This window comes from Streptomyces sp. NPDC101110 (assembly GCF_044759525.1).
Lineage (GTDB): Bacteria > Actinomycetota > Actinomycetes > Streptomycetales > Streptomycetaceae > Streptomyces.
The window spans coordinates 224,388-280,247 of sequence record NZ_JBIVZM010000013.1; the positions used below are offsets into that span (position 1 = coordinate 224,388).

General features: G+C 72.4%; 54 protein-coding genes (2 of these 54 running past the window's edge). 17 read left to right on the forward strand and 37 right to left on the reverse strand.

What is annotated here, in order from left to right:
- From ACIQU3_RS28205 to ACIQU3_RS28240, 8 genes are all read right to left on the reverse strand, one after another.
- Positions 1-48 carry the beginning of a LuxR C-terminal-related transcriptional regulator gene (locus ACIQU3_RS28205; RefSeq protein ID WP_403732296.1) on the reverse strand. The gene continues 606 nt to the left of window position 1, outside the view, so only the first 48 of its 654 coding nucleotides appear in the window; the start codon lies at positions 46-48; its stop codon lies off the left edge, out of view.
- Positions 39-1,298 (reverse strand): sensor histidine kinase, encoded by a 1,260-nt coding sequence (locus ACIQU3_RS28210; RefSeq protein ID WP_403732298.1) that lies wholly within the window; start codon positions 1,296-1,298, stop codon positions 39-41. Before ACIQU3_RS28210 ends, ACIQU3_RS28205 begins: the two co-directional genes overlap by 10 nt.
- A 303-nt stretch (positions 1,299-1,601) precedes the next feature.
- Positions 1,602-2,612 (reverse strand): NAD-dependent epimerase/dehydratase family protein, encoded by a 1,011-nt coding sequence (locus ACIQU3_RS28215; protein WP_403732301.1) that lies wholly within the window; start codon positions 2,610-2,612, stop codon positions 1,602-1,604.
- A gap of 253 nt (positions 2,613-2,865) precedes the next feature.
- Positions 2,866-3,456: a winged helix-turn-helix domain-containing protein gene (locus ACIQU3_RS28220; RefSeq protein ID WP_403732304.1), complete on the reverse strand. Its 591-nt coding sequence runs from the start codon at positions 3,454-3,456 to the stop codon at positions 2,866-2,868.
- 118 nt (positions 3,457-3,574) lie between these two features.
- Positions 3,575-3,697, reverse strand: coding sequence for a hypothetical protein (locus tag ACIQU3_RS28225; protein ID WP_366713413.1), 123 nt, complete (start codon positions 3,695-3,697; stop codon positions 3,575-3,577).
- Between the two features lie 187 nt (positions 3,698-3,884).
- The gene (gene glnII, locus ACIQU3_RS28230; protein WP_366713415.1) at positions 3,885-4,916 is read right to left on the reverse strand and encodes a glutamine synthetase; all 1,032 of its coding nucleotides are present in this window, start codon (positions 4,914-4,916) and stop codon (positions 3,885-3,887) included.
- A 351-nt stretch (positions 4,917-5,267) separates the two neighbouring features.
- The gene (locus tag ACIQU3_RS28235; RefSeq protein WP_403732309.1) at positions 5,268-5,957 is read right to left on the reverse strand and encodes a hypothetical protein; all 690 of its coding nucleotides are present in this window, start codon (positions 5,955-5,957) and stop codon (positions 5,268-5,270) included.
- A 120-nt stretch (positions 5,958-6,077) separates the two neighbouring features.
- Positions 6,078-6,437 (reverse strand): arsenate reductase family protein, encoded by a 360-nt coding sequence (locus tag ACIQU3_RS28240; protein WP_403732315.1) that lies wholly within the window; start codon positions 6,435-6,437, stop codon positions 6,078-6,080.
- A 228-nt stretch (positions 6,438-6,665) separates the two neighbouring features.
- On the opposite strand from ACIQU3_RS28240, the gene ACIQU3_RS28245 reads away from it, so the two are divergent.
- A complete protein-coding gene (locus ACIQU3_RS28245) occupies positions 6,666-6,980 on the forward strand; it encodes a hypothetical protein (RefSeq protein WP_403732318.1) in 315 nt (104 codons plus the stop codon).
- 340 nt (positions 6,981-7,320) lie between these two features.
- On the opposite strand, the gene ACIQU3_RS28250 is transcribed toward ACIQU3_RS28245, so the two are convergent.
- The 7 genes from ACIQU3_RS28250 to glnA form a co-directional block, all read right to left on the reverse strand.
- Positions 7,321-8,508 (reverse strand): winged helix DNA-binding domain-containing protein, encoded by a 1,188-nt coding sequence (locus ACIQU3_RS28250; protein ID WP_403732321.1) that lies wholly within the window; start codon positions 8,506-8,508, stop codon positions 7,321-7,323.
- Between the two features lie 84 nt (positions 8,509-8,592).
- Positions 8,593-10,215 carry an alpha/beta fold hydrolase gene (locus ACIQU3_RS28255; protein WP_403732327.1) on the reverse strand — a complete coding sequence of 541 codons (1,623 nt, stop codon included), beginning with the start codon at positions 10,213-10,215 and terminating at the stop codon, positions 8,593-8,595.
- 40 nt (positions 10,216-10,255) lie between these two features.
- On the reverse strand, positions 10,256-10,840 hold the full coding sequence (locus tag ACIQU3_RS28260) for a hypothetical protein (protein WP_403732330.1): 585 nt from the start codon (positions 10,838-10,840) through the stop codon (positions 10,256-10,258).
- 7 nt (positions 10,841-10,847) lie between these two features.
- On the reverse strand, positions 10,848-11,765 hold the full coding sequence (gene htpX, locus ACIQU3_RS28265) for a zinc metalloprotease HtpX (RefSeq protein WP_403732333.1): 918 nt from the start codon (positions 11,763-11,765) through the stop codon (positions 10,848-10,850).
- 234 nt (positions 11,766-11,999) lie between these two features.
- Positions 12,000-12,371: a signal peptidase I gene (locus ACIQU3_RS28270; protein ID WP_403928290.1), complete on the reverse strand. Its 372-nt coding sequence runs from the start codon at positions 12,369-12,371 to the stop codon at positions 12,000-12,002.
- A 138-nt stretch (positions 12,372-12,509) separates the two neighbouring features.
- Positions 12,510-12,776 carry a hypothetical protein gene (locus tag ACIQU3_RS28275; RefSeq protein ID WP_403732339.1) on the reverse strand — a complete coding sequence of 89 codons (267 nt, stop codon included), beginning with the start codon at positions 12,774-12,776 and terminating at the stop codon, positions 12,510-12,512.
- 108 nt (positions 12,777-12,884) lie between these two features.
- Entirely contained in the window at positions 12,885-14,294 is a 1,410-nt protein-coding gene (glnA, locus tag ACIQU3_RS28280) for a type I glutamate--ammonia ligase (RefSeq protein ID WP_403732342.1), read from the reverse strand.
- Between the two features lie 210 nt (positions 14,295-14,504).
- Here glnA and ACIQU3_RS28285 point away from each other — a divergent pair, with 210 nt between their 5' ends.
- Complete coding sequence (locus ACIQU3_RS28285) at positions 14,505-14,972, forward strand: RDD family protein (protein WP_403732345.1); 468 nt, start codon at positions 14,505-14,507, stop codon at positions 14,970-14,972.
- Between the two features lie 150 nt (positions 14,973-15,122).
- Here ACIQU3_RS28285 and ACIQU3_RS28290 read toward each other — a convergent pair whose 3' ends face one another.
- The 4 genes from ACIQU3_RS28290 to lipB all read right to left on the reverse strand — a co-directional run bounded on the left by ACIQU3_RS28290 (position 15,123) and on the right by lipB (position 18,258).
- Complete coding sequence (locus ACIQU3_RS28290; protein ID WP_403928293.1) at positions 15,123-15,824, reverse strand: DUF4191 domain-containing protein; 702 nt, start codon at positions 15,822-15,824, stop codon at positions 15,123-15,125.
- A gap of 75 nt (positions 15,825-15,899) precedes the next feature.
- Positions 15,900-16,103 carry a hypothetical protein gene (locus ACIQU3_RS28295; protein ID WP_399771799.1) on the reverse strand — a complete coding sequence of 68 codons (204 nt, stop codon included), beginning with the start codon at positions 16,101-16,103 and terminating at the stop codon, positions 15,900-15,902.
- Between the two features lie 262 nt (positions 16,104-16,365).
- Positions 16,366-17,355, reverse strand: a complete 990-nt coding sequence (lipA, locus tag ACIQU3_RS28300) for a lipoyl synthase (RefSeq protein ID WP_403732355.1) — start codon at positions 17,353-17,355, stop codon at positions 16,366-16,368.
- A 102-nt stretch (positions 17,356-17,457) separates the two neighbouring features.
- Entirely contained in the window at positions 17,458-18,258 is an 801-nt protein-coding gene (lipB, locus tag ACIQU3_RS28305) for a lipoyl(octanoyl) transferase LipB (protein WP_403732359.1), read from the reverse strand.
- 238 nt (positions 18,259-18,496) lie between these two features.
- Here lipB and ACIQU3_RS28310 point away from each other — a divergent pair, with 238 nt between their 5' ends.
- Complete coding sequence (locus tag ACIQU3_RS28310) at positions 18,497-19,975, forward strand: regulator (protein WP_403732361.1); 1,479 nt, start codon at positions 18,497-18,499, stop codon at positions 19,973-19,975.
- 87 nt (positions 19,976-20,062) lie between these two features.
- Here the strand turns inward: ACIQU3_RS28310 and ACIQU3_RS28315 are convergent, their stop codons facing one another.
- On the reverse strand, positions 20,063-21,469 hold the full coding sequence (locus tag ACIQU3_RS28315; RefSeq protein WP_403732364.1) for an NAD(P)/FAD-dependent oxidoreductase: 1,407 nt from the start codon (positions 21,467-21,469) through the stop codon (positions 20,063-20,065).
- Between the two features lie 370 nt (positions 21,470-21,839).
- Complete coding sequence (locus ACIQU3_RS28320; RefSeq protein WP_403928296.1) at positions 21,840-22,742, reverse strand: TIGR01777 family oxidoreductase; 903 nt, start codon at positions 22,740-22,742, stop codon at positions 21,840-21,842.
- Positions 22,743-22,813: 71 nt separating this feature from the next.
- Here ACIQU3_RS28320 and ACIQU3_RS28325 point away from each other — a divergent pair, with 71 nt between their 5' ends.
- Positions 22,814-23,311 (forward strand): GNAT family N-acetyltransferase, encoded by a 498-nt coding sequence (locus tag ACIQU3_RS28325; RefSeq protein WP_403732370.1) that lies wholly within the window; start codon positions 22,814-22,816, stop codon positions 23,309-23,311.
- A 37-nt stretch (positions 23,312-23,348) separates the two neighbouring features.
- On the opposite strand, the gene ACIQU3_RS28330 is transcribed toward ACIQU3_RS28325, so the two are convergent.
- Positions 23,349-24,533, reverse strand: a complete 1,185-nt coding sequence (locus tag ACIQU3_RS28330) for a MarP family serine protease (RefSeq protein ID WP_403732373.1) — start codon at positions 24,531-24,533, stop codon at positions 23,349-23,351.
- A gap of 186 nt (positions 24,534-24,719) precedes the next feature.
- Between ACIQU3_RS28330 and ACIQU3_RS28335 the strand changes: the two genes are divergently transcribed.
- Both ACIQU3_RS28335 and ACIQU3_RS28340 read left to right on the forward strand, forming a co-directional pair.
- A complete protein-coding gene (locus ACIQU3_RS28335) occupies positions 24,720-25,583 on the forward strand; it encodes a peptidoglycan recognition protein (RefSeq protein ID WP_403732376.1) in 864 nt (287 codons plus the stop codon).
- Between the two features lie 56 nt (positions 25,584-25,639).
- Positions 25,640-25,948 (forward strand): hypothetical protein, encoded by a 309-nt coding sequence (locus ACIQU3_RS28340; protein ID WP_403732379.1) that lies wholly within the window; start codon positions 25,640-25,642, stop codon positions 25,946-25,948.
- 60 nt (positions 25,949-26,008) lie between these two features.
- Here ACIQU3_RS28340 and ACIQU3_RS28345 read toward each other — a convergent pair whose 3' ends face one another.
- From ACIQU3_RS28345 to ACIQU3_RS28375, 7 genes are all read right to left on the reverse strand, one after another.
- The gene (locus tag ACIQU3_RS28345; RefSeq protein ID WP_403732481.1) at positions 26,009-26,527 is read right to left on the reverse strand and encodes a DUF4240 domain-containing protein; all 519 of its coding nucleotides are present in this window, start codon (positions 26,525-26,527) and stop codon (positions 26,009-26,011) included.
- Positions 26,528-26,583: 56 nt separating this feature from the next.
- A complete protein-coding gene (locus tag ACIQU3_RS28350; RefSeq protein ID WP_403928298.1) occupies positions 26,584-27,570 on the reverse strand; it encodes a helix-turn-helix transcriptional regulator in 987 nt (328 codons plus the stop codon).
- Positions 27,571-27,629: 59 nt separating this feature from the next.
- A complete protein-coding gene (gene aceE, locus ACIQU3_RS28355) occupies positions 27,630-30,332 on the reverse strand; it encodes a pyruvate dehydrogenase (acetyl-transferring), homodimeric type (protein ID WP_403928301.1) in 2,703 nt (900 codons plus the stop codon).
- Positions 30,333-30,598: 266 nt separating this feature from the next.
- The gene (locus ACIQU3_RS28360; RefSeq protein WP_403732386.1) at positions 30,599-31,222 is read right to left on the reverse strand and encodes a GntR family transcriptional regulator; all 624 of its coding nucleotides are present in this window, start codon (positions 31,220-31,222) and stop codon (positions 30,599-30,601) included.
- A 236-nt stretch (positions 31,223-31,458) separates the two neighbouring features.
- On the reverse strand, positions 31,459-33,243 hold the full coding sequence (gene sucB / locus ACIQU3_RS28365) for a 2-oxoglutarate dehydrogenase, E2 component, dihydrolipoamide succinyltransferase (RefSeq protein WP_403732388.1): 1,785 nt from the start codon (positions 33,241-33,243) through the stop codon (positions 31,459-31,461).
- A gap of 63 nt (positions 33,244-33,306) precedes the next feature.
- Positions 33,307-34,695 (reverse strand): dihydrolipoyl dehydrogenase, encoded by a 1,389-nt coding sequence (lpdA, locus tag ACIQU3_RS28370; protein ID WP_403732391.1) that lies wholly within the window; start codon positions 34,693-34,695, stop codon positions 33,307-33,309.
- 402 nt (positions 34,696-35,097) lie between these two features.
- Positions 35,098-36,624 (reverse strand): leucyl aminopeptidase, encoded by a 1,527-nt coding sequence (locus ACIQU3_RS28375; protein WP_403928304.1) that lies wholly within the window; start codon positions 36,622-36,624, stop codon positions 35,098-35,100.
- Between the two features lie 254 nt (positions 36,625-36,878).
- Here ACIQU3_RS28375 and ACIQU3_RS28380 point away from each other — a divergent pair, with 254 nt between their 5' ends.
- Entirely contained in the window at positions 36,879-37,253 is a 375-nt protein-coding gene (locus ACIQU3_RS28380; RefSeq protein ID WP_403732396.1) for a hypothetical protein, read from the forward strand.
- Positions 37,250-38,029 (forward strand): endo alpha-1,4 polygalactosaminidase, encoded by a 780-nt coding sequence (locus ACIQU3_RS28385; protein WP_403732399.1) that lies wholly within the window; start codon positions 37,250-37,252, stop codon positions 38,027-38,029. The genes ACIQU3_RS28380 and ACIQU3_RS28385 overlap by 4 nt, the downstream gene beginning before the upstream one ends.
- Here the strand turns inward: ACIQU3_RS28385 and ACIQU3_RS28390 are convergent.
- Positions 37,989-38,600: an RDD family protein gene (locus ACIQU3_RS28390; RefSeq protein ID WP_403732402.1), complete on the reverse strand. Its 612-nt coding sequence runs from the start codon at positions 38,598-38,600 to the stop codon at positions 37,989-37,991. The genes ACIQU3_RS28385 and ACIQU3_RS28390 overlap by 41 nt on opposite strands.
- 82 nt (positions 38,601-38,682) lie before the next feature.
- Positions 38,683-39,465 (reverse strand): adenosylcobinamide-GDP ribazoletransferase, encoded by a 783-nt coding sequence (locus ACIQU3_RS28395; protein WP_403732405.1) that lies wholly within the window; start codon positions 39,463-39,465, stop codon positions 38,683-38,685.
- Positions 39,466-39,525: 60 nt separating this feature from the next.
- Here ACIQU3_RS28395 and ACIQU3_RS28400 point away from each other — a divergent pair, with 60 nt between their 5' ends.
- Positions 39,526-40,287 carry a hypothetical protein gene (locus ACIQU3_RS28400; protein ID WP_403732411.1) on the forward strand — a complete coding sequence of 254 codons (762 nt, stop codon included), beginning with the start codon at positions 39,526-39,528 and terminating at the stop codon, positions 40,285-40,287.
- Here the strand turns inward: ACIQU3_RS28400 and ACIQU3_RS28405 are convergent.
- Positions 40,227-40,925, reverse strand: coding sequence for a hypothetical protein (locus tag ACIQU3_RS28405; RefSeq protein WP_403732413.1), 699 nt, complete (start codon positions 40,923-40,925; stop codon positions 40,227-40,229). The two genes, ACIQU3_RS28400 and ACIQU3_RS28405, sit on opposite strands and share 61 nt — an antisense overlap.
- A gap of 133 nt (positions 40,926-41,058) precedes the next feature.
- Positions 41,059-42,249, reverse strand: a complete 1,191-nt coding sequence (gene cobT / locus ACIQU3_RS28410; protein ID WP_403732415.1) for a nicotinate-nucleotide--dimethylbenzimidazole phosphoribosyltransferase — start codon at positions 42,247-42,249, stop codon at positions 41,059-41,061.
- 182 nt (positions 42,250-42,431) lie between these two features.
- On the opposite strand from cobT, the gene ACIQU3_RS28415 reads away from it, so the two are divergent.
- The gene (locus tag ACIQU3_RS28415; protein WP_403732418.1) at positions 42,432-43,478 is read left to right on the forward strand and encodes a class I SAM-dependent methyltransferase; all 1,047 of its coding nucleotides are present in this window, start codon (positions 42,432-42,434) and stop codon (positions 43,476-43,478) included.
- A gap of 97 nt (positions 43,479-43,575) precedes the next feature.
- Here the strand turns inward: ACIQU3_RS28415 and ACIQU3_RS28420 are convergent, their stop codons facing one another.
- Positions 43,576-44,775, reverse strand: a complete 1,200-nt coding sequence (locus ACIQU3_RS28420) for a bifunctional adenosylcobinamide kinase/adenosylcobinamide-phosphate guanylyltransferase (protein WP_403928307.1) — start codon at positions 44,773-44,775, stop codon at positions 43,576-43,578.
- Between the two features lie 224 nt (positions 44,776-44,999).
- On the opposite strand from ACIQU3_RS28420, the gene ACIQU3_RS28425 reads away from it, so the two are divergent.
- Positions 45,000-45,212, forward strand: a complete 213-nt coding sequence (locus ACIQU3_RS28425; protein ID WP_403928310.1) for a hypothetical protein — start codon at positions 45,000-45,002, stop codon at positions 45,210-45,212.
- Positions 45,213-45,257: 45 nt separating this feature from the next.
- On the opposite strand, the gene ACIQU3_RS28430 is transcribed toward ACIQU3_RS28425, so the two are convergent.
- The gene (locus ACIQU3_RS28430) at positions 45,258-45,959 is read right to left on the reverse strand and encodes a class I SAM-dependent methyltransferase (protein WP_403732425.1); all 702 of its coding nucleotides are present in this window, start codon (positions 45,957-45,959) and stop codon (positions 45,258-45,260) included.
- An 83-nt stretch (positions 45,960-46,042) separates the two neighbouring features.
- Positions 46,043-46,642, reverse strand: a complete 600-nt coding sequence (locus ACIQU3_RS28435; RefSeq protein WP_366718324.1) for a DUF3043 domain-containing protein — start codon at positions 46,640-46,642, stop codon at positions 46,043-46,045.
- Between the two features lie 317 nt (positions 46,643-46,959).
- Here ACIQU3_RS28435 and ACIQU3_RS28440 point away from each other — a divergent pair, with 317 nt between their 5' ends.
- From ACIQU3_RS28440 to ACIQU3_RS28465, 6 genes are all read left to right on the forward strand, one after another.
- Positions 46,960-47,745, forward strand: coding sequence for a PspA/IM30 family protein (locus tag ACIQU3_RS28440; protein ID WP_366718322.1), 786 nt, complete (start codon positions 46,960-46,962; stop codon positions 47,743-47,745).
- Between the two features lie 23 nt (positions 47,746-47,768).
- Positions 47,769-48,047, forward strand: coding sequence for a hypothetical protein (locus ACIQU3_RS28445; RefSeq protein WP_403928313.1), 279 nt, complete (start codon positions 47,769-47,771; stop codon positions 48,045-48,047).
- A gap of 199 nt (positions 48,048-48,246) precedes the next feature.
- Complete coding sequence (locus ACIQU3_RS28450; RefSeq protein ID WP_403928315.1) at positions 48,247-49,476, forward strand: sensor histidine kinase; 1,230 nt, start codon at positions 48,247-48,249, stop codon at positions 49,474-49,476.
- On the forward strand, positions 49,473-50,156 hold the full coding sequence (locus ACIQU3_RS28455) for a response regulator (RefSeq protein ID WP_403732437.1): 684 nt from the start codon (positions 49,473-49,475) through the stop codon (positions 50,154-50,156). Before ACIQU3_RS28450 ends, ACIQU3_RS28455 begins: the two co-directional genes overlap by 4 nt.
- A gap of 160 nt (positions 50,157-50,316) precedes the next feature.
- Positions 50,317-53,436: an efflux RND transporter permease subunit gene (locus tag ACIQU3_RS28460; RefSeq protein ID WP_403732440.1), complete on the forward strand. Its 3,120-nt coding sequence runs from the start codon at positions 50,317-50,319 to the stop codon at positions 53,434-53,436.
- Between the two features lie 116 nt (positions 53,437-53,552).
- Positions 53,553-55,769, forward strand: coding sequence for a protein kinase (locus ACIQU3_RS28465; protein WP_403928318.1), 2,217 nt, complete (start codon positions 53,553-53,555; stop codon positions 55,767-55,769).
- A 15-nt stretch (positions 55,770-55,784) separates the two neighbouring features.
- Here the strand turns inward: ACIQU3_RS28465 and nadA are convergent, their stop codons facing one another.
- Positions 55,785-55,860, reverse strand: the 3' end of a protein-coding gene (nadA, locus tag ACIQU3_RS28470; RefSeq protein WP_403928321.1) for a quinolinate synthase NadA. Its footprint extends 1,109 nt past the window's final position; only the last 76 of its 1,185 coding nucleotides appear in the window; its start codon lies off the right edge, out of view; it ends in the stop codon at positions 55,785-55,787.

Genomic DNA, 55,860 nt, shown 5'->3' on the forward strand with positions numbered 1-55,860 from the left:
GAGTCCGTCGCGCAGCAGGAAGAGGTCTTCGGCCAGGACTACGCGCAAGGGATCTCCATGGTGACCATGGTGGGGCCGCCCGCGGGGCTGCTGACGGCCAGGACGCCGTCGAATGTACCCAGTCGCCGTTCGACCCCGGCCAGCCCCGACCCGGCCCCGATCACGGCGCCGCCCTTGCCGTTGTCCGTGACGGTCGCCCGCAGCATGCCGTCCGCCTGGTGCAGGTCGACCCAGACCCGGTCGGCGCCCGCGTGTTTCACGGCGTTGGTGAGCACCTCGCTCACGGCGAAGTACGCGGCCGACTCCACGGGCGCCTCGGCACGCCCGGACAGCTCCACGCTCACCTCGGTGGTCACCGGCAGCCGCAGCGCCAGCGCCCGCACCGCGTCGCCCAGGCCTCGCTCGGCGAGGACCGGCGGGTGGATGCCGCGTACCAGCTCGCGCAGCTCGGTCAGCGCCTCCACCGAGGACTTGCGGGTCTGCGCGATCAGCTCCTTCGCCCGGGCCGGGTCCTTGTCGAGGAGTGCCTCGATGGTGCCCAGGTCCATGCCGACGGCGACCAGCCGGGCCTGGGCCCCGTCGTGCAGGTCCCGCTCGATGCGCCGCAGTTCGGCGGCGGAGGCGTCGACGGCGTCGCGCCGGGTCTCGGTCAGGACCCGCACCCGCTCGGCCAGTTCCCCCTGGTTCGAGCCGAGCACGGCACGGGTGAGCCGGAAGTGGACGCCCAGCAGGCGCGGGGTCAGGAAGTGCGCGAGGAACAGCAGCACCAGCCCCAGAGCCCCCGCGCCCAGCGCGGACGCCTGCCCCGTCACCGGTACGAACCCGTACCAGTACCCGTCGGGGAAGACCCGCCACAGCCCGAGCGCGAGGGCGAAACCCTCCAGCGGGTAGAGCAGCAGCACGGCCGGCAGCAGCGCGGTGACGAACCCCGCGGTCATGTCGACCGGCAGCCACAGCAGGTCCCGCCAGGTCGCCGGGTCGCGCAGCATCCCGAAGGTGCGCGCCCAGGGGTTGGCGTCCTTCGGCAGCGGCCGGTACGCCGGGGGGATCCGTACCCCGCCCCACTCCGCCGCGAGCACCCGGCGGGCGTTCGCGAACGCCCGCACCCCCGTCAGCGCGTACGGCGTGGTGACGAGCCCGACCCCGATCGGGATCAGCGCGATCGAGACCAGGGACAGGCAGAAGCACAGCACCGCCCCCGGCAGGGAGACGAGGGCCAGCGTGAGCCCCCGCACCGCGGCGAGCCCAATGCCCCGTCCTGTCGTCCGACCGGTGCCGTTCTTCGTGTCCATGCTCATGGCGTCAGTCTCGCCGAGCGCGCCCGCCCGGTCACGGGGCCGGGCACCCGGCCCGGAGGTGGTGCTACCTACACCTCGGCCGGGCCGGGAGCGGAACGAGGGGTGGCCGGGAGGGGAACGAGGGGTGGCCGGGAGGGGGCCAGGAGGGATGCCCGACCGCTCCTACGCGTCTCCGAGCAGCGTGGCCACCTCGACCGACGCGATCGTGAGGCTCCTGGTGGAGGTCGCCCGGGGAGCCCTGGTCACCGGCCGCGGGTCGGGAGGGGGCGGGAGGGGGCCAGGAGGGGCCGGGGGAGGGGTGGTTCACGCATCGGTGCCGGACGCGAGGACCTTCGCCTCCATCTCCGGGTCGAGGCCCGACCGCGGCCGGTCCGTTCGCTGGGGCGCCACGCCCCCGGCGTCCTGGAGCCACCGCCACGTGTCCGCCACCGTCTCCTCGACCGGCCGGCACACCAGTCCGGCCCCGACCGCCCGGGAGACGTCAGCGCTGTGCAGGGCCTCGTACAGGTCGCTGTCCGGCGGCACCCACACCGGCAGCTCGGTCCACGGCTCGATGCCCGCCTCCAGGATCACCCCCGGCTCGGTCCAGCGGAGTTCGGCGGCGCCGCCGGTGACCCGCACGCAGGCGTCGAGCAACGCGCCCATGGTGGTGTGCCCCCGCGGACTGACCAGGTTGTACGGGCCGCTCAGCTCCCGCTCGGCCGCGCGCAGGGTCCACTCGGCCAGGTCACGGACGTCCACGTACTGCAGGGGCAGTTCACGCGGGCCCGGCGCCAGCACCGGACCGCCGCGCGCCGTGCGGCTCAGCCACCAGGGCAGCCGGCCGATGTTCTCGTACGGGCCGAGGATCAGCCCGGCCCGTACGAGCACCGACCGGTCCACGCCGAAGGCGTCCAGTACGGCCAGTTCACCGCCCCGCTTGTCCTGCGCGTAGGCGGTCTGCTCCGCGTCGGCCGACGCCCCGTCCACCAGGGGCGCGTCCTCGTCGAACCTGGCGGGCCGGGCCCACGCGTACACCGAGCGGCTCGACACGTACACGTACCGGCCGGCGCGGCCCCGCAGCAGCCGCGCCGTGTCCCGCACCGCGCGCGGCGCCGCCGACCAGGTGTCGACGACCACGTCCCACTCGCCCGGGTCGTCGGCGAGGGCGGCCAGGCCGCCGGGCGCGGTGCGGTCGCCCCGCAACGACCGCACGCCGGGCGGCGCGTCGTGCCGCCCGCGGTGGAAGACCGTCACCTCCCAGCCCCGCCCCGACGCCGCCTCCACGACGGCCCGCCCCACGAACTCCGTACCACCCAGCATCAGAAGCCTCATGCCGGTGACTCTGCCCGGTGGGACGAGAGGACGGAACGAAGATCTGCTCTCAGCAGACGGACCCGACGAGCCGGACGGGCTCGGACGGGCCCGACATGCTGGACGGGTCCGACGTGCTGGACAGGACGGCGGGTCCGGGCGGGGGCCGGCGGGTCGGCCGGGACAGACGCGTCCGGTCCGGACCGGCCCGGCGGCAGGACGGGGCAGGAGGTCCGGGCAAGACGCGGGGAGCGGTGGCGGGGCGGGGTGCGCCTCAGTCCGCCGTCGGCGGCACGTACTTGTAGCCCACGCGGCGCACCGTGCGGATCGCGTCGCGGTGCTCCACGCCCAGCTTGCGGCGCAGACGGGCGATGTGGACGTCGACCGTGCGGCCGTCGCCCACGTGCCCGTAGCCCCACACCGTGCCGACCAACTGGTCGCGGGTGTGGACCCGGCCCGGGTGCGCCACGAGGTGGGCCAGCAGCTCGAACTCCAGGTAGGTGAGGTCGAGCTGCCGCCCGGCCACCCGGGCGGTGCGCTGCACGGTGTCGACCCGGATCAGCGGCTCGCCGCCCGGCCCGGTACCGGGCCGCGGGTCCGCGTCCTGCGGCAGGTCGGGCACCGCCACCGGGAACGGCGGCTGCTGGTCGGCCGGGACGAGCACCAGGTAGCCGACCATCGGCGGCTGCCCCGGCAGCGTCGGCAGGGTGTGCTGTGGGGCCGGCAGCCAGGTGGCACCCGGCGGCAGCAGGTCCGCGACCGTCACCACTTCGTCCCGGTCGACGGCACGCAGCCGATGCCGGGGGCCGTGCGGCGCGGGGGCGTTGAGAGGTGCGGTGGTGGGCAGGGAACGAGTGGTCGCCATGAGAGGTCAGCTCTTTCGCGCGAGGAGTTCGTCGGGGAGGTCGACGGCCGCGATTCGTGGTCGGGCTCGCCGAGGGACGTACGCGGTTCGCGCTGGCCGAAGGCCGGGGTGTACGGCGTTAGAGGGCCGGCGCGTTCGTCGCGCGGCAACACACCCGGTCGAAGTCGTGGTCCTGGCGGGACGGCCAGAAGGGCTCGAGGTCATGGCGACCCGTCGCGGTGTACTTCTGGTGGCTGGCCATGACCCCATTGAAGCAGAGCCCATCCCGCACCGGGACCCTCCTCTCACTGCTTGGACGATTCACTGCTTGGACAAGAGCGCTCCGTCAGGGGCGCGGGGAACTGCGCGAACAACCACGACGGCGTGGCGGACGGAAGGGGGCGCCCACCGCGAACGGTGAGCGCCCCCTCAGGAACTCGCGGGGCGGATCAGACCTGGCCGGCCTTCTCCAGCGCCGAGCAGCAGGTGTCGACGAGCAGCCGCGTCACCACGTACGGGTCGACGTTGGCGTTCGGGCGGCGGTCCTCGATGTAGCCCTTGCCGTCCTTCTCGACCTGCCAGGGGATGCGGACCGAGGCGCCGCGGTCGGAGACGCCGTAGGAGTACTTGTCCCACGGGGCGGTCTCGTGCAGGCCGGTGAGGCGGTCGTCGATGCCGGCACCGTAGTTCTTGACGTGGTCGAGCGGCTTGGAGCCCTCACCGAGCGACTCGGCCGCGGTGATGATCGCGTCGTAGCTCTCGCGCATCGCCTTGGTGGAGAAGTTGGTGTGCGCGCCGGCGCCGTTCCAGTCGCCCTTGACCGGCTTGGGGTCGAGGGTCGCGGCGATGTCGAAGTCCTCGGCGGTGCGGTAGAGCAGCCAGCGGGCCACCCACAGGTGGTCGGAGACCTCCAGCGGGGAGACCGGTCCGACCTGGAACTCCCACTGTCCGGGCATGACTTCGGCGTTGATGCCGGAGATCGCCAGACCGGCCTTCAGGCAGTTGTCCAGGTGCGCCTCGACGACGTCACGGCCGAAGATCTCGTCCGCGCCGACGCCGCAGTAGTAGCCGCCCTGCGGGGCCGGGAAGCCGCCCTTGGGGAAGCCGAGCGGGTAACCGTCCTTGAAGAAGGTGTACTCCTGCTCGATGCCGAAGATCGGCTCCTGCGCCGCGAACTTCTCCGCGACCTCGGCCAGCGCCGCACGGGTGTTGCTGGCGTGCGGGGTGAGGTCGATGTTCAGCACCTCGCACAGCACGAGGATGTCGTCGCCGCCGCGAATGGGGTCCGGGCAGGTGAAGACCGGCTTGAGGACGCAGTCCGAGGAGTGGCCCTCGGCCTGGTTGGTGGAGGACCCGTCGAAGCCCCAGATCGGCAGCGCGTCGAGACCGGCGGGGGAACCCGTGATGATCTTGGTCTTGGAACGCAGTTTGGCCGTCGGCTCGGTGCCGTCGATCCAGATGTACTCAGCCTTGAAGGTCACGGGCCACATCCTCGGGTGTGTCTGGGCGCGTATCGCGGGTGCTTGCGGCGCAGCGGCACCGATGCGCCGCGTCTGCTGCCCGGCAGCCTGGCAACAGGCGATTTCCCGTCCATTGCTCGCATGTGAACCCCGTGTTACCTGGTCGTACTGTGCCGCACTTCACGCTGTGAGGGCGTTTCACGGGTGCGGCGCCGGTCACCGGCTCCCCTCCGTCAAGCCGGTGACCGGCGCCGCACGGCCCGGACGTGCCGGTCCTGCTGCCCCTGGCCGGGGGCGGCAGGACCGGTGACACGTACGAGGGGCGGCCGAGGGGGTGGCCGCCGCCTCATCGATTCACTCGGGCGTGAGACCTCACCCCACCTTCTCGATCAGGGCCCGGCGGATCAGGAACTTGCCGGGCTCACGGACCTGTTCGAAGGCCGCGTTGTTGAGCAGCGCACAGCTGCCGGAGACCGAAGTGACCTCCACCGTCGTGGACTTGTTGTTGTCCAGGTTGGTGACCTTCAGCTTCGTGCCGGCCGGGAACTGGTTGCTGGACGCGGCGGGCGCACCGCCCTCACCGGAGAGCGTGACCGTGGAGCCGTTGCACACCTGCTGGCCGGAGGCAGCGGCACCGCCGCCGGTGTTTCCCGCGGGGGCGGACTCGGCAGGCTGCGAGGGCTGGGCCGAAGCCGCGGGAGGCTGTGCCGCCTCGGCGCCCTGCGACGGCTGCGCGGTCTGGGAGTCCTGAGCCGACTCCCCGACGGTGCATCCCGACGCCTCCTGCTTCCGCTTGATCTCCGCGACGACAGCCTCGCGGTTGGCGATCCGCGCCTCGGACTGCGCGTCCGGGTTGGCCTTCTGGTCCGCGATGAACTTCTGGTTGTTGCCCAGGGCGGTGGCGAGGCCCAGGCAGACCGTCGATTCCGACGCCGACTTGGGGGCCGGCGGCGCGGCGTTCGACGTGCTCGCCATGACGAAGGCCCCGCCTCCCGCCACGGTCGCCGCGCTCACCAGCAGCGCGATCTTCTTCTTCGGGCCGAGAGTTCTCCTGCGCGACATGCGCGCCTCCTGAAAGAGGTAGGGGAGCGTACGCCGCTATGTACGAGATACCGAACGAGGTTACTCATCGGTTACAGGAGTCACTCAAGTGACCTGCGCCACACGGTGGGGCGTGGCAGGTCAGCGCGACAGGGCGTCCCGTACGGCCTCTTCGGAGCGGCCGACGACCGCCGTGCCGTCGTCCGCGGTGATGATCGGGCGCTGGATCAGCTTCGGGTGCTCGGCGAGCGCGGTGATCCAGCGGGCGCGCGAAGCTGCGTCGCGCGGCCACTCCTTGAGCCCGAGCTCCTTGGCCTCGGCCTCCTGGGTGCGGGTGATGTCCCAGGGTTCGAGACCGAGGCGCTCCAGCACGCCACGGATCTCGTCCTCACTCGGCACGTCCTCCAGGTAGCGGCGGACGGTGTAGTCGGCGCCCTCGGCGTCGAGCAGCGTCAGCGCGCTGCGGCACTTCGAACAGGCGGGGTTGATCCAGATCTCCATGCGCACACGGTACGCGCCGACCAGCTTGTTCGATTTCTTGGCGTCTCTCCGCCACCTCCCGGAACAGTCGTGACGTGACGCCAATTCCCATGCTCACCAGGGCGTTTGCCTAGCTCTGCGGACTCCCTGTTGTCAGTGCCGGACGGTAAACTGTAAGCAGTGTTCGAGGGTGGCGCCGGGGATGCCGACGTCTTCGGTGAGCCGCCCGACCGCGACAGGAGGATGCCTGTGCCCGCTGCCGCCCTGAAGTCGAAGCCGCTGCCCACCCAGTCCACCGCGAAGCGTCCCGTCCTGCTCGACCTGCCGTACGCGCCCGTGGCGAAGCGACCGCTGCCGCCGGGCCGGCCTCGCCAGTGGTACGTGACGCACAACCGCCGTCTCAAGGCGATGCGCCTCGCCATCGCCCTGCTCGACTCGGGCGTCTACATGCCGAACCAGGCCCACAACGACACGATCCGCGAGGCGGCGGAGCTGATCGGCGTCCACCCGCCGTCGGACACGACGTGCCACATGGTGCGGGCGTTCATGCGCTACGCACGCTGACCCGCCTCCGAGCGCCGGACGCCCCGAACAGCGGGGCGCCCGGCGCTCGTTCACGCGAAGCCGAAGCCGAAGCCGAAGCCGAAGCCGAAGCCGAAGCCGAAGCCGAAGCCGAAGCCGAAGCCGAAGCCGAAGCCGAAGCTGAAGCCTGAGCCTGAGCCTGGAGCTGGAGCTGGAGCTGGAGCTGGAGCTGGAGCTGGAGCTGGAGCTGGAGCTGGAGCTGGAGCTGGAGCTGGAGCCGGAGCTGGAGCTGTGCCGGTGCCGGTGCCGGTGCCGTTGCCGGTGCCGAAGGCTGTGGCTGCGGGCTCGTCGGGCGGGGGCCGCGAGGGCGGTCCCTCGGGGCTCAGCTTCCCGTCAGCTCCCTCTCCAGCGGCGTGCGGAAGCGGGGGGTGATTCTGGTCGTGCCCAGCCAGGCGGCCAGCCGCCGGGCCTCGGTGTCGATCGCCGCACGGGCGTCCCGTCCGACGCCCTCCTCGTCCAGGAGCCGCCAGACGATCTCCCCGTCCGGCCGCTGCGCCCAGCCGCCCACCACCCGTCCGTTCCACCACACCGTCGGTCCCACGTTGCCGCTGCGGTCGAACAACCGGGGCCGCAGCTGCGGCGCGAGATACCAGTCGCGCTGCTGCCACCCCATCGCCGTCGGGTCGAGGCCGGGCAGCAGCGCGGCCCAGGGCTCCCCGGGCGCGGCGACCGGGCCGGCGTCGCCCGCGGCCACGTACCCCGTGCCCTCGTCCAGTGACACCGCCTCCGCCCCGGCGGCCGCGAGGGCCCGGCGCACCTCCGTCACGCGCCACCCGGTCCACCACTTCAGATCGGCCTCGGTCGCCGGACCGCACGCCATGAGCCACCGCCCCAGCAGCCCGGCCTGCGCCTCGGCCGTGTCCAGCTCGGCATACTCCGGCGCGACGGCCCAGCGGAAGCGGCTCGACGTCCACGAACCGAGCGGCCGGTCGCGTACGACCTTCCCCTCCACGCCCAGCACCCTCAGCAGCCGGGTCGAAATCGTGTGCAGCCCCTCGTAGTTCTTCCCGGCCGCGTACACGAACTGCTCCCGCAGCCGCGGTTCGTCCCGGGCGAGTTCGTCGGCCGTCGCCTGTCCGCGCCGGGCGAGCGCCGCCAGCGTCGACTCCTCGACCTCTTTCAGCCAGGCCGCGTCCGGCGCACCGGCCGCCGTCATCTGCTTGAGCAGCGACGCCCTCTCCCGGGCGGCGACGGCCAGCCCCGTCGAGGCGTGCACGACGGCGGCCAGCGACGTGGGGAACACGAACACCGTGTGCCGCATGCCGTGCATCCGCACCAGCTGACGGTCCTCGTACAGGGCCCGCTCGGTCTCCCCGACGGTCCCGGCGGGGTCCGCGAGCCGTGCGCCCACGGCCAGGTACACCGTCGCCGGGTCCGTGCCGTGCAGCGCGACCAGCGCATCGGCGACCTCCTCGGGCGTCCCCGCCCTGGCCCGACCGGCCAGCCGGTGCCGCAGCGCGAGCCGGGCCCGCCGCTCCGCCACATCGATGTACCGCGCTCCGCCGTCCATGCCCGGCCTCCACTCGCCGTGTTCTGCGACCCTCCCGCATCATCGCTGACGCCACCGACAGTCACCCGTGACCGGCCGGCCGCCTCAGGCGTACCGCTCCAGCAGCCCGGTCACATACACCTCCAGCCGCCCAGCCAGCACCTCGGGCGTCAGATCGGTCCGGCCCAGCTCCCGCCACGGCCCCGCCAGCTTCTCCGCGTCGGGGACGTAGGCCAGCGCGTCGAGCAGCCGCCAGTAGAGATGGTCCGCGCCGTCGGCCAGGAGCCGCCCGCCCTGTGCCTCGTAGCGCTCCCGGAAACCGAGGCCGTACTCCGGGCCGTGCAGCAGCGCGAGGGCCGTCGAAGCATGCGCGACGTCCAGGTCGGCCGGTCCCCAGGAGGTTTCCACCCAGTCGACGACCCCGCTGATCCGCAGACCCGCCCCCGACCCGGTGAACAGGACGTTCCCCGGGTGGAAGTCCCGGTGCAGGAAACAGCCCTCGTACCGCGGGGGACCACGGCGGATGACGTCCACGGCCCGCTCCCACCCCGGCGGGACCGCACCCGGCGACGTCCACGCCTGGTACGTCCGCGGACGCTCCCGGGGTACGACCCGGTGGATCCGTGCCAGCTGGACCGCCAGCAGGTCCACCCGCGCGTCGAGTTCCTCCTCGTCGACCCGGACCCGCCCCGGCAGCACGGACATCAGCAGCGACGGGTGGTCGCAGTGCTCACCCGTGGCGTCCACGCCGATCAGCTCGGCGGCGGGCACGCCCTCCTGCTCCGCCAGCAGTGTGAGGATCTCCGCCTCGCGGGCGAGCAGCCCGGGCGCGTGCCGCCGGAAGAAGGGCTGCACGAACGTCCGCAGCGCCAGTGCGGTGCCGTCGTCGAGGGTGAGCCGTCGCATCTGGGCGCTCCAGCCCCCGGTCAGAAAGGCCCACTCCTCGACCGTACGGCCCTCCGGCAGCTGCTTGGCCACCCATGCGCGGGTCGCGGTCCAGCCCTGCTCATCGAGCCCTGCCAGGACGGCGGTCACGAACTCGCCCCGGTCCTCGGGACGGTCGCGGAACCACAGGCCCAGGCGGTGCTCCGCGTCGGGCAGTTCCCGGTGGGTGAACTGCGCGCGACGGGCCAGCGCCTGCGAGAGGGCCTCCGTGACGGCGGGCGGGATGACCTCGTCCATGCCGGGCACGACCAGCACGGCCCGCCCCTCGTAGGCCCGCAGCACGTCCAGGGCGGGGGACGCCCGCCAGCTCCCGGGGCGGCGGATGATCTCGCTGAACCGCCCGTCGCCCGCGCCGAACGGCACGTCCGACGCCTCGCCCGCGTACACGGCCGGAGCGCACAGCCCCAGGGCCGCCACCCTGGCCCCGTAGTGCCGCACCAGGTCCGCCACCGTCTGGCCGCTCATGCTGAACCCGACCAACACCAGCGGCCCGTCCGCCCGGGCCCGGGCGTCGATGACGGAGACGGCCTGCTCGAAGCGGCGGCGCAGGCTCGACTCCCGCAGCAGGCCCGTACTCTCCCCGTGCCCCGAGAAGTCGAAGGCGAGGGCGTGACAGCCGTGGGCGGCGAACTCGGCCAGCAGCGGCACCAGCCGCTCCTTGCTGCCGTTGCCCGCGCCGTGCAGCAGCACGACCGTCGCCCTGGCCGGTTCACCATCGCCGGTGGACAGCCCGCTGAGCCGTTCACCGCCGACGACGTGCGTGAAAGGGATGACCTCGCTCATACGGCCATTCACTCACGCGGGCCGCGTCCCCGAGGGGAGTTCACAGTCCCGGCGCTCCCCACACCGGGAACCATCGGCCGAGGTCCTGCTCGATGCGCAGATCGCCGGAGAGCGCGGCCCGCACCTGCAGTTCGAGCGCGTTGTCGCGCCGCTGCGTCCCGTCCGGGAGGGGCGCGAACGGATAGAAGGTGCCGCGCTTGTACAGGTAGACCAGCGCGAGCCGCCGGCCGGCTGCGTCCTCGAACCCGGCGAGGGAACAGAGCAGTTGGGGCCCGAACCCGTTGACCTCCATCTGGCTGTTCACGGCGTGCAGGTCGTTCACGAGGTCGGAGAGCCGGTCGGGGGGACGGTGCGAGACCAGCCAGGAGTAGCCGTAGTCGTCCTGCCGCAGCTCCACCGGCGGCCCGTCGCGGTCGGTGTCGGCGTCCAGCAGCGCCTGTACTTCCCGGTGGGACTGCTCGAAGGCCGCGCCCTCGACCGAGGCGAAGCACACCGCGCCCTGCCCCGTCGGTGTGAAGCCGGCCGCCGCCTCGAGGGTCACGGCCGCCGAGGGCAGCGCGAAGAGCCGGTCGAGATCCGCCACGACCGGTTTCGTCCGGCCGAGCAGGATGTCCAGCAGCCCCATGCGCCGATCATCCCCCTCCGGGTGCCGCCGCCTCGCCCAGCTCGGCGGAGATCCGGCCCAGCTGGTCGAGCCGCTGCTCCAGGCTCGGGTGGGTCGAGAAGAGCCGTGCGACAACGGGCTCGCGGCCCAGCGCCGGCGTGAAGTAGAAGGCGTTGAACGCCTGGGCCGTGCGCAGGTCCCTGGTCGGGATGCGGGCGATGTCGCCGGAGACCTTGGTGAGCGCGGAGGCCAGCGCCGAGGGCCGGCCGGTGAGCAGCGCCGCCGCCCGGTCCGCGGCCAGCTCCCGGTACCGGGACAGGGCCCGGATCAGCAGGAAGCTGATCGCGTACACGGCTGCGGCCACGCCCATCACCGCGGCGAAGACCGCCGCCGTGTTCTGGTCCCTCCGGCCACCGCCGAACAGCTGCGAGTAGAAGGCGAACCGCACGATCAGTCCGGCGATCACACCGAGGAACGAGGCGACCGTGATCACGGCGACGTCCTTGTGCGCCACGTGCGAGAGCTCGTGCGCGAGGACGCCCTCCAGCTCGGCCGGCTCCAGCCGCCGCAGCAGCCCGGTCGTCACGCACACCACCGCGTGATCGGGATTCCGCCCGGTGGCGAACGCGTTCGGCATGTCCATCTCGGACACGGCGACGACCGGCTTCGGCATGTCGGCGATGGCACAGAGCCGGTCCACCACGCCGTGCAGCTCGGGATACTCGTCCCGCTCCACGACCCGGCCGCGCATGGCGTACAGCGCGATGCGGTCCGAGAACCAGTACTGCGAGCCGAGCAGCGCCGCCGCGACCACCACGACGAGCACCCACGACTTCAGCAGCACGATCAACGCGGCGACGAACCCCACGTACAACAGTCCGAGCAGGAACAGCGTGATCCCCATCCGGGTGGTCAACCGCCGGTCGCTCCGGAAGCGGCTGTGCATCTGCCTCACCCCGCAGTCACGCACTCGTCCCACAGCCAGTGTGCACCGGCCCCACTCATGAGCGGGTCGCGCGCACCCCCAGAGCGGGCAAAGCCGTCGCGCTCACGCGCGGGAGGCGTGCATCCGGAGCGGGCAGGGCGTCGCGCTCATGCGCGGGACGCGTGCATCCGGGGCGTGCAAAGGTGTCCCGCTCTCGCGCAGGGCGCTTGCATCCGGAAGCTGCGGGCGAACGCGTCACCCGCCCGAGGCCACCGCGTAACCCGGGACGGACGGCCACCGCACGGTCAGCACCACCGACTCCTCCTCGGCGACCCACGAGTGATCGACGCCGCGCCCCCACACCACGTAGTCCCCCTGCCGCTCCAGCAGCACACCGCGCCCGGGCAGCTCCACCCGGAACCGCCCGCTGATCAGCACGAGCAGCGCGGTACGCGCCTCACCCCGGACCCACTCGGCCCGCTCCTCCCCCTTGGGATGGACACCCCACTTGATCTCCACGTCCTCACTGCGCCGCGGATCCCCGACATCCTTGAAGTGCCCGAGAATCCATCCGCGATCCAGCGCCGCGTCCTCGCCGGCATTCCCCACATACACACTGTCACTCACGCGGCGGGACGCTAGCAGCCGCCGGAGGCCAGGTCGTGTCCGCACAGTCCCGCCTGCCGCACAGTCCCGCCTGCCGCACAGTCCCGCCTGCCGCGCGGCCCGCCCTCCGGGCGGACGACGGAACCTCGCGGACACGACCTAGTACGGCGCCCTGAAGTTGATGTACCCCAGCAGTACGATCACCGCCGCCACGCAGCCCAGTACCACCGCGGTCGAGATCCACGAGGAGCGGCGGCGGGAGCCGACGTGCTCCGGGTCGGCGCGGAACGGCACCGGCCCGGGCGGGTTGTGCTTCCAGCGCGCGGCGAGCATCCGGGCCCGCGCCGAGGGCTCCTTGTGCTCGGCGCGGTCCGCCCATCCGAGGTCGAACTCCCGCTGCTGGTCGTCGTGTTCGTGCTCCGGCATTCCCATCCACCCCCGTGTGGTCCTGCCCCAAGAATAGAACAGACGACCGCGCCCCCGCCGTCGGAAGGACGGCGGGGGCGCGGTCGGCGTGCCTCGGTCAGGCGTCGATCACACGTCGAAGTAGAGCTCGAACTCGTGCGGGTGCGGACGCAGCTGCAGCGGGGCGATCTCGTTCGTGCGCTTGAAGTCGATCCACGTCTCGATCAGGTCCGGGGTGAACACGTCGCCCTGGAGCAGGAACTCGTGGTCGGCCTCCAGGCGGTCCAGGACCGCGCCGAGGGAGGTCGGGACCTGGGCGACGTTCGCGTGCTCCTCGGGAGCCAGCTCGTACAGGTCCTTGTCGATCGGCTCGGCCGGCTCGATCTTGTTCTTGATGCCGTCAAGGCCCGCGAGCAGCAGCGCCGAGAAGGCCAGGTACGGGTTGCCGGAGGCGTCCGGGGCGCGGAACTCGACGCGCTTGGCCTTCGGGTTCGAGCCCGTGATCGGGATACGCATGGCGGCGGAGCGGTTGCGCTGCGAGTACACCAGGTTGACCGGCGCCTCGAAGCCCGGCACCAGGCGGTGGTACGAGTTCACCGTCGGGTTGGTGAAGGCCAGCAGCGACGGGGCGTGCTTGAGGATGCCGCCGATGTAGTAGCGGGCGGTGTCCGACAGGCCCGCGTAACCGGCCTCGTCGTAGAACAGCGGCTGGCCGCCGGTCCACAGCGACTGGTGGACGTGCATGCCCGAGCCGTTGTCACCGAAGATCGGCTTCGGCATGAAGGTCGCGGTCTTGCCGTTCTGCCAGGCCACGTTCTTCACGATGTACTTGAAGAGCTGGAGGTCGTCGGCCGCGGCGAGCAGCGTGTTGAACTTGTAGTTGATCTCGGCCTGGCCGGCGGTGCCCACCTCGTGGTGCTGGCGCTCGACCTGCAGGCCGGCGCGGTCCAGCTCCAGGGAGATCTGGGCGCGCAGGTCGGCGAAGTGGTCGACCGGCGGGACCGGGAAGTAGCCGCCCTTGTAGCGGACCTTGTAACCACGGTTGTTCTCGAGGGCGCCGGTGTTCCAGGCGCCGGCCTCGGAGTCGATGTGGTAGAAGGACTCGTTCGCGCCGGTCGCGAAGCGGACGGAGTCGAAGACGTAGAACTCGGCCTCGGGACCGAAGTACGCCGTGTCGGCGATACCGGTCGACGCGAGGTAGGCCTCGGCCTTCTTCGCCACGTTGCGCGGGTCACGGGAGTACTGCTCACCCGTGATCGGGTCGTGGATGAAGAAGTTGATGTTGACCGTCTTGTCGCGGCGGAACGGGTCGACCCGGGCGGTCGAGAGGTCCGCGCGCAGGGCCATGTCGGACTCGTGGATGGCCTGGAAGCCGCGGATCGAGGAGCCGTCGAAGGCCAGCTCCTCGGCCGGGTCGAAGGCCGATGCAGGGATCGTGAAGTGCTGCATCACGCCCGGCAGGTCGCAGAAACGGACGTCGATGAACTTGACGTCCTCGTCCGCGATGAACTTCTTGGCCTCGTCGGCGTTCTGGAACATCCAGCTCCTCCTACTCCCGACCGTCCCGCCGGGGTGGTAGTTCGTTCGTGCGGCCAGTGCGGGTGGCACACGCTGACCTCGACCCTAGGGACGGGTGGTTTCTCGGGCGTGACTCGTTTGTTTCGCACAAGTTAACCGGCTCACCCTCCACCGTAGCCCGGACACACCCCGCCGTGCTCCGGTCATTCACGGGCGCAGTACCGTGGACGGGTGGACAACAGGCAAGCACTCGGATCGTGGCTTTCCGGGCCCCGCGCGGCCGCGGAAGAGGCCGGTGTCGACTTCGGATACCGGGGCGAGCAGCTCGGCCTGCCCGAGGAGGGACCCGGCTCGATCGCCCGCCCGGGCCGCCGGCTCGGGGCCCTCGCCGTCGACTGGGGCCTGTGTCTCCTGATCGCATACGGTCTCATCACCCAGAGCTACAACGAGGCGGCGCAGATCTGGGCGCCGCTCATCATGTTCGCGCTGATGGTCCTCACGGTCGGTACCGTCGGCTTCACCCCGGGCAAGCGCCTGTTCGGCCTGCGGGTGCTCGCCCTGGCCACCGGCCGGGTCAGCCCGTGGCGCGCCGCGCTGCGCACGGTCCTGCTCTTCCTCGCGATCCCCGCGCTGATCTGGGACCGCGACGGCCGCGGCCTGCACGACCGGCTGGCAGGCACGGTCGAGGTCCGCATCTGACGCCCAGCGGCACGACGTGACACGCATGACACGACATGAACACCGACACGGCGTGAAAGACATGAACACCGGCACGGTGTGACACACCCGACATGAATGAGGGGCGCCCGGAGTGATCCGGGCGCCCCTCATTCATGTCGGGTGCGGGTCTCAGCGGGCCTTCGGCCCGCCCTTCGGCAGGCGCATGCCCTTCGGCATCGGCCCCTTCGGCAGAGGCATGTTGCTCATCAGGTCGCCCAGGGCGCGCAGCCGGTCGTTGGTGGCCGTGACCTGCGGGCCGGTCAGCACCCGCGGGAGCTTCAGCATGGTCGTCCGCAGCTTCTTCAGCTCGACCTGCCCCTCGCCCGTGCCCACGACCAGGTCGTGCACCGGGACGTCGGCGACGATGCGGTTCATCTTCCGCTTCTCGGCGGCCAGCAGCGTCTTCACCCGGTTCGGGTTGCCCTCGGCGACCAGGACGATGCCGGCCTTGCCGACCGCGCGGTGCACCACGTCCTGGTTGCGGTTCATCGCCACCGCGGGCGCCGTCGTCCAGCCCCGGCCGATGTTGTCGAGCACCGCCGCGGCGGCGCCGGGCTGGCCCTCCATCTGTCCGAAAGCGGCCCGCTCGGCCCGGCGCCCGAACACGATCGCCGTCGCGAGGAAGGCGAGCAGGAGGCCCAGGATGCCGAGATAGATGGGGTGACCGATCAAGAAACCGATCGCGAGGAAGACACCGAAGGTGACGATTCCGACAGCCGCGAGTACAAGACCGATCTTCTTGTCGGCCCTGCGGGTCATCTTGTAGGTCAGGGCGATCTGCTTCAGTCGCCCGGCATTCGCAGCGTCCGCTGCAGGTTCCTTCCTCGCCATGCCACGAAGTCTACGTGGCCCCACAAGCGCCGACGACGGCAGTGTCCGCGGGCGCCCCCGGGGAAGGGCCGGGAGTCAGGGACGGACGGACAGGGACTGCTCGATGGCGCGCTGCGTCTCGACCCGGTCCTTGGCACGACGGCGGTCCTCCAGCACGGAGGTCCAGGCATTCCGGCGGGCGGTGCGCTGACCGCTGCTCATCAGCAGCGACTCGACGGCACGCAGGGCGGTCGTGAAGGACGGGATAGCGGTGGCGCGGACGGGCGGCGCGGCCTGCATGGGTGAGGTCCCCCCTCGGGTACGGGTGTACGTGCTGTGAGTTCAGCGTCACTGATTGGTGTTACCAGGGCGTGACCGGCCGGTCAAACACCCATGAAGCCCCGGTGGGGAGCGGTGGAACGCGGACGCGGTCCTGACATGTGCCCTCATCTGCGAGGACGGTCAGGACCGCGTCGAATCGGCCGCTACTGCCGAGTAGTCTCTTGTGCGTGACTTCACACGCTTGTCTCGCCCCTTGCCGGGCAGGGGTGGTGACGGCCCGTCAGACGGCCTGCGCCGCGACCGCTCCGTCCCCCTGCCGCGGAGCGGCCGAATCGCGCTGCTCCATGGCCATTCGGTAGAGCCGCCCGGCCCGGTAGGAGGAGCGCACCAGCGGTCCGGACATCACGCCGGAGAAGCCGATCTGCTCGGCCTCCTCCTGGAGCTCCACGAACTCGTGCGGCTTCACCCAGCGCTCCACCGGGTGGTGGCGCACGGAGGGCCGCAGGTACTGCGTGATGGTGACCAGCTCGCAGCCCGCCTCGTGCAGCTGCTTCAGCGCGTCACTGACCTCTTCGCGGGTCTCACCCATGCCGAGGATCAGGTTCGACTTGGTGACCAGGCCGTAGTCACGCGCCTCGGTGATCACCTTCAGGGAGCGCTCGTAGCGGAAGCCGGGGCGGATGCGCTTGAAGATCCGCGGGACCGTCTCGACGTTGTGCGCGAAGACCTCGGGCCGGGAGGAGAAGACCTCCTCCAGCTGCTCGGGGACCGCGTTGAAGTCGGGGGCCAGCAGCTCGACCTTGGTGTGGCCGCCCTCGCGCCCGGCGGTCTGCTGGTGGATCTGGCGAACCGTCTCCGCGTACAGCCAGGCGCCGCCGTCCTCCAGGTCGTCGCGGGCGACACCGGTGATCGTGGCGTAGTTCAGGTCCATCGTGACCACGGACTCGCCGACGCGGCGGGGCTCGTCGCGGTCGAGCGCCTCGGGCTTGCCGGTGTCGATCTGGCAGAAGTCGCAGCGCCGGGTGCACTGATCGCCGCCGATGAGGAACGTGGCCTCCCGGTCCTCCCAGCACTCGTAGATGTTGGGGCAGCCGGCTTCCTGGCAGACCGTGTGCAGGCCCTCGCTCTTCACGAGCTTCTGCATCGCGGTGTACTCGGGGCCCATTTTCGCCCGGGTCTTGATCCACTCGGGCTTGCGCTCGATGGGGGTCTGGCTGTTGCGGACCTCCAGGCGCAGCATCTTGCGTCCGTCGGGTGCGACTGCGGACACGACCGGCTCCCTAGCGATTGATTCTTCGGCGTCCTCAAGGGTACGCCCGTTGATTTGAAAGCCTGTGCGGGCTCTACCCCTCCAGCTCCCCCACGGCCCGATCTATGCCGCAGGCGCCTTCTCGATCTCCCGTGGCCTCGGCTCGGCGCTCTCCAGGACCTCTCGCAGATGGCGCTCCACGACCGGCAGGACCTCCTCGATCGTCACGTCCCGGCCGAGTTCGCCGGCCAGTGAGGCGACGCCCGCGTCGCGGATGCCGCACGGGATGATCCGGTCGAACCACTTGTTGTCGGGGTTCACGTTGAGCGCGAAGCCGTGCATGGTGACGCCCTTGGCCACGCGGATGCCGATCGCGGCGATCTTGCGGTCCTCCCGGCGCTGGCCCGCGTTGGACGGCGCGTACTCCGGACCGTTCATGCGCGGGTCGAACTCCTCGTCCTGGAGCCGGGGGTCGAAGTCCAGGGACAGACCGCCCAGGGCGGGCCGCTGCTCGACCGGGTCGCCCAGGATCCACACCCCGCTGCGGCCCTCGACCCGGGTGGTCTCCAGGCCGAACTCCGCGCACGCGCGGATCAGGGCCTCTTCCAGGCGGCGTACGTGCGCCACGACGTCCACCGGCCGCGGGAGCTTCTGGATCGGGTAGCCCACCAGCTGGCCGGGGCCGTGCCAGGTGATCTTGCCGCCGCGGTCCACGTCGATGACGGGCGTGCCGTCGAGGGGCCGCTCGTCGTCCGCCGTGCGCCGGCCGGCCGTGTAGACCGGGGGGTGCTCCAGGAGCAGCACGGTGTCGGGGATCTCGTCCGCGAAGCGCGCGGCGTGCACCCGGCGCTGCTCGTCCCACGCCTCCTGGTACTCGACGGCCTCGTCACCGAACCCCATGCGGACGAACCGCAACTCACTCACGGCAAGCGCCTCCCTCGGACGGGTGTATCAGACACGTAGCGCGCCCAAGCCACTGTAAGCCCGGCCCGGACGCGTCAGTCCCGAGACCAATCCTCACACGATCGGATGAATGTCCGGGAAAACGTGTGATGGGGTGTTTACTCTCCGCTACATTCGCGCCGTCCAGCAAGCCAAAAGGCCTGCTCACAGGCAATCCGGAACGTCACCGACACCGGAAGGCAGGAGACCGCACCGCACCATGACGGAACGACCCGCGCAGCGCACCCCCAACCGACAGCTCGCCGCGCTCATCGCAGAAGCGGGGTTCTCCAACGCGGGACTCGCCCGTCGCGTGGACCAGCTCGGTCTCGAACACGGGCTTGATCTGAGATACGACAAGACGTCCGTCACCCGCTGGCTGCGCGGCCAGCAGCCCCGGGGCACCACCCCGGCCCTGATCGCCGAGGTCTTCACCCGGCGCCTGGGCCGCCGTCTCACCGCCCAGGACCTCGGACTGGACGCCTGCGCCCCCGTCTACGCGGGGCTGGAGTTCGCCGGCACCCCCGAGGAGGCCGTCGACATCGTCAGCGGGCTGTGGCGCAAGGACTCCGGCAGCCACGCCGAGCTCCGCAAGATCGCCTTCACCCCGGCCGGGCTCGTCGTGCCCAGCCGCGACTGGCTGATCGGCCGGGCCGACGAGAAGGTCACCCGCGGTGAGCAGCACGCCACCCGCATCCCGGCGCAGGGCCGGCCCGCGCTCCGCCCCACGGCCCCGGCCGAGCAGGGCGCCCCGTCACCGTCCCGCCGGCGCCACCAGGCCGAACGGGGGCCCGGCCAGAAGGTCACCGCCGGCGACATCGCCGCCCTGCGTTCGGTCGCGGAGCTGTTCCGCACCCTCGACGACGCCTACGGCGGCGGCCACGCCCGCCAGGCCCTCGTGCGCTACCTGGAGCACGAGTGCGAGCCCATGCTGCGCGGCACCTACGGCGAGCAGACCGGCCGCCGCCTCTTCGCGGCCGCCGCCGACCTCACCCGGCTCGCGGGCTGGACCTCGTACGACATCGCCGCGCACGGACTGGCCCAGCGCTACTTCGTGCAGGCGCTGCGGCTCTCCCAGGCGGCCGGGGACCGGACCTACGGGGCCTACGTGCTGGTCACCATGAGCCGCCAGGCCGTCTACCTGGGGCACGGGCGGGAGGCAGTCCAGCTCGCCCGCGTGGCCCAGCAGGGCGTCGGCACCTCCGGGCCTCCTGTCGTGCAGGCCCTGCTGCACGCGTCCGAGGCACGCGGACACGGCGTGCTCGGCGAGGTCCGGGCCTGCACCGCGGCCCTGGTCCGGGCCGAACGCGCCCTGGACACGGCCCGGCCCGGCGATGACGTCCCGCACTGGGCGAGGTTCTTCGACGAGGCGCAGCTCGCCGACGAGTTCGGCCACTGCCACCGTGACCTGCAGCAGTTCCGCGCCGCGGCCCAGCACGCGGAGCGCTCGCTCCAGCTGCGCGCCCCCTCCTACGCCCGCAGTCGGCTCTTCTGCCGCGTGGTCCTCGCCACCGCCCGCCTGGGCCTCGGCGAACTCGACCAGGCCTGCCAGCTCGCCGCGGAGGCGGCGGGCCAGGCGGCCGAGATGCGCTCGGTACGGGCGGTGGAGTACGTCAGGGACTTCGAGCGCCGCCTGGAGCCGTACAAGGACGCGGTGCCGGTGCGTAGCTACCGCGACAAGGTGGCGGCTCTGGGGTGAGGGGCCTTCCGTCAGGGGCGCGGGGCTGCGCAGACGTGCGGCTCCGCCGCGTGGGCGCGACCGGCCTGCGGGCACCCACCGAACCGCCTACGCGGCCCGCGGCACGGTGGGCAGCGGATCGGCGACATGCATCGACCGCCCTGCCCCCAGGTCCGCCAGCATCGCCGCCGAAGCCCGGTGCCCGGAGTGCAAGGCCCCCTGGACCGTGCTGGTGTCCCGGTGATCCCCGCACACGTACAGCCCGGCGATCAACCGCACCGGCCGCCGCAGATCATGCGGCGGCCGCATCGCCGGCACCGCCTCCGCCGTCCGGTGCACGGCCAGCGTCTCCCACCGGGCCGTCGACACCCCGTACAACCGCGCCAGATGCATGCGCACCGCCGTGTCGACGTCCCCGGGGCACCGCCCCAGCACCGTCGACGACACCAGCGCCCGGCCCGCCGGCGCCCGGGCCGGGTCGACCTGGCTGACCACCGCGGTGTGCGAGACCGGCCCGCCGAGGTCCGCGTCGAGCAACAGTGACGCGCCCGTCCCCGGCGGCTCGTCGGTCGTGTGGTGCACCACCGTCACCGGGTGGAACTCCGGCACCCGCAGCCCGGGCAGCAGTTCGGCGGCGGCGCGTGCGCCCGTCGCCACCAGCACCGCACGGCACCGGATCTCACCGTGCTCCGCGGTGGTCACCGAGGTGGTCGACACGGAGGTGACGCGCACGCCGGTGTGCACCGTGCCCGGTGGCAAGGTGCGCGCCAGGAGCTCCGGCAGGGCCTCCGCGCCGCCCTCCGGCAGGCACAACCGGCCCCGTGCGAAGGCGCGCAGTGCGAGGTCCGCACACCGGCTGGACGTCGTCAGGTCCGGGTCGCACAGCAGGGCGGCGAGCAGGGGGCGCAGAAAGCCGTCGATCGTACGGGCGGGCAGACCACGCGCCGCCAGGGCCGCACCGGCGGGCAACTCCGGGCGGGCCAGCAGCCGTTCGGCCGGTGTGCCCGCCAGCCGGGTCAGGGCGGCGCCCAGCCTGGCCTGGTCGACGGCCGTGCCCAGCGGCGCGCCTGGCCGGCTCCGCGGGACGGAGACCTGCCGGCCCGGCACGGCCGCCGGCCTCCGTGACGACCTCGACGCGGACGGCGACCGGGGGGCGCTCGCCAGCGCGCGAACCGCGTGCAGTGCGCCCCTTGCGCCCCCCGCGCCCGGCTGGACGCCGGCGCGGTGGTGGCGCCCGTCGCCGTGCAACAGGACGCCGGGTGCGAAGGGGCGCAGCACCATGTCGTCGAGACCCGGTGTCAGTCGTAGTTCGGGATACGCCGTGGACAGCAACTGGCCGATCCTGTCGAGCCGGAAGCCGTCGACCTTCTCCGTGGCCATGCGGCCGCCGACCCCGTGGGCGGCCTCCAGGACCATGGTCGTCACTCCTGCGCTGGTCAACCGGTGCGCGGCCGAGAGTCCGGCGACCCCGGCCCCCACGACGACCACGTCCGCCTGGTACGCGGGCTCAAGCACGTGCCCCTCCTCGAGGTTGCGCGGGCGCTGGAGACGTCATGCCCTCAACAGGCCGCAGGGATACGCGAGTTCTGGTCGAGGGTAGGACCGTGATCGGTCAACGGGAGTCGCGCATCGGCAGGGCACGGTCGCACAGTGGTCGCATACGAACGCCTTGTGGGCATGAAGTGGTCGCAGGGGGCTGGTGTGCGCCTGGAGGAGCTGGCTCGGACCTGCCGGTCGGTCCTCGGCCGGGTGGCCGGTGCACGTCACCGCCGGGCTCCACCGGGCCCTGCCCGCCCCGGGCTTCGCCCTGTCCACCCGGGTTTCGCCCCGCCCACCCGGGTTTCGCCCTGACCCGGCCGACGTCGCCCGGCGCGACGGGAAGCCGTCACAGTGCCGCCCGGATCGCCCCCTCGATCTCCGGGAAGGCGAACCGGAATCCCGACTCCAGCAGACGCGCCGGCAGGATCCGGGCGCTGCCGAGGACGTCCCCGGCCATCTCGCCGAGCACGGTCCGCAGGACGGCCGCCGGCACCGGGAACAGGGTCGGGCGGTGCAGCACGCGCCCCATCGCCGCGGTGACCTCACGGTTCGTCACGGGGTTCGGGGCGGTGATGTTGAACGGCCCCGACAGGCCGTCGGTGTCGATGAGATGCCGGATGGCGGCGACCTCGTCGTGCAGCGCGACGAACGACCAGTACTGCCGCCCGTCGCCCATCCGCCCCCCGGCCCCCGCCTGGAACAGCGGGAACAGCCGCCCCCAGGCGCCGCCCTCGCGGGAGACGACCAGCCCGGTCCGGGTGAACACCGTGCGCACACCGGCCTCCTGGGCGGGTGCCGTGGCCCCCTCCCACTTCACACACAGCGAGGGCAGGAAGCCCTCGCCCGCGGGCGCGCTCTCGTCGACCGCGCGCTCCCCGGTCTCGCCGTAGTAGCCGATGGCGCTGCCGTTCACGAACACCCGCGGCCGCTCCTTCGCGTCCAGCGACGCGACCGCCTCGGCGAGGGCCGTCGTGCCCTTCACCCGGCTGTCGTGGATGCGCCGCTTGTAGGCCTCCGTCCAGCGCCGGTCGCCGACCCCGGCTCCGGCCAGGTTGACCACGGCGTCGCAGCCGGCGAGCCCGGCCGCGTCGACCCGGCCGCCCTCGGGGTCCCAGCGGATCTCCCCGGACGCGCGGGGCGTGCCGCGCACCAGGCGGCGCACCTCGTGTCCGTCCGTGGTCAGGGACCGCACCAGGGCGCTGCCGATGAGGCCGGACGCACCCGCGACCACGATTCTTGAATGTTCCATGAATCCATCCTGCCGGGTGGCTCCGTAAAACCGTTGCAAGGACTTGATCCGCTCGCCATAGGGTGACGCCCATGCCCGAGCTTCCCGCACCGCGCGTCCGCGCCGCCCGGCCCGAGGACGACGGCGCGCTGGCCCTGCTCGACCGGCTCACCTGGTCGTATCTGCACGCGGTGGTACCCGAGCCGCAGCCGCCGTACCCTCCGTTCTTCGACGAGCGGCACACCCCCGAGGACTGCCTGGTCGCCGAACTCGGCGACCGTCTCTCGGGCTTTCTTCGCCTCGGTTTCCCCACTCCGCTCGACTCGAACCGGCACGTCCGTCAGATCCAGGGCCTCGCCGTGGCCGAGGAGGCCCGCGGCCGGGGCGTGGGGCGGGCACTGGTGCGGGCCGCCGTGGAGGAGTCCCGTCGGCGCGGAGCCCGCCGCCTCACGCTGCGGGTCCTCGGGCACAACGCCCCGGCCCGGGCGCTCTACGCGGCCGAGGGATTCGTGGTCGAGGGGATCCTGCCCGGGGAGTTCCTGCTCGACGGGGCCTACGTCGACGACGTGTTCATGGGACGCACCCTGTGACGTGGGCTTCTGGCGAGGCGCGGAGCCCGCGCCGGGGTCACGACGCGGCCGGCTCGCCCGTGTCCACCGGGGCCGTCGCGCCCGCGGCGCTCCGCGCGTCGGAGGCCACCTCGTCCGCCGTCAGGACGTAGCCCGTCTCGGCGTCCGAGGTGGAGCGGGCGAAGACCACGCCGAACACCCGGCCGTCCGTGGTGAGCAGCGGTCCGCCCGAATTGCCCGGGCGGACCGTGGAACGGATCGAGTAGATCTCCCGGGTCGCGGTCCCGTCGTTGTAGATGTTCTGCCCCGTCGCCCGCACCCGGTTCGCGACCGTGGCCGCCTGGAGGTTCAGGTCGCCGTCCTCCGGATAGCCCGCGACGACCGCCGAGTCACCGCGCTCCGCGTCGTCGTCGAACCGCAGCACGGGCGCCCTGAGCCCCGGCACGTACAGCACGGCCACGTCCTTCTGCGGATCGAAGAGCACCACCCGCGCCTCGTACGTCCGCCCGACACCGCCGATCTGCACGGTCGGCTCGTCGATGCCCGCCACCACGTGGGCGTTGGTCATCACGTGCTCGCGCGCGTACACGAACCCGCTGCCCTCGCGTCCCTGGGTGCCCGCGACGCCCTCGACCTTCACCGTGCTGCGCTTGGCGGCGTCGGTCGCGGCGGCGGTGACACTGTCGCCCGTGGGCTTGGCGACCTCGGCCGTCGACTCGTTCTCGAAGGGGTTGAAGACCTGTGGGAAGCCCGCCTGCGTCAGCGCGGACGTGGCCCCCGAGAACCAGGCCGGGGTGGTGTCCGGCATCGTGCGCTGCACGGCGCCGAGCAGCCGGGAGTCCCGGATCGCCGAGGTGACCAGCGGTGACGAGGACACGCCCAGGACACTCGCCGCCACCCACGCCACGATCAGCACGGCCACCGCGTTGGCCACGGCCCCGCCGATCCCGTCCGCCACCCGCAGCGGCCCCCGGTCCAGCTCCCGCCGCAGCCGCAGCGCGAGGCGCCCCGCCAGCTCGTGCCCCACCACCGCCGGGAGCAGCACCGTGAACACCGCCGTCAGCGTCGCCCGCGTGGTGCCCGCCTCCACCAGGTCCATGACCCACGGCAGCACCCACACGCCGACGACCGCACCGCCCACGAAGCCCGCCAGCGACACACAGCCGGCCACCAGCCCGCGCCGGTACCCGGACGCCGCGTAGGCCAGGACGACCAGCAACAGCAGGATGTCGAGCAGGTCCACGCACGCCGCCTTTCTCTCGGAACCCCTTAATACGCGGGGGGAGGGCCCGGTGATCAGTCGCAGGCGCACGGATGATCGGAACCGGCCGCGCCCGCACCCGGAAAAACGTCGCGGACCGTGACGATGGTTCCACCGGGTGGCACATCACACATCGCGGACGGACCGCATCAGGCCGACAGTGGGACCATGCGTGTCTTGCGAAGACGGCGGGGCGCACGCGGACACCCCGCCGACCGGACACCCGGCATAGCCGGCCTGCCGCGCGCGGCCCGCGCGCTGCTCGGCTGCCTGCCGGGCGCCGCCGCCGTCCTGGCGCTGTTCCTGTGCGCCCACGGCGTCGAGAACGCCGCCGACACCGGCACCGCCGCCGCCCCGCCCCGCTCCCCGGCCACGCCCCACACCGCCCCGCGCCCGCCCATCGTGCCCCGAGCCCACTGGCTGGGCGACGCCGGCCGCGCGCAGCCCCGCCCGCGCTACGACGACCGGGTCACCGCTGTCTTCGTCCACCACACCGACTCGCCCAACGGCTACGACTGCGCCGACGCGCCCCGCATCATCCGGGACCTCTACACCGGCCAGACCGGCACCCGCGACTGGGACGACATCGGCTACAACTTCGTCGTCGACCGCTGCGGCACCATCTACGAGGGCCGGGCGGGGGGCGTGGAGCGCGCCGTCACCGGCGCCCACACGCAGGGCTTCAACCACCGCACCTCCGGCATCGCCGCCCTCGGCACCTTCACCGAGGGCATGCCCGTCCCCCGGCCCCTGGTCCGCGCCATCGCCGCACTGTCCGCCTGGAAGCTGGGCCTGTCCGGCACCGACCCGCGCTCGGACGTCCGGCTGGTCTCCAGCAACGGCCTGAGCCGCTACGCGGCCGGCACCAGCGCACGCCTGCCCGCCCTCGCCGGGCACAACGACGGCTACATGACCAGCTGCCCGGGCGCCGCCCTGCACGCCCGCCTGCCCGAGATCAGACAGCTCGCGGCCCGCCTCCAGGGCAGGCCGGACGATCCACGGCAGGGCCACAGCGAACGCGCAGCGTCCTGACATCCCGGCCTCCTACGGTCGTCGCCGACACAGGCAGCAGACCGGAGGTGGGGACCATGAACGACGGCCGTACGCAGACACCGAAGGACCAGGACGGGCGGAGGGGGAGCGCCCGCGGTCCCTGGGCGGTGCTGTGCGCGGCCGTGACCGTCGTCCTGGGCCCGGCCGCGGTCACCGCCTCCGCCCTCGACCAGGCCAACGCCGCGCCGCTGCACCACGCGGTGCGGACCGGCCAGACGCACCCGTACACCCGTCCGACACGAGCCGTCACCGTGCCGCCCGGACGCCCCGAAGCGCCGGCCACGCCTCCGAACGCCACCGAGGCCGGGCCCCTTGCACGCCCCGGCCTCGGCCGCAGCCTCTGAACGCCCCACCCGCCCGACCGATTCTGAAGCGTCGGCCACTCGAAGAGCGCGACAGCGGCCTCAGCCTCTGAAGCGTTGCCACAGCCGGGGGTAGCGCTCGGCGAGGAGCCCGTCGTTCTCCAGGTCGAGCGGCGTGCCCTCCGGCTCCGGGGGCGGCGGCGTGATCTCCAGATCGGGTGCGACCACACCGGTGAGCTGCTCGTAGGCCTCGTCCGCCGCGTAACCGAGCTCCTCGCCGTCCCCGTCGATCTCCTCGTCGAAGTCGCCCAGCAGGTCGGCGAGCGCGTCCGGGTCGTGCACGGCGCCTTCGAACACCTCCCTGCCCTGCCCGATCAGCCAGCACCGGAAGAAGTCGAACGCGTCGTCGCTCGCCCCGTCGAGCAGCACCCAGGCGGCGCCCCACAGGTCCCAGCGGTAGGCACGGTTGTAACGGGACTCGAAGTGACGGGCGAAATCCAGGACCGAGTCCGGGTCCAACTGGGCGAGCCGGTCCACGAGCAGGTCGGCCTGCTCCTCCGGGTCGCCTTCGGCGGCCTCCCGGGCGTCGTCCACCAGCTCCCAGAACTCCGTCTCGTCCATCACGGGTCAAGCATCGGCCCTGGGGCACAGGGGCGCACCCGGAGTGCGCGGGATCGTTATGCGCCGCTCCCGGGCCGGTAGAGCCGGGCCAGCCGCTCCGCGTCGGCGGCGAACCGCTCGCGCAGGCTCTCCGGCGCCAGCACCTCCACCTCCGGTCCCAGCGTCGCCAGCTGCGTGCGGGCGACCTCCTCGGACTCCACCGGAAGGGTCACCGTCACCCAGCCGCCCTCGTCCGGGGCGTGCGCGTCCGCCAAGGCCTCCCGGGCGGAGACCGAGTCGACGGCGTACGGCAGTGCGCGCACCCCGCCGGGGGACAGCCGCACCACGATCCGCGCCCGCAGGAGGGACCGCGCGAACTGCTCGGCCCGCTCCTCCCAGAACGCGGGCAGGTCGAACTCCGGCTCCCGCTCGAAGCGCTCCTCGCCCGGGTCCACCGCCGTGAACCGGTCGATCCGGTACACCCGGAAGGACCCGCTCCCCGTCACCCGCGCGCACAGGTACCAGACGCCCGCCTTCAGCACGAGACCGTACGGCTCCAGCTCCCGGACCACCTCGTCCTCCCCGCGCCGGTAGCGCGCGCTGATCCGCCGGTCGTCCCACACCGCGTCGGCGACGGCCGGCAGCAGCCCGGGCGTCTTCGGCTCCCGGAACCAGTTCGGCGCGTCCAGGTGGAACCGCTGGGCCGCCGACCTGGAGGCGTCCCGCAGGGACGGCAGCAGCGCCGCCGACACCTTCAGCCGGGCCGCAGAGGCGGCGTCCTCCAGGCCCATCTCGCGCAGCGCCCCCGGGACCCCGGACAGGAACAGCGCCTCGGCCTCCCCGCGGTGCAGCCCGGTCAGCCGCGTCCGGTACCCGCCGACCAGCCGGTACCCGCCGGCCCGGCCGCGGTCCGCGTACACCGGCACCCCCGCCTCCGACAGCGCCTGCGCGTCGCGCGTGACCGTCCGTTCCGACACCTCCAGCTCACGGGCGAGTTCGGCGGCCGTCATGGAGGGCCGGGACTGGAGCAGCAGCACCATCTTGATCAGCCGGGCAGCACGCATGGCCACATCATGCAGCAGGCCCCCGCCGGGGCGGGGGCCTGCCGATCACCGGTCCGTGCTCACAGACCGTACTGCTCGCGCGCTTCCTTCACGGACGCCGCCTTCACCTCGCCGCGCTTGGCGAGCTGGGCGAGGGCCGCGACGACGATCGACTCGGCGTCGACACCGAAGTGGCGGCGGGCCGCCTCACGGGTGTCCGAGAGGCCGAAGCCGTCGGCGCCCAGCGAGGACCAGTCCTGCTCGACCCACTGCGCGATCTGGTCCGGGACCTGGCGCATGTAGTCGGAGACCGCCAGCACCGGGCCCTCGGCGCCCTGGAGCGCCTGCCGCACGAACGGCACCCGCTCCTCGCCGCGCAGTAGCGCCTCGTCCGCCTCCAGCGCGTCCCGGCGCAGCTCGCTCCAGGACGTCGCCGACCACACGTCGGCCGCCACACCCCATTCCTCGGCGAGCAGCGCTTGCGCCTTGAGCGCCCAGTGGATCGCCGTACCGGAGCCGAGCAGCTGGATCCGCGGGGCGTTCGCCGGCACGGTCACGCCCGCCGACTCCGCCGTGTTGAAGCGGTACAGGCCCTTGACGATGCCTTCGTCGACGTCGTCCACGGACGGCTTCGCCGGCTGCGGCATCGGCTCGTTGTAGACGGTCAGGTAGTAGAAGACGTCCTGGTCCTCACCCGGGGCCGCCTCGCCGTACATCCGGCGCAGACCGTCCTTGACGATGGCGGCGACCTCGTAGGCGAACGCCGGGTCGTACGTCAGCGCCGCCGGGTTGGTCGCCGCGATGACGGGGGAGTGGCCGTCGGCGTGCTGCAGGCCCTCGCCCGTCAGCGTCGTACGGCCGGCCGTGGCGCCGACGAGGAAGCCGCGGCCGAGCTGGTCGCCGAGCTGCCACATCTGGTCGGCCGTGCGCTGCCAGCCGAACATCGAGTAGAAGATGTAGAACGGGATCATCGTCTCGCCGTGCGTCGCGTACGACGTCGACGCGGCGATGAAGTCGGCCATCGAACCGGCCTCGGTGATCCCCTCGTTGAGGATCTGGCCGTTCTGGGCCTCCTTGTAGTACATCAGCTGGTCGCGGTCGACCGGCTCGTACGTCTGGCCCTTCGGCGAGTAGATGCCGAGGGACGGGAAGAGCGACTCCATGCCGAAGGTGCGCGCCTCGTCCGGGACGATCGGCACCCAGCGCTTGCCCGTCTCCTTGTCGCGGACCAGGTCCTTGACGAGGCGGACGAACGCCATGGTGGTGGCCACGTTCTGCGAGCCGGAGCCCTTGTCGAAGGACGCGAACGCCTTCTCAGCGGGGGCGGGCAGCGGGGCGACCGGGTGCACGCGCCGGGCCGGGGCCGGACCGCCGAGGGCGGCACGCCGCTCCTGGAGGTAGCGGACCTCGGGGGAGTCGGCGCCCGGGTGGCCGTAGGGCACCACGCCGTCCACGAAGTCGCTGTCCTTGATCGGCAGCTCCAGCAGGTCGCGCATGTTCTTGAACTCGTCCACCGAGAGCTTCTTCATCTGGTGGTTGGCGTTCTTCGACGCGAAGCCCTCACCGAGGGTGTGGCCCTTGACCGTCTGGGCCAGGATCACGGTCGGTGCGCCCTTGTGCTCGACGGCCGCCTTGTACGCGGCGAACACCTTGCGCGCCTCGTGGCCACCGCGCGAGAGGTGGAAGCACTCGAGGATCTTGTCGTCGCTCAGCAGCTTCGCCATCTCCACGAGCGCCGGGTCGCGGCCGAAGAAGTCCTGGCGGATGTAGGCCGCGTCGCGGGTCTGGTACGTCTGGATCTGCGCGTCCGGTACCTGACGCAGACGGCGTACGAGCGCGCCCGTGGTGTCGAGCCGGAACAGCTCGTCCCAGGCCGTGCCCCACAGCGTCTTGATCACGTTCCAGCCGGCGCCGCGGAACTGGGCCTCCAGCTCCTGCACGATCTTGAAGTTGGCGCGGACCGGGCCGTCGAGGCGCTGCAGGTTGCAGTTGATGACGAAGGTGAGGTTGTCCAGCTCCTCACGGGCCGCCAGCGCGAGGGCCGCCGTCGACTCGGGCTCGTCCATCTCGCCGTCGCCGAGGAACGCCCACACGTGCGAGGCGGAGGTGTCCTTGATGCCGCGGTTGGCCAGGTAGCGGTTGAAGCGCGCCTGGTAGATCGCGGACAGCGGACCGAGGCCCATGGAGACCGTGGGGAACTCCCACAGCCAGGGCAGGCGGCGCGGGTGCGGGTAGGAGGGCAGGCCGTTGCCGCCCGACTCCCGGCGGAAGTTGTCGAGCTGCTCCTCGTTCAGCCGGCCGTCGAGAAATGCACGGGCGTAGATGCCGGGGGAGGCGTGGCCCTGGATGTAGAGCTGGTCGCCGGAGCCGTCGGCCTCCTTGCCCTTGAAGAAGTGGTTGAAGCCGGTCTCGTACAGCCAGGCGGCGGAGGCGAAGGTGGCGATGTGGCCGCCGACGCCGTACTTGCTGCCGCGGGTCACCATCGCGGCCGCGTTCCAGCGGTTCCACGCGGTGATCCGCTGTTCCATCGCCTCGTCACCGGGCACGGCCGGCTCGGCGGAGGTGGGGATGGAGTTGACGTAGTCGGTCTCGAGGAGCTTCGGCAGCGCGATGCCGGCGCCCTCGGCGCGCTCCAGCGTGCGGCGCATCAGATATGCGGCACGGTGCGGCCCGGCAGCCTTGGTGACCGCGTCCAGGGAGGCCTGCCATTCGGCGGTCTCCTCCGGGTCCCGGTCGGGGAGCTGGTCGAGCTCGCTCGGCTGGATGGCGTTGGGGTCGGTCATGTCGCCGCCTTCCTCAGTCGAAGGGGGTTCCCTCACATAAGGGGATCGGGGGTGCCCTTTGTCTTTGGCAGGACAGGGCTGAGGCTTCGGTGGAAGCCCGTCGGCGACTGTAACCCCCTGATCGATGATCGATCAAAGGGTTGAGGGGCAAAACCTCTTGATCACGAGAAAGTAGGCACGGGGTGCCTCCGACGGTGGCACGCGGTGACCGATTATCGAACGGTTTTCGCAGGTCGGGGGCGTTTGAGCGAGCGGGTGCTCGGGTGTCACGCCCGGGGGGCGCAGCCCAGCACGTGCGCCTTCACGAGTTCGGCGATCCGCGGGTCGCGGCGCTTGAACGCGGCGACGAGCTCCTCGTGCTCCTCCGCGTACGACTGCTGCCGGGTGCCCAGCCAGCGGATCGACAGGGCCGTGAACACCTCGATGCCGAGGCCTTCCCACGTGTGCAGCAGCACGGAGTTGCCCGCGGCGCGGACCAACTCGCGGTGGAAGGCGACGGTGTGGCGGACCTGCGCGGTGCCGTCGGAGACGCGGTCGGCCTCGTGCAGGGCGCTGACGTGGGGTTCCAGTGCCGAGCAGTCCTCTGCGAGGCCCGCTGCGGCCAGCTCCGCGGCGATGGCCTCCAGGCCGGCACGGACGGGGTAGCTCTCCTCCAGGTCGGCGGCGGTCAGGTTCCGCACGCGGACGCCCTTGTTGGGAGCGGACTCGATCAGGCGCAGGGACTCCAGCTCGCGCAGGGCCTCGCGGACCGGGGTCTGACTGACCTCCAGTTCCGTGGCGATCCGGCGCTCGACGATCCGCTCGCCCGGCTGCCAGCGTCCGCTGATGATCCCCTCCAGGATGTGCTCGCGGATCTGCTCGCGGAGCGAGTGGATGACGGGCGCGGTCATGAGGGCTCCTTACGCGGGATCGACGTTTAGACAATACGGCCGGTTCGCTCCGCGGGTGGGGCGGGTGAGGGCGCTTTGGTGCAGGTGAGACGAGACTTACACAAGGGGTGTGGGGCGGTCGTTCGGCTACCGCGCCGTCGTGGTTGGTCGCGCAGTTCCCCGCGCCCCTTGGGGACGACGGTGCCCCGCTCGGAAGATCCGAACGGGGCACCGTACAGCCGTACCGGCGATGGAGGTCAGAGGCCGAGCTCGACCTCGAACTCGCCCGCCTCCAGGATGGCCTTGACCGCCGTCAGGTAGCGGGCGGCGTCGGCGCCGTCCACCAGGCGGTGGTCGTAGGACAGGGTCAGGTACGTCATGTCGCGGACGCCGATGACCGTGCCCTCCTCCGTCTCGATGACGGCGGGACGCTTGACCGTCGCGCCGATGCCGAGGATGGCGACCTGGCCCGGCGGCACGATGATCGTGTCGAAGAGCGCGCCGCGCGACCCGGTGTTGGAGATGGTGAAGGTCGCGCCGGACAGCTCGTCCGGGGTGATCTTGTTGGCGCGGACCTTGCCCGCCAGGTCGGCCGTGGCCTTGGCGATACCGGCGAGGTTGAGGTCACCGGCGTTCTTGATGACCGGGGTCATCAGGCCCTTCTCGGAGTCCACCGCGATACCGATGTTCTCGGTGTCGAAGTAGGTGATGGTCCCCTCGGCCTCGTTGATCTTGGCGTTGATCGGCGCGTGCGCCTTCAGCGCCTGGGCCGCGGCCTTGACGAAGAACGGCATCGGAGAGAGCTTGACGCCCTCACGCGCCGCGAACGCGTCCTTGGCGCGGGCGCGCAGCTTCATCAGACGGGTGACGTCGACCTCGACGACCGAGGACAGCTGGGCCTGCTCGTGCAGGGCCTTGACCATGTTGTCGCCGATGACCTTGCGGATCCGCGGCATCTTCACCGTCTGGCCGCGCAGCGGGGAGGCCTCCAGCACCGGGGCCTTCTTCGCGGCCGCCGGGGCGGCAGCGGCGGGGGCCGGGGTGGCGGCGGCGCTCTTCGCGGCCTCGGCGGCGGCGACGACGTCCTGCTTGCGGATACGGCCGCCGACGCCGGTGCCCTTGACGGTGGCCAGGTCGACGCCCTGCTCGGCGGCGAGCTTGCGCACCAGCGGGGTGACGTAGGCGCCGTCGTCGGCCGGCTTGGCGGCGGCCGGAGCGGCCGGGGCCTGGGCCGGAGCCGGGGCGGGCGCGGGAGCGGCCGGGGCCGGCTCGGGAGCCGGGGTGACCTGCTGCTGCGGGGCCGGGGCCGACGGGGCCTGCGGGGCCGGGGCGGGCTGCGCCGGTGCCGGAGCCGGGGTGGGCTCGGGCTGGGCCGGGGCGGCCGGGGCCTCCTGCGCCGGGGCGGCGGCCGGAGCCGCACCCGCCTCGCCGATGACGGCGAGCTTGGCGCCGACCTCGGCCGTCTCGTCCTCGCCGACCACGATCTCCAGCAGCGTGCCCGAGGTGGGCGCCGGGATCTCGGTGTCGACCTTGTCGGTGGAGACCTCGAGCAGCGGCTCGTCGGCCTCGACGGTGTCACCGACCGACTTCAGCCAGCGGGTGACGGTGCCCTCGGTGACGGACTCGCCGAGCGCGGGCAGGACCACGTCCGTGCCCTCGGCGGAACCGCCGCCGGCGGCGGCGTCGGCGGAGGGAGCGGGCGCCGGGGCGGCCTGCTCGGTGGACGGGGCGGCCGGAGCGGGCTCGGGGGCGGGCTCGGCGACCTGCTCGGCCTGCGGGGCCTCGGCGGCGGCGGGCGCGCCGCTGCCGTCGTCGATGAGGGCCAGCTCGGCGCCGACCTCGACCGTTTCGTCCTCGGCGACCTTGATGGAGGCCAGGACACCGGCGGCGGGCGAGGGGATCTCGGTGTCGACCTTGTCGGTCGACACCTCGAGCAGCGGCTCGTCGGCCTCGACGCGCTCGCCCTCGGCCTTCAGCCAGCGGGTGACAGTGCCCTCGGTGACGCTCTCACCGAGCGCCGGAAGGGTTACGGAAACCGCCATGGTTTCGGTTGCTCCTTACGGAAAGTGCGGAAGTCTGTGTCGTCGCGTGTGTCGACCGAGGGGTCAGTCGTGCGCGTGGAGAGGCTTGCCGGCCAGGGCCAGGTGGGCCTCGCCGAGCGCCTCGTTCTGCGTCGGGTGGGCGTGGATGAGCTGGGCCACCTCGGCGGGCAGCGCCTCCCAGTTGTAGATCAGCTGGGCTTCGCCGACCTGCTCGCCCATGCGGTCGCCGACCATGTGGACGCCGACGACGGCACCGTCCTTGACCTGGACGAGCTTGATCTCGCCCGCGGTGTTCAGGATCTTGCTCCTGCCGTTGCCCGCGAGGTTGTACTTCAGAGCGACGACCTTGTCCGCACCGTAGATCTCCTTGGCCTTGGCCTCGGTGATACCGACGGAGGCGACCTCCGGGTGGCAGTACGTCACCCGCGGGACACCGTCGTAGTCGATCGGAACGGTCTTCAGACCGGCCAGGCGCTCCGCCACCAGGATGCCCTCGGCGAAGCCGACGTGCGCGAGCTGGAGGGTCGGGACGAGGTCACCGACGGCGGAGATGGTCGGCACGTTCGTGCGCATGTACTCGTCGACCAGGACGTAGCCGCGGTCCATGGCGACGCCCTGCTCCTCGTAGCCGAGGCCCTGGGAGACCGGGCCGCGGCCGATGGCGACCAGCAGGACCTCGGCCTCGAACTCCTTGCCGTCGGCGAGGGTGACCTTGACGCCGTCCTGGGTGTACTCGGCCTTCTGGAAGAAGGTGCCCAGGTTGAACTTGATGCCGCGCTTGCGGAACGCGCGCTCCAGCAGCTTGGAGGAGTTCTCGTCCTCGACCGGGACGAGGTGCTTCAGGCCCTCGACGATCGTGACCTCGGTGCCGAAGGACTTCCACGCGGAGGCGAACTCGACGCCGATGACGCCGCCGCCCAGGATGATCGCGGACTTCGGCACGCGGTCCAGGACGAGGGCGTGGTCGGAGGAAATGATCCGGTTGCCGTCGATGTCCAGGCCCGGCAGCGACTTCGGCACGGAGCCGGTCGCGAGCAGGATGTGGCGGCCTTCGACACGGCGGCCGTTCACGTCGACGGAGGTGGGGGAGGAGAGGCGGCCCTCACCCTCGATGTAGGTCACCTTCCGGGAGGCGACGAGGCCCTGCAGGCCCTTGTACAGGCCGGCGATCACGCCGTCCTTGTACTTGTGGACACCGGCGATGTCGATGCCCTCGAAGGAGGCCTTCACACCGAACTGCTCGCTCTCGCGGGCCTGGTCGGCGATCTCGCCCGCGTGCAGCAGGGCCTTGGTGGGGATGCATCCCCGGTGCAGGCAGGTGCCGCCGACCTTGTCCTTCTCGATCAGGGCGACGTCCAGGCCCAGCTGCGCCCCGCGCAGGGCCGCGGCGTAACCACCGCTGCCACCGCCGAGGATCACTAGGTCGAAAACGGTGCTGGCGTCGTTCGCCACGTCACGTCCTCCATGCATGTGCGCCGTGAGCCGGTCTTCGGTGACCGGCAGGCGGCTGGTGTCCGGCCGCTCGTTCTTCGGCCCTTCGGTGGGGCCCTGTCCTGCCGTGCCCCATCTTCGCACTTGTCGGCACACAAGGAGACGCCGGGCTGCGGTGTGAGACGCCCCACGTTCAGATGAGCCGAGTGGGGCAGCACCCGAAGGCGCGCGGGGCTGTGTCTGATCTGCGGCTCCGCCGCGTGGGCGCGGGGGCAGCAGAACAGGGGCGCGGGGCTGTGTCTGATCTGCGGCTCCGCCGCGTGGGCGCGGGGCCAGCAGAACAGGGGCGCGGGGAACTGCGTGAACAGCCCCCACGCCCCCGCACTCGCCACACAACGGGCGAGACCGAGCTAAGAGGCGAACTCAGCCAAGGTCGCCCGAAGCCGTCAGCTCGGCCAGCCGCACCAGCGTCCGCACGGCCGTCCCCGTGCCGCCCTTCGGCGTGTACCCGAACGGCCCGCCCTCGTTGAAGGCCGGCCCGGCGATGTCCAGGTGCGCCCAGGTGATGCCCTCGCCCACGAACTCGCGCAGGAACAGGCCGGCGACCAGCCCGCCGCCCATCCGCTCGCCCATGTTCGCGATGTCGGCGGTCGGGGAGTCCATGCCCTTGCGCAGGTGCTCCGGCAGCGGCATCGGCCACGCCGGCTCCCCGACCTCCTCGGCGGCCTCGCACAGCGCCGCGCGGAACGCGTCGTCGTTGCCCATGATCCCGAACGTCCGGTTGCCCAGCGCCAGCACCATCGCCCCGGTCAGCGTCGCCACGTCCACGATCGCGTCCGGCTTCTCCTGGGAGGCCGCCCACAGCGCGTCGGCGAGCACCAGCCGGCCCTCGGCGTCGGTGTTGAGCACCTCCACCGTCTTGCCGCTGTACATCCGCAGCACGTCACCCGGACGGGTCGCGGACCCGGAGGGCATGTTCTCGGCCAGGGCGAGCCAGCCGGTGACGTTGACCTCCAGGCCGAGCCGCGCGGCGGCGACGACCGCGGCGAACACCGAGGCCGCCCCGGCCATGTCGCACTTCATCGTCTCGTTGTGACCGGCCGGCTTCAGCGAGATGCCGCCCGAGTCGTAGGTGATGCCCTTGCCGACGAAGGCGAGGTGCTTCTTCGCCTTGGAGGAGGTGTACGACAGCTTGACCAGGCGCGGGGTGGCCGCGGAGCCGGAGCCGACGCCGAGGATGCCGCCGTAGCCGCCCTTGGCCAGGGCCTTCTCGTCGAGCACCTGGACCTTGATGCCGTGTTCCTTGGCCGCGGCCTGGGCGATCGCGGCGAACGACTCGGGGGTCAGGTCGTTCGGCGGGGTGTTGACCAGGTCGCGGGAGCGGTTGAGCTCCTCGGACACGGCGACGGCGCGCTCGACCGCGGCCTTGTACGCCTTGTCGCGCGGCTTGCCGCCGAGCAGGACGATCTCGGCGAGCGGAGCCTTGCCGTTCTTCGCCTTGGGGTCCTTGCCGTTGTCCTTGTAGGCGTCGAAGGAGTACGCGCCGAGCAGCGCGCCCTCCCCGACCGTGCCCGCGGCGGCGGCGTCGCCGAGCGGCAGCGCGAAGGCGGCCTTCCCGGACCCGGCCAGGGCGCGGGCGGCGACACCGGCGGCCTTGCGCAGGGCCTCGGCGTCGTAGTCGGCGTCCTTCTCCGGGACCGCGCCCAGACCGACCGCCAGGACGAGCGGCGCCTTGAAGCCGGACGGCGCCGGCAGCTTCGTCACCTCGCCCTCGCCGCCGGAGGCGCCGAGCGTCTCCAGGACGCCGGCGAGCCTGCCGTCGTACGCCTTGTCCACGGCCTCGGCGCCCGGTGCGACGACCGGCCCCTTGGCACCCTTGGCGACACCGATCACGATCGCGTCGGCCCGCAGACCGGACGCCGCGGCGGTGCTGAGAGTGAGAGCAGTCACGGTGGTGAAATCTCGCTTCCGATGTGAAGTTGCTGTGGTCGAACGGTGTGGGTCGACCGGGCCCGACAGCCGACCCTATGCGGACCTCCGAGGGCGGGACTCGCGGGGCCTTCCCCGGTGCGGCGAACACTCGACGACGAGACTACGCGCGTGGCCCCGTTCGCTCATTCCTTCGGGCGTTCACCTGTCGGTGGCGTAGTGGCCAGTTCCCGGCCCCCCACACCGGTGAACCGGGTCACACTCGGCGCGATCCGGTGAGGCGCCCCGCTCGCCGGCTCCGACGAGCGGGCGCGACCCCGCACGGCGGCCCCCGTACGCCTCGTGCCGGTCTCGTCCTCAACCACGGCAGGACACCGCACCCCTGCTGCGCCCGCATCGCCGACGTCCTCGTCACGTTCGAGGGACCGTGGGCCTCCTACCTCGCGCAGCCCGCGCAGCCGAGGCCGGGCGGCCCGGACGTACGCCTGTGCCACCTGGTGCACGGAGTCCCGCCGGACGCCGACCCGGAGGGCCCGGCCCGGGCACGCGGCGCGGCGGTGCGCTGCGCGGTGCCCGGAACCGGAGATCATCCCTGGGGCACACTGCCGTACGCACTGCGCCCCACAGACACCACGGAGAGCACCCCGTGAGACGCCCGTTCCCGCTCGTCGCCCTGCTCGTCCTGCTGCTCGCGGGATGTACCCGGGCCCCCGACGACAAGCCCCGCCCCCGCTGGCAGCCCCGCCCCGGCACCGCCTGGCAGTGGCAGCTCAGCGGGCGCCTGGACACCTCCGTCGACGTGCCGGTCTACGACATCGACGGCTTCGACCACTCCGCGGACACCGTCGCCCGGCTGCACGGCGAGGACCGCAAGGTCATCTGCTACCTCTCCATGGGCGCCTGGGAGGAGTTCCGTCCGGACGCCGGTGACTTCCCCGCGCGGGTCCTCGGCCGCGGAAACGGCTGGAAGGGCGAACGCTGGCTGGACATCCGCCGCACCGACGTCCTGGAACCGCTCATGGCGGCCCGCGTCGACATGTGCCGCGACAAGGGCTTCGACGCCGTGGAACCCGACAACATGGACGGCTACCGCAACGACACGGGCTTCCCGCTCACGGCCACCGACCAGCTGCGCTACAACCGCCTCATCGCCCGGCTCGCCCACGACCGCGGCCTGGCCGTCGGGCTCAAGAACGACTTGGACCAGATCCCGGAACTGGTCGGCGACTTCGACTTCGCGGTCAACGAACAGTGCGCCCAGTACGGCGAGTGCACGGCCCTGAAGCCGTTCGTCGCGGCGGGCAAGGCCGTCTTCCACGTCGAGTACGAGCTCCCCACCGGCCGCTTCTGTGCCGACTCGCGCGGCCTGAGGCTCAGTTCGATGCTCAAGAAGTACGAACTGGGGGCGTGGCGACGGGCCTGCTGAGCCCGATGCCGGTGACGGCGGTGCCCGCGACCCGGTCGGCGAGGGAGCGGCGGGCGGGGGAGAGGACCGGCAGCGCGTTCAGCAGGAACAGCACCACCGCGACCGCCCACACCAGCACCGACAACGCGACCTGGCCCTCGACCAGCAGCACGCAGGCCACGGCGTACACGGCGACGTCCGCGGCGGTGGTGACCGCGGCCCGGCGCGCCGCCCTGACCCGGCGCGGGGAGTCCGCCGTGACCTTCAGCCCCACCAGGGCCTTGCCGACGGTGCGCCCGGCCAGGGCCAGGCACGCCCACTGGTAGAGAAACACCGCCAGCACCAGCAGCCCGAAGGCCTGTTCGACATAGAGCACCGACTTGTCCCACAGCGAGAGCCCGAGGTCCTGCGAGGCGTCGAGCACGTCGCCGCGCGAGGTCAGCAGGTCGAAACCGCCGCGGGCGGCCAGCTCGGGCACGTCGGTGACGAGCGCGGAGACCCGGTGGAAGGTGAGTACGGCGAGCGCCGAGGCCAGCGCCAGCACCAGTGCGAAATCGACGAACCAGGCCGCGGCGCGGCGCAGTTTCGGCATGAACGTCCCCCGATCACATGTGCGTCGGGGCAGGAAGTTAGCGGCTGGGCGGCCCGTGCAGGAGGGGGACGCGGAGATCGTTTCAGCCCAGTGACAGAACGACCAGCGCCGTGGTCGCCGCCGTCTCCGCCAGACCGCCGAAGACGTCCCCCGTGACCCCGCCGAATCGGCGCGTGCAGTGATGCAGCAGCGCCTCCGCCGCGGCCAGGGCGAGGACCACCGCGAGCACCGTCCGGATCACGTCGTACGGCCCGAGGAGGGCACCGGCCGCTGCCGCTGCTCCCGTGACGGCCACGACGGCGATCACCGCCCCCCGCAACGGCACCACCCCCGCGACCGCCGCCCCGAGCCCCTCCGGCCGGGCCGCGGGCACCCCGGCCCGGGCCGCCAGGGTCAGGGCCAGCCGCGCGAGGGCCGCCGAGACGACCGCGGCGCAGGCGCCCCGGGCCCAGGAGCCGTCGTAGGCCCGGGCGAGCGCGGCGACCTGCGCGAGCAGGACGAGGACCAGGGTGATCACCCCGAACGGCCCGATGTCCGACTGCTTCATGATCCGCAGCGCGTCGTCGGCGGGCTTGCCACTGCCCAGCCCGTCGGCGGTGTCCGCGAGCCCGTCGAGGTGCAGCCCACGGGTGAGCGCGGCCGGCACGGCGACACTCGCCACGGCGGCGAGCGGGGCGCCCGCACCCAGGAAGAGCAGCGCCAGCCCGAGCCCGGCGGCGGCGGCACCGACCGCGAGGCCCACCAGCGGGGCGCACAGCATGCCGCCGCGAGCGGCCTGACGGTCCCATCGGGTCACCCGGACGGGAATCACCGTGAGGGTGCCGAAGGCGAAGCGGAGGCCGTCCAAGGGCGAGGTTCTGGGCACCGGCGCAGGCTACCGGCCGGTCAGGAGAGCGGGAACGGCAGCCGAGGATAAAGTTCGCATATGGGATGGTTGGAGCGGAACATCATCGAACCCGGCAAGCTGCCACTGCTTCTCGCCCTCATCGCGTTCGTGCTGACCTTTCTGATCACCCGGCTCATCACCCGCCTCATCCGGGCGGGCAAGGGTCCCTTCGGCAACGTCAGCAGCGGCGGCGTCCACGTCCACCACGTGGTCCCCGGGGTCATCCTGACGATCGTCGGCGGCTTCGGTGCGGTGGCGGGCGGCCAGCACGGCTTCGGCTCGTGCCTGGCCGCGGTGTTCTTCGGCATCGGAGCGGGCCTCGTCCTCGACGAGTTCGCCCTGGTCCTGCATCTCGCCGACGTCTACTGGACCCCGGACGGCCGCAAGAGCGTGGAGATGGTCGTCCTCACCGCCTCGCTCGTCGGCCTGCTCCTGATCGGCTTCTCGCCGCTGGGCGTCAACGACCTCAACGACGACCAGCAGCAGAACCGCGCCGTCGTCCTCGTGGAGATCCTCGTGAACTTCGCGTTCGCCCTCGTCGCCCTGTTCAAGGGCAAGGTCCGCCTCGCGGTCGTCGGTGTGATCATCCCCTTCGTCGCGCTGGTCGCGGCCGTGCGGCTGGCCCGGCCCACCTCCCCCTGGGCCAAACGGTTCTACCGCAACCGGCCCCGCGCCCGGGCCAGATCCGCCCTGCGCTCCTACCACCACGACCGCCGCTGGGCACTCCCCATGCGGGCGGTTCAGGACTGGATCGGCGGCGCGCCCGACCCCGAACCGGCCCGGTCCCTCGAACGCCGCTGACGCAGCTCGCCGACCGCGCACAGCACCAGCACCGCCGCGATCGCCGCCAGGTGCTCCTTGCCCGCGAGGTTCTCCTTCAGCGCGACCTCGGCCACCATGGCCCCGATCACCACCGAGGCCGTGACGTACGCGCGGTAGCGCCACCCCAGGAAGACGGCGAGTCCCACCACCGCCGCGGACGGCCCGGTGTCCACGACCCGGGCGTCCGAGGCGGGCAGGCCGAGCGGGGACTGCGGGCCGAGCCAGATGCCCAGGCGCGCGTACAGCGTGCCCGCGAGCGTCGCGACGTAGGCGAGGGCCAGGGTCCGCCACCGGCCGAGGCACAGCTCGGCGATGCCGAACACCAGCAGGATCTGTACCAGCGCGCCCCACACCGGCAGGTCCAGCGCGGGTACGAACAGCGACAGCGGCGTCCGCAGCAGCGCCGCCCACAGCGGGTCCTCGGCCCGTACGCCGCCGGCCTCCTGTACGGCTTCATAGCCCCACGACTGGTTGTGCACGACGTGCAGCACCGCCGTGAGGCACACGGCCGCGACCGCCATCGGCGCGGCCCGCCGGCGCCGTTCGGCCAGTGGCCCGCGCACCGCGCCGTACAGCGCACCCCATTCGGCGCGGGCCCAGCGGGCGAGCGTGGTCATGCGGCGGTCGTCCTCGTCCGTGCGGGGCCTGGTCTGAGGGTGTCTGCGACTCAGTCAAACCGACACCACGTTCCAGGACCGACCGGAACGGGACGAAGTTGAGCCAGGCGGGCGTGACCTGGATCTCGGGCCGTTACTCCGCGGTGGGCGCCCCCGGGGCCTGTGGCGCGCCCGGCTCCTCGGACCCCTTCGCCTCCCCGGACGCCGGTGCCTCCTCGGACCCCTTCGCCCCCCCGGACGCCGGTGCCTCCTCGGACTCCTTCGGCTTCTCGGACTCCTTGGGCTTCTCGGGCAGCTCCGCCGCCAGGGCGGCCGCCGCCTGCACCAGCGGCAGCGCCAGCAGGCCCCCGGCGCCCTCCCCGACGGTCACCCCGTGGGTGAGCAGCGGCTCCAGCGCCATCCGGTCCAGCGCCTTCGCCTGCCCGGGCTCCCCGCTGTCGTGCGCGGCCAGCCACCAGTCCGGTGCCCGGAACGCGATCCGCTGCCCGACCAGGGCGCACGCCGCCGTCACGACACCGTCGAGCACCACCGGCAGCTTGCGCACCGCGCTCTGCAGCAGGAAGCCCGTCATCGCGGCGAAGTCGGCCCCGCCCACCGTCGCCAGCAGCTGCAACTGGTCCCCGAGCACCGGCCGTGCCCGGCGCAGCGCGTCGCGGATCGCCGCGCACTTGCGCATCCACGCCAGATCGTCGATCGCCAGCCCGCCACGCCCGGTGACGACCGACGCGTCCACCCCGCACAGCGCCGCGACCAGCACGCCCGCCACCGTGGTCCCGCCGACGCTGACATCGCCGAGCACCACCAGATCCGTGCCCGAGTCGGCCTCCTCGTCGGCCACCGCGACCCCGGCCCGGAACGCCGCCTCCGCCTCCTCGAGGGTGAGGGCGTCCTCCACGTCGATGCGCCCGCTCCCGCGCCGCACCCGGTGCCGTACGACGTCCGCCGGCAGGGCCTCGGGATCGCAGTCCAGCGCCATGTCGACGACCCGTACCGGCACGCCCAGCCGCCGCGCCAGCACCGCCACCGGCCGGCCGCCCTCCAGGACCTCGCGCACCAACTCCCCGGCGCTGCCCGCCGCACGGGCCGAGACGCCCAGCCCGGCGATGCCGTGGTCACCGGCGAAGAGCACCACCCGGGGCCGTTCGACCGGCCGGACCGGCACGGCGGACTGCGCCGCCGCCAGCCACTCACCCAGTTCGTCGAGGCGGCCCAGCGACCCGGGCGGCACGATCTGTCGCTCGCGGCGCGCCTCGGCGTCCCGGCGGACCCCGCCGTCCGGACGCTCGATCAGATCGGTGAAGTCGTCGAGATTAAGCGAGCTCATTCGCCGAACAGTACCGGCCCTGCCCGAACAGCACGGCGGCACATCACCACTCCGTCACGGCGACGTCGTTGCACCCGGCATCGGCATCCCATACGTTCCGTTTTGCAGCGGATTGTCGTATGTGGTTCGCCCATGTCCCCGCCCTAGTCCTTGCGGTACGCCGTCGCGCCCGGGAGCCGCCCATGCCCGCACACCCCGCCCCCTCAGCACCCCCGGTCCGCCAGGCGACCACCCGGGTCCACGAACCGCGCCGGGCGGACTGCCCGTGGTGCGGCTCCACCTCCCTGCGCAACCGGCTGCGCACCGGTGACCTGCGGCAGTACGAACCGGGCAGCTTCACGGTCGACGCCTGCCGGGACTGCGGCCACACCTTCCAGAACCCGCGCCTCACGGTGGAGGGCCTCGCCCTGTACCACCGGACCGTGGGCGGCGCGTCCAGGGACCCGTCGAGCGACGGCCTCCTCGCCCTGCGCGGCAGCGCCCGCCGCCACCGCTCGGCCGCCCGGGCGATGCTGCGCCACGGCGAGCCGGAGAGCTGGCTCGACGTCGGGACGGGCCACGCCGGCTTCCCCGCCACGGCCCGGCAGTTCTTCCCCTACACCGCCTTCGACGGCCTGGACCCCACCCCGCGCGTGGTGCGCGCCCGCACCGCCGACCGCGTCGAGGAGGCCCATGTCGGCCGCCTGACGGACCGGCGGATCGCCGCCCCGCTGCGCGCCCGCTACGACGTGGTCAGCATGCTCCACCACCTGGAGGGCACCCCCGACCCGCGGGCGGAACTCCGGGCCGCTCTGTCCGTCCTGCGCCCCGGAGGCCACCTGCTCATCGAGACCCTGACCCCCCGCAGCGTCTTCGCCGCCCTGCTGGGCCGCTGGTGGCTCCCCTACGACCAGCCGCGCCACCTCCATCTGCTGCCCCCGCAGAACGTTCGCGCGGAACTCGAGTCGGCCGGCTGCACGATCCTCACGCTCGACCACCGCCCCGTGCACGTCCCCCACGACCTCGCGGGCGCCACGTCCCTGGCCCTCTCCCACGCCCTGCCCGCCCCCGACACCGCCTGGCGGGCGATCCCCCCGCCCCCGGTCCAGCGGCACACCCGCACGGCCCTGCTCCGCGCGGGCCTCCCCCTGGTCGCCGTGGCGGCGCTGGCCGACCACCTCATCGCCCCGGTGGCCCGCCGCACACGCTTCGCGAACACCTACCGCGTGATCGCCCGCACGGCCGAGTAGACCGGGGGACGGGTAGTCCGGGTCGCTGGAGGGGCGGGACGCGGAGGGGCTGGGAAGTCCGGCTCAGCCCCGCGGCACCATCGCGTGCCGCACCGGCTCAGCCCCGCAGCACCACCGCCTGCCCCGCCACCACCAGCAGCACGTGCTCGCACTCGTCCGCGAAGCCCGCGTTCAGCCGCCCGAGTTCGTCCCGGTAACGCCGTCCCGACGCCGTCGACGGGACGATCCCCGACCCCACCTCGTTCGACACGGCGACCACGGTCCGCCGGGTGGCCCGCACCGCCTCCGTCAGCTCCCGCACCCGCTCCCGCAGCGCCTTCTCCCCACGCTCCGCCCACACCGCGTCGTCCCACGCCCCGACCGAGTCCATCGCGTCGGTCAGCCACAGCGACAGGCAGTCGATGAGCAGGGGCGGCCCCTCGGCCTCCAGCAGCGGCACCAGATCGCAGGTCTCGACCGTCTGCCACGACCCCGGCCGCCGCTCCCGGTGGGCCGACACCCGCGAGGACCACTCCGTGTCCCCGTTGCGCGACCCGCCCGTCGCCACGTACAGCACGTCAGGAAAGGCCTCCAGCCGCCGCTCGGCCTCCACCGACTTGCCCGACCGTGCCCCGCCCAGCACCAGGGTCCGCCGCGGCACGTCCGGCACGTCCTCGTACGCCCCCACCACCAGCGTCACCCCGTCCGGCACGGCCCGTGCCCCGGCGGCCGCGAGCCGCCGCCCCAGCTCGGGGCCGGGCGGCAGGTCGTGGTCCAGATGGACGGCGACCACGTCGGTGGTCGGGCCGACCGCTCCCACCGCCCGCAGCCTGGCCAGCGCGTCCGGCCGCCCCACGACATCCGTGAGGACCATGTCGTACGACTCGGCCGGCTCCGCCAGGCCCGCCGGCGCCCCGCCCGGCGGCAGATACAGCAGCCGCTGCCCCTCCGGCCCGGTCACCGCGTACCCGGTGCCCGGCGCGTCCAGCGCCACCGCCCGCACCCGGTGCCCCGTCAGCAGCGTCAACTCCCGCCCGTCCGGCACCCGTCCGGGCTGCGGCAGCCCCGCGGGCACCTCGACCGCCGGCCCGTCGTGCGGATGCGACAGCAGGACCTGACGGACACCGGTCAGGGAACGGCCCGCCCGAGCCGCCGCGAACGCCGCACCCGGCGTCAGGTCGAGCAGCAGCACCCCGTCCACGAGCAACGCGGTGGCCGCCCGCGCATCCGGTCCGAGAGCGGCCGCACAGGCCGCGCAGGGACAGTCGGGGCGGGGAAGTCCCGCGGGGGCGCCGGTGCCGAGCAGAGTGAGTTCCACGCCCCGATTCTCACCCGTGAGCATGAGACATGCGTGATGGAGACGCCCCTGAAGGGGCGCGGGGAACTGCGCGACCAGCCGACCACGACCCGCACAGGCCCACCGCCCTCACCCCCGCAAGGCATATAACGCCGAACCCAGCTGAGCGCTTACGCTCTGAGTCGGAGCCGGACCAAGATCCGGCTTTTCGCTGTGCAGTGTGCTCACACACATGGGAGGCGTACATGGCGGCATGGACGTGGCGGTTCGAGAAGACCGACGGTACGGAGGTCCAGCCCTCGGTGCCGCCGGAGGAGTTCCCCACCCAGGGGGACGCCGAGTCCTGGATCGGGGAGCACTGGAAGACCCTCCAGGAGGGCGGTGCCGACCAGGTGCGGCTGTTCGAGGACGCCACGGAGATCTACGGGCCGATGAGCCTGCACGCGGCCGAGGCGTGAGCCGGTGGGCGGGGGCCACGGCCCTCGCCCATCACCTTCCGGGTGTCAGCCGCGCACACCGCACAGGTGCAGCAGCGCCGCCACCCCGCGGTACGGATCCGTCCGCCCGGCCTTCTCCTCCACCGCGAGCAGTGTCTCCACGTCGGCCGGCACCTCCGCGCCGTCCGCCGCCGTGTCGGTGAACACCCGCACCCCGTACCAGGCGTGCAGCGGCGCACCGATCCCCGCGAGCGTCGCCGTCAGGTCCTTCAGCCGGTCGGCCCGTACGTCGAGCCCCAGCCGGTTTCGGTAGGAGACGGTGTCGAAGGCCGCCAGCGCCCCCGACCAGTCACCCGACAGGCCCGGCCGGATCGCGAGCGCGTCGCCGTTGCGCACCAGCAGGGACAGCAGCCCGCCCGGTGCGAGCATCCGTGCGAGCCCCGCCAGCAGCGGATCGGGCTCCTCGACGTACATCAGGACGCCGTGGCACAGCACCACGTCGAAACTGCCCGGCAGGAAGTGCACGCCGGTGTCCCGGCCGTCGCCCTCGATGATCCGCATCCGCTCCCGGATGCCCTCCGGTTCCCCGGCGAGGGACTCCCGGGCCACGGCGACCATCGTCGCGTCCTGCTCCAGACCGGTCACCTGGTGACCGGCCCGGGCCAGCCGCAGCGCCTGCGTGCCCTGGCCCATCCCCACGTCCAGCACCCGCAGGCGCCGGCCGACCGGGAACCGGCCGACTATCTGCTCGTCCAGCTGGCGGGCCACCAGCTCCTGCCGGACGACATCGCGCAGCCCGCCCAGCTTGTCCAGCCAGGCATCCGCCGCACCCCCGGAGAACGGCGTCGTGGTCAGGGCCGCTCTCCACGCTTGACCTGCGGCTTCGGCAGCCGGAGCCGACGCATCTGGAGCGAGCGCATCAGGGCGTAGGCGACGGCGCCGCGCTTGTTCTCACCCGCGAAGCGCTCGTTCAGCTGCTTCTTCAGACGGAACGACGTCACGAACGAGTCGAGCACGATCAGCACGATCACCACGAGCCACAGCAGCAGCGCGATGTTCTGCAGCGACGCCACCCGCACCATGCTCAGCACGAGGATGACCACGGCCATCGGCAGGAAGAACTCCGCGATGTTGAACCGGGAGTCGACGAAGTCGCGCGCGAACCGGCGGACCGGCCCCTTGTCACGCGCGGGCAGATACCGCTCGTCGCCGCTCGCCAGCGCCTGGCGCTGCCGCTCCATCGCGGCACGGCGCTCCTCGCGCTGTCGCTTGGCGGCCTCCTTGCGCGTCGTCGACGTGTTGGCCACGCTGCGGCGCTGCGACTGGGCCGCACTGCGCTTGGGCGTGGGGCGGCCCTTCGGGGCCTCGGGGTGACGGGGCTGACTGGAGTCGGTCACCGGCGCCTTGTCGGCGTCCTGGGCCTTCTCATCCTTCGCACGGCTACGGAACACAAAACCCAAGGGTAAGGGCTTCCGGGCATGGACCCCAGCCCCGTGGGGAACGATCCGGCAACACCAGTCGTCAGTAAGGGGACAGAGGGGACGTTGCGTACGTCTCCGGATGTTCTCGGGGGTGTACGGCTCCGGTGACCCCGGGGACCACCTACTCCCTACGCCGGAGCGGGAGGGCACGCAGTCGTCCTTGGGGATGAGCGCATGCGTCCCCGAACAGTGCGGTAATGGATGCAGGGCCCGTACTGTGGGTTCTGTCGCAGGAGCAGCTGCCGGAGTCGGTCAGAAGGGGGCGCGCGAAGCCCATGAGCGGTGTCATGAAGCGTATGGGGATGATCTTCCGCGCGAAGGCGAACAAGGCCCTTGACCGGGCCGAGGACCCGCGCGAGACCCTCGATTACTCGTACCAGAAGCAGCTGGAGCTGCTGCAGAAGGTCCGCCGTGGCGTCGCCGACGTGGCGACCTCCCGCAAGCGCCTGGAGCTTCAGCTGAATCAGCTCCAGTCGCAGTCCGGCAAGCTGGAGGACCAGGGCCGCAAGGCGCTCGCGCTGGGCCGTGAGGACCTGGCCCGCGAAGCGCTCTCCCGCCGGGCCGCGCTCCAGCAGCAGGTGACCGACCTGGAGACCCAGCACGCGACGCTCCAGGGCGAGGAGGAGAAGCTCACCCTCGCGGCCCAGCGGCTCCAGGCCAAGGTCGACGCCTTCCGTACGAAGAAGGAGACCATCAAGGCGACGTACACCGCCGCTCAGGCGCAGACCCGGATCGGCGAGGCCTTCTCCGGCATCTCCGAGGAGATGGGCGACGTCGGCCTGGCCATCCAGCGCGCCGAGGACAAGACGGCACAGCTCCAGGCCCGCGCCGGCGCCATCGACGAGCTGCTCGCCTCCGGCGCCCTCGACGACCCCTCCGGCATGCACAAGGACGACATCCAGGCCGAGCTGGACCGGCTCTCCGGTGGTACGGATGTAGAGCTGGAGCTTCAGCGCATGAAGGCCGAGCTGGCCGGAGGGTCGAGCAGCGGCCAGCAGGCCATCGAAGGCGGCACGAGCCAGCAGCAGTCCCAGCAGCAGCCGCAGGACACACCGCGCTTCGACAAGCAGTAGGGGTCCACGCCTAGGAGGGCGACATGATCGTACGGATCATGGGGGAGGGCCAGGTGAGCCTGGCCGACGGCCACCTCGCCGAGCTGAACAGGCTGGACGACGAACTCCTGGCGGAGATGGAGAACGGCGACGGCCCCGGCTTCCGCCGCACCCTCCTGGCCCTCCTGACCAGGGTCCGCGACCTGGGCGCCCCCCTCCCGGACGACTCCCTGGAACCTTCGGAACTGATCCTGCCGTCCCCCGACGCGACCTTGGAGGAAGTCCGGGAGCTCCTCAGCGACGACGGCTTGATCCCGGGTTAGTGGTCCGCGGGCAGTCGTGCCGCTCGGGGCGATGGGGGTCCCCCCTGCCCGAGCGAAGCCGAGAGCTCGGGGGAGGTGGGCGCGGACGGCACCCCGCTCCGCCGGGTTGCGCACTCGCTCCGCCCTCAGCCCCGATGCCGAGCACCTCACACCCGGCACCCATATCCCTGCACACCCCGCCCAGCTACCGTAAACAGCCGTGAGCACCCTCGCGCGGGCCAGATGCCGGGCCAAAGCGCATCCCCTGGCCATGGACGCCGTCCTGGCCGCCGCCGTCCTCGTCTGCATGGTCGCCGGCTCGTTCGTGGAACCCAGGCACCGCGACAGCGTGAGCTGGGCCCTGCGCACCCCTGACCCGCTCAGCCTCCTCCTCATGACCTTCGGTGCCGCGGCCCTGGTCTTCCGCCGCCGCGCCCCCATGACGGTCCTCGCCCTCACCGGCACCCTCTCCGTCATCGAGTCCCTCACCGGCGACCCCCGCACCCCCGTCGCGATGTCCGCCGTCATCGCGCTCTACACCGTCGCCTCCACCACCGACCGCCCCACCACCTGGCGCGTCGGCCTGCTCACCATGACCGTGCTGACCGGCGCCGCCATGGCCGCGGGCCCCCTGCCCTGGTACGCCCAGGAGAACCTCGGAATCTTCGCCTGGACGGGGATCGGCGCCACCGCCGGCGACGCCGTCCGCAGCCGCCGCGCCTTCGTCCAGGCGATCAGAGAACGCGCCGAGAAGGCGGAACGCACCCGCGAGGAGGAGGCCCGCCGCCGCGTCGCCGAGGAACGCCTGCGCATCGCCCGCGACCTGCACGACGTCGTCGCCCACCACATCGCCCTGGTCAACGTCCAGGCCGGAGTCGCCGCCCACGTCATGGACAAGCGCCCCGACCAGGCCAAGGAGGCCCTCGGGCACGTCCGCGAGGCCAGCCGCTCCGCGCTCAACGAACTGCGCGCCACGGTCGGCCTGCTCCGGCAGTCCGACGACCCCGAGGCCCCCACCGAACCCGCCCCGGGACTGGACCGCCTCGACGAACTCACCGGCACCTTCCGCAACGCCGGCCTGCACATCGAGGTCGCCCGCGCCGACCAGGACACCCCCCTGCCCGCGGCGGTCGACCTGGCCGCCTACCGGATCATCCAGGAGGCCCTCACCAACGTGCAGAAGCACGCCGGGCCCAAGGCCAAGGCGGAGGTCAGCGTCGTCCGCGTCGGACCGAACATCGAGATCACCGTGCTCGACGACGGCAGCGGCGAGCGCGCGGACGAGCACGGGAACCACGACGGCGGCGGCCACGGACTGCTCGGCATGCGCGAACGCGTCACCGCCCTGCGCGGCACCCTCACCACCGGTCCCCGCTACGGCGACGGTTTCCGCGTCCATGCCATCCTGCCGTTGAAGAACCGCACACCGACCGGGGAGGACCCCGCATGACCATCCGTGTCCTGCTCGCCGACGACCAGGCGCTGCTGCGCAGCGCCTTTCGCGTGCTCGTCGACTCCGAGCCCGACATGGAGGTGGTCGGCGAGGCCGCAGACGGCGCGGAAGCGGTCCGGCTGACGAAGGAGCAGCACGCCGACGTCGTACTCATGGACATCCGCATGCCCGGCACGGACGGTCTCGCCGCGACCCGCATGATCAGCGCCGACCCCGACCTCGCCGACGTCCGGGTGGTCATCCTGACGACCTTCGAGGTCGACGACTACGTCGTGCAGTCGCTGCGCGCGGGCGCCTCCGGCTTCCTCGGCAAGGGCTCCGAACCCGAGGAACTGCTGAACGCCATCCGCATCGCCGCGGGCGGCCAGGCGCTGCTGTCCCCGGCGGCGACCACGGGCCTGATCGCCCGGTTCCTCGCCACGCAGGACCCGGCCGACGGCGACCGCGACCCGGCCCGCGGTGAACGGCTCGACTCGCTCACCGTCCGGGAGCGCGAGGTGCTGGTCCAGGTCGCCGGCGGGCACTCCAACGACGAGATCGCCGAGCGCCTCGAAGTCAGCCCGCTGACGGTGAAGACCCACGTCAACCGGGCCATGGCCAAGCTCGGCGCCCGGGACCGCGCCCAGCTCGTGGTCACCGCCTACGAGTCCGGCCTGGTCCGTCCAAGGGTGGAGTGAACCCGACCCGGGCGTACTGCGGCCGGAGTATGCGCCGCATAAGGATTTGGACCTGGGGCCTACGAAACCCGGTTCCCGCATGGCTCAGGGTGTAGGGGCGGGCGCTCATCTGCGCGTCCGCTGCCGCTTCTGCCGTTAAACAGAAGAGAGACCTTCACCCATGTCCTGGCTGTCCAGGTTCAGCCTCGCGCAACGGGCCTTGATCGGGCTGATGTCGATCATCGCGCTCGTCTTCGGGGCGATCGCGATACCCCAGCTCAAGCAGCAGCTGCTGCCCACCATCGAACTGCCCATGGTGTCCGTGCTGGCGCCTTACCAGGGCGCGTCCCCGGACGTGGTCGAGAAGCAGGTCGTCGAACCCATCGAGGACACCCTCGAAGCCGTCGACGGCATCAGCGGCATCACCTCCACCGCCGGCGAGGGCAACGCCGTGATCATGGCGTCCTTCGACTACGGCAACGACACCAAGCAGTTGGTCGCCGACGTCCAGCAGGCCGTCAACCGGGCCCGCGTGCAGCTCCCGGACGACGTCGACCCGCAGGTCATCGCCGGCTCCACGGACGACATCCCGACCGTCGTCCTGGCCGTCACCTCCGGCCGCGACCAGCAGGCCCTGGCCGACCAGCTCGACAAGACGGTCGTGCCGGACCTGAAGAGCATCGACGGCGTCGGCCAGGTCACCGTCGACGGCGTGCGCGACGTCCAGGTCACCGTCACGCCCGACGACGCGAAGCTGGCGAAGGCCGGCCTGACCGCTCAGTCCCTCGGCGAGGCCCTGAAGGCGGGCGGCGCGACCGTCCCGGCGGGCTCCTTCGACGAGGGCGGCGCCAACCGCACCGTCCAGGTCGGCGGCGGGCTCACCTCGGTGGAGCAGATCCGCGACCTGATGGTCAAGGGCGAGCCCGGCAAGGGCAAGCCGGCCCGCCTCGGCGACGTCGCCACGGTGAAGCAGCAGGAGGCCACGGCCGACTCCATCACCCGCACCGACGGCAAGCCCAGCCTCTCCGTCGCCGTCACCATGGACCGCGACGGCAGCGCGGTCGCCATCTCCGACGCCGTCCAGGACAAGCTCCCGGACCTTCGCAAGGACCTCGGCTCCGGCGCGACCCTCACGGTCGTCAGCGACCAGGGCCCGGCCGTGTCCAAGTCCATCGAGGGCCTGACCACGGAGGGCGCGCTCGGACTGCTCTTCGCCGTGCTGGTGATCCTGGTCTTCCTGGCCTCGATCCGCTCCACCCTCGTGACCGCGGTGTCCATCCCGCTGTCCGTGGTCCTCGCCCTGATCGTGCTGTGGACGCGCGACCTGTCGCTGAACGTCCTCACCCTGGGCGCGCTGACCATCGCCATCGGCCGGGTCGTCGACGACTCGATCGTGGTCCTGGAGAACATCAAGCGCCACCTCGGCTACGGCGAGGAGCGCCACTCGGCCATCCTCAACGCCGTGCGCGAGGTCGCCGGAGCGGTGACGTCCTCGACGCTCACCACGGTCGCGGTGTTCCTGCCGATCGGCCTGGTCGGCGGCATGGTGGGCGAGCTCTTCGGCTCGTTCAGCCTCACCGTCACGGCCGCGCTGCTGGCGTCCCTCCTCGTCTCCCTGACGGTCGTGCCGGTCCTGTCGTACTGGTTCCTGCGCCCCCCGAAGGGCACCCCCGAGGACGCGGAGGAGGCGCGCCGGATCGCGGAGGAGAAGGAGGCCAGGAGCCGCCTCCAGCGTGTCTACGTCCCCGTCCTGCGCTTCGCGACCCGCCGCCGCCTCACCAGCGTGGCCCTCGCGATCGTCGTCCTGGTCGGCACGTTCGGCATGGCGCCGCTGCTGAAGACGAACTTCTTCGACCAGGGCGAGCAGGAAGTCCTCACCGTCAAGCAGGAGCTGAAGCCCGGCACCAGCCTGGCCGCGACGAACGCCCGGGCGAAGAAGGTCGAGCAACTGCTCGCCGGCACCAAGGGCGTGAAGGACTACCAGGTCACGGTCGGCTCGTCCGGCTTCATGGCGGCGTTCGGCGGCGGCACGGACACCAACCAGGCCTCGTACCAGGTGATGCTGGACGACTCGGCGTCCTACGAGGACGTCCAGGACAGCATCGAGAAGGGCCTGGCCGGCCTGAAGGGCATCGGCACGACCACGGTCGCCGCCGGTGACGGCTTCGCCAGCCAGGACCTCAGCGTGGTCGTGAAGGCCGCCGACGCCGGCGTCCTGCGCACGGCGTCCGAGGAGGTCCGCAAGACGGTCGCCTCCCTCGACGACGTCACGGACGTCTCCAGCGACCTGGCGACCAGCGTGCCCCGCATCTCGGTCAAGGCCAACGACAAGGCCGCCGCGGCCGGTTTCGACGACCAGACCCTCGGCGCGGTCGTCGCCCAGGCCGTCCGCGGCACCACCGTGGCGAAGGCGGTCCTGGACGACACCGAGCGCGACGTCGTCATCCGCTCGGCGAAGCCCGCCACCACCCTGAAGCAGCTTCAGAACCTGCGCCTGGGCGGAGCGGTGAAGCTCGGCGACATCGCCACGGTGAAGCAGGTCGACGGGCCGGTCTCCATGACCCGCATCGACGGCCGGCGAGCGGCCACCATCACCGCGAAGCCGACCGGCGACAACACCGGCGCGGTCAGCGCCCAGCTCCAGTCGAAGATCGACGCGCTGAAGCTCCCCGACGGCGCCACGGCGTCGATCGGCGGTGTCTCCGAGGACCAGGACGAGGCGTTCGCCAACCTGGGCCTGGCGATGCTCGCCGCCATCGCGATCGTCTTCATGCTGCTGGTCGGCACCTTCCGGTCCCTGATCCAGCCGCTGATCCTGCTGGTCTCCATCCCGTTCGCCGCCACCGGCGCGATCGGCCTGCTGATCGCCACCGGCACCCCGATGGGCGTCCCGGCGATGATCGGCATGCTGATGCTGATCGGCATCGTGGTGACGAACGCGATCGTGCTGATCGACCTGATCAACCAGTACCGCAAGCGGGGCCACGGCGTCGTCGAGGCCGTGATCGAGGGCGGCCGGCACCGGCTGCGCCCGATCCTCATGACCGCCCTGGCGACGATCTTCGCCCTGCTGCCGATGGCCCTCGGCATCACCGGCGAGGGCGGCTTCATCGCCCAGCCGCTGGCCGTGGTCGTGATCGGCGGCCTGGTGACGTCGACGCTGCTCACCCTGCTGCTCGTCCCGACCCTCTACGCGATGGTCGAACTCCGCAAGGAGCGCCGGGCGAAGAAGCGCGCGGCGAAGAAGGGCCTCTCGGCCCGGCGGACGGACGCGGCGGAGCCGGAGCCCGCGAACGTGTGACGGCTTGACCACGGCGGCCGGGCACCGACCCTCCGGGGCCGGTGCCCGGCCGCTGCGTTGCGCGGTTCCGTATCCTGTGGATCGCGAACGCCACTACGGGGGAAGGGGTTTCGGGCGTGCCGCTGCACAGGGACGACCCGAAGTCGGTCGGCGGCTACCGGCTGGTCGACCGGCTGGGGGCCGGGGGCATGGGAGTGGTCTACCGGGGCAGGGCGCGGTCGGGCCGTGTCGTGGCCCTGAAGGTGGTGCACGCCCAGTACGCCGAGGACCCGGTCTTCCGCAGCCGGTTCCGGCAGGAGATCGCGGCCGTACGCAAGGTCAGCGGTGCCTTCACCGCGCCGGTCCTGGACGCCGACCCCGACGCGGCGCGGCCCTGGATGGCCACCCAGTACGTGGCGGGGTCCTCCCTGGCACACCGGGTCCGTGACCGGGGCGCCCTCACCGGCTCCGAGCTGCGCCGGCTGGCCCTGGGCCTGGTCGAGGCGCTGCGCGACATCCACCGGGCCGGGGTGGTGCACCGGGATCTGAAGCCGGCCAACGTCCTGCTGGCCGAGGACGGCCCGCGCGTCATCGACTTCGGCATCTCCCGAGCGGCGGAGAACCACCAGACGCTCACCGAGACCGGCCAGATGATCGGCACACCGCCCTTCATGTCCCCCGAACAGCTCGTCGACGCCCGCGCGGTCGGCCCGGCGTCGGACGTCTTCTCGCTCGGGTCCCTGCTGGTGTACGCCGTGACCGGGCGTGGCCCCTTCGACGCGGACAGCCCCTATCTGACCGCGTACCGGGTGGTGCACCACGAACCCGTGCTGGAGGACGCCGGCGGGCCGCTGCGCGCCCTGCTGGAGCGCTGCCTGTCCAAGGAGCCGGGGGACCGGCCCGGACTCGACGAGCTGGCCCGGGAGCTGGCGGCCGTCCTGCCCGAGCCGGTGGACAGCGATCCGGCCACCATGCCCCTCCACGCGGACGGGCTCACGGCCGTCGAGCCCGTCCGCCCCGTGACCGCGGCCCCGCAGCGGGCCGGCCGGCTCCGCCGGCGCGCTCGGCGGCTGCCGGTCGTGACGGGCGCGGCCGGTGCGGTCGTCCTGGGTCTGACGGTCTATCTGACACTGGGCCCCGGCATGGCGTTGAGCGGCGACAGGCCCGGTTCCTCCCCGTCCCGATGGGCGGCGCCGCCGGCCGGATGGCGGCCCTGGCAGACGACGGTGTACGAGACGGCCGGGCGCGGAGTGCGCACGGCGCCCGACCGGCGGGAGGGCGGAGCGACGCGGGGCGGGCCCCAGTGCCGCGTTCACGAACGCGCCGTGTACTGCGCGGGCGACGGGATCCTGCCCGTACGGCTGGACGGCAGGACGGGGGCGACCGTCTGGCGCACCGGTCCGGCGGCGTCCGTCACCGGCGACGACTTCGCCAGGTTCAAGATCCTCGGCGTCGTCGACGACGCGGTGGTGGTGCAGCAGGAACCGCAGGGCGAGGGGCCGAACCGGATCCTCGCCTTCGACACCGGCACCGGTGAGTCGCTCTGGCAGCGCGCGGTGAACGCGGAGCGGATCGATCCGGTGCTGTACGGCGGCCTTGTCGTGCTCCCGGAGGGCGACGGCACCTCCGTGACCGCCCGCTCCCCCCGCGGCGGAGCCGCGCGCTGGACGCAGCGGCTGCCCGCCCGTCACTACTGCGGGGCCACGGGAGTGGGCGAGCGGCTGTACCTCCAATGCGTCCCGGAGGCGGAGGGCCCCTCCCTGGTCGTCGAAGCCGGCCGCGCCGACGGCCGGGACCGGCGGCTGACCGTCCCGGCGAAGGCCGGCCTCCTCGGCGCTCTCGACGGCCGGCTCCTGTTCCTGGACTCCAAGGAGGACGAGGACGGAAACCTGCTCGTGGGCCAGGACGCACCGTACGCGGCGATCCGGACGGTGGATCCCCGCACCGGGGCCCACCGCACCACGAAACTGTCCGAGGAGTACGGGGGACAGGTGTCGCTGGCGGACGGCACCTTGTGGTTCGCCGCGTCGAACGGGCAGGTCACCGCCGTCTCCGCCGGGACCGGCAGGCCGCTGTGGAAGACCCCGACCAGCCTGGAGCGGCCGAGCGAGGCGACGTACGACCCGCGGGCCCGGGCCGTGTACCTGAGCAGTGCCAGCGGGCGTGTCGGGGCGCTCGACGCGAAGAAGGGCACCCAGCTCTGGGAGACGCTGCCACGGGCCGCGCGCTACGACACCGACTGGGGCGCCACCGAGGTGGGAGCCCTCGACGGTGCTCTGGTCGCCTCCACGCCCGACGGCACGGTCTTCAGTCTCGACCCCGCGCACCCCGAGCGGAAACCGCGCTCGGGGTGACGGGGGACAGGACGGCTACGGCAGCGCCAGCATCCGCTCCAGTGCCAGCTTCGCGAAGGCCTCCGTCTCCTTGTCCACCTCGATGCGGTTG

Excerpts from the sequence above, each read along its gene's own strand:
- ACIQU3_RS28210 (WP_403732298.1), bottom strand. The coding sequence starts at position 1,298 with ATGAGCATGGACACGAAGAACGGCACCGGTCGGACGACAGGACGGGGC.
- ACIQU3_RS28215 (WP_403732301.1), bottom strand. The coding sequence starts at position 2,612 with ATGAGGCTTCTGATGCTGGGTGGTACGGAGTTCGTGGGGCGGGCCGTC.
- ACIQU3_RS28220 (WP_403732304.1), bottom strand. The coding sequence starts at position 3,456 with ATGGCGACCACTCGTTCCCTGCCCACCACCGCACCTCTCAACGCCCCC.
- ACIQU3_RS28225 (WP_366713413.1), bottom strand. The coding sequence starts at position 3,697 with ATGGCCAGCCACCAGAAGTACACCGCGACGGGTCGCCATGACCTCGAG.
- ACIQU3_RS28235 (WP_403732309.1), bottom strand. The coding sequence starts at position 5,957 with ATGTCGCGCAGGAGAACTCTCGGCCCGAAGAAGAAGATCGCGCTGCTG.
- ACIQU3_RS28240 (WP_403732315.1), bottom strand. The coding sequence starts at position 6,437 with ATGGAGATCTGGATCAACCCCGCCTGTTCGAAGTGCCGCAGCGCGCTG.
- ACIQU3_RS28250 (WP_403732321.1), bottom strand. The coding sequence starts at position 8,508 with ATGGACGGCGGAGCGCGGTACATCGATGTGGCGGAGCGGCGGGCCCGG.
- ACIQU3_RS28255 (WP_403732327.1), bottom strand. The coding sequence starts at position 10,215 with ATGAGCGAGGTCATCCCTTTCACGCACGTCGTCGGCGGTGAACGGCTC.
- ACIQU3_RS28260 (WP_403732330.1), bottom strand. The coding sequence starts at position 10,840 with ATGGGGCTGCTGGACATCCTGCTCGGCCGGACGAAACCGGTCGTGGCG.
- htpX (WP_403732333.1), bottom strand. The coding sequence starts at position 11,765 with ATGCACAGCCGCTTCCGGAGCGACCGGCGGTTGACCACCCGGATGGGG.
- ACIQU3_RS28275 (WP_403732339.1), bottom strand. The coding sequence starts at position 12,776 with ATGCCGGAGCACGAACACGACGACCAGCAGCGGGAGTTCGACCTCGGA.
- glnA (WP_403732342.1), bottom strand. The coding sequence starts at position 14,294 with ATGTTCCAGAACGCCGACGAGGCCAAGAAGTTCATCGCGGACGAGGAC.
- ACIQU3_RS28290 (WP_403928293.1), bottom strand. The coding sequence starts at position 15,824 with ATGGCGAGGAAGGAACCTGCAGCGGACGCTGCGAATGCCGGGCGACTG.
- ACIQU3_RS28295 (WP_399771799.1), bottom strand. The coding sequence starts at position 16,103 with ATGCAGGCCGCGCCGCCCGTCCGCGCCACCGCTATCCCGTCCTTCACG.
- ACIQU3_RS28310 (WP_403732361.1), top strand. The coding sequence starts at position 18,497 with ATGACGGAACGACCCGCGCAGCGCACCCCCAACCGACAGCTCGCCGCG.
- ACIQU3_RS28320 (WP_403928296.1), bottom strand. The coding sequence starts at position 22,742 with ATGGAACATTCAAGAATCGTGGTCGCGGGTGCGTCCGGCCTCATCGGC.
- ACIQU3_RS28325 (WP_403732370.1), top strand. The coding sequence starts at position 22,814 with ATGCCCGAGCTTCCCGCACCGCGCGTCCGCGCCGCCCGGCCCGAGGAC.
- ACIQU3_RS28335 (WP_403732376.1), top strand. The coding sequence starts at position 24,720 with ATGCGTGTCTTGCGAAGACGGCGGGGCGCACGCGGACACCCCGCCGAC.
- ACIQU3_RS28340 (WP_403732379.1), top strand. The coding sequence starts at position 25,640 with ATGAACGACGGCCGTACGCAGACACCGAAGGACCAGGACGGGCGGAGG.
- ACIQU3_RS28345 (WP_403732481.1), bottom strand. The coding sequence starts at position 26,527 with ATGGACGAGACGGAGTTCTGGGAGCTGGTGGACGACGCCCGGGAGGCC.
- ACIQU3_RS28350 (WP_403928298.1), bottom strand. The coding sequence starts at position 27,570 with ATGCGTGCTGCCCGGCTGATCAAGATGGTGCTGCTGCTCCAGTCCCGG.
- aceE (WP_403928301.1), bottom strand. The coding sequence starts at position 30,332 with ATGACCGACCCCAACGCCATCCAGCCGAGCGAGCTCGACCAGCTCCCC.
- ACIQU3_RS28360 (WP_403732386.1), bottom strand. The coding sequence starts at position 31,222 with ATGACCGCGCCCGTCATCCACTCGCTCCGCGAGCAGATCCGCGAGCAC.
- sucB (WP_403732388.1), bottom strand. The coding sequence starts at position 33,243 with ATGGCGGTTTCCGTAACCCTTCCGGCGCTCGGTGAGAGCGTCACCGAG.
- ACIQU3_RS28390 (WP_403732402.1), bottom strand. The coding sequence starts at position 38,600 with ATGCCGAAACTGCGCCGCGCCGCGGCCTGGTTCGTCGATTTCGCACTG.
- ACIQU3_RS28400 (WP_403732411.1), top strand. The coding sequence starts at position 39,526 with ATGGGATGGTTGGAGCGGAACATCATCGAACCCGGCAAGCTGCCACTG.
- ACIQU3_RS28405 (WP_403732413.1), bottom strand. The coding sequence starts at position 40,925 with ATGACCACGCTCGCCCGCTGGGCCCGCGCCGAATGGGGTGCGCTGTAC.
- cobT (WP_403732415.1), bottom strand. The coding sequence starts at position 42,249 with ATGAGCTCGCTTAATCTCGACGACTTCACCGATCTGATCGAGCGTCCG.
- ACIQU3_RS28415 (WP_403732418.1), top strand. The coding sequence starts at position 42,432 with ATGCCCGCACACCCCGCCCCCTCAGCACCCCCGGTCCGCCAGGCGACC.
- ACIQU3_RS28425 (WP_403928310.1), top strand. The coding sequence starts at position 45,000 with ATGGCGGCATGGACGTGGCGGTTCGAGAAGACCGACGGTACGGAGGTC.
- ACIQU3_RS28440 (WP_366718322.1), top strand. The coding sequence starts at position 46,960 with ATGAAGCGTATGGGGATGATCTTCCGCGCGAAGGCGAACAAGGCCCTT.
- ACIQU3_RS28445 (WP_403928313.1), top strand. The coding sequence starts at position 47,769 with ATGATCGTACGGATCATGGGGGAGGGCCAGGTGAGCCTGGCCGACGGC.
- ACIQU3_RS28455 (WP_403732437.1), top strand. The coding sequence starts at position 49,473 with ATGACCATCCGTGTCCTGCTCGCCGACGACCAGGCGCTGCTGCGCAGC.
- ACIQU3_RS28460 (WP_403732440.1), top strand. The coding sequence starts at position 50,317 with ATGTCCTGGCTGTCCAGGTTCAGCCTCGCGCAACGGGCCTTGATCGGG.